Source organism: Burkholderia sp. MBR-1 (assembly GCF_013822785.1).
GTDB lineage: Bacteria > Pseudomonadota > Gammaproteobacteria > Burkholderiales > Burkholderiaceae > Burkholderia > Burkholderia vietnamiensis.
On sequence record NZ_CP053609.1, the window covers coordinates 2,328,238 to 2,385,582 of the forward strand.

At 69.1% G+C, this 57,345-nt stretch carries 49 protein-coding genes (2 of these 49 cut by a window edge); 19 read left to right on the forward strand and 30 right to left on the reverse strand.

Annotated features, from left to right (window positions below; all coding sequences use genetic code 11):
• Together MBR110_RS10695 and rbsK are read right to left on the reverse strand one after the other, a co-directional pair.
• Positions 1-1,106, reverse strand: the 5' portion of a protein-coding gene (locus tag MBR110_RS10695) for an MFS transporter (protein WP_034193325.1). 214 nt of this gene lie to the left of the window's left edge; only the first 1,106 of its 1,320 coding nucleotides appear in the window; it begins with the start codon at positions 1,104-1,106; the stop codon falls past the left edge of the window.
• Between the two features lie 62 nt (positions 1,107-1,168).
• Positions 1,169-2,098, reverse strand: coding sequence for a ribokinase (gene rbsK, locus MBR110_RS10700; protein WP_011884528.1), 930 nt, complete (start codon positions 2,096-2,098; stop codon positions 1,169-1,171).
• Positions 2,099-2,339: 241 nt separating this feature from the next.
• Between rbsK and MBR110_RS10705 the strand changes: the two genes are divergently transcribed.
• On the forward strand, positions 2,340-3,410 hold the full coding sequence (locus tag MBR110_RS10705; protein WP_181709062.1) for a LacI family DNA-binding transcriptional regulator: 1,071 nt from the start codon (positions 2,340-2,342) through the stop codon (positions 3,408-3,410).
• 69 nt (positions 3,411-3,479) lie between these two features.
• Here the strand turns inward: MBR110_RS10705 and aroC are convergent, their stop codons facing one another.
• The 3 genes from aroC to MBR110_RS10720 all read right to left on the reverse strand — a co-directional run bounded on the left by aroC (position 3,480) and on the right by MBR110_RS10720 (position 7,354).
• Entirely contained in the window at positions 3,480-4,580 is a 1,101-nt protein-coding gene (gene aroC, locus MBR110_RS10710) for a chorismate synthase (protein WP_011884526.1), read from the reverse strand.
• A gap of 247 nt (positions 4,581-4,827) precedes the next feature.
• The gene (locus MBR110_RS10715) at positions 4,828-6,762 is read right to left on the reverse strand and encodes an MFS transporter (protein WP_011884525.1); all 1,935 of its coding nucleotides are present in this window, start codon (positions 6,760-6,762) and stop codon (positions 4,828-4,830) included.
• Positions 6,763-6,898: 136 nt separating this feature from the next.
• Positions 6,899-7,354 (reverse strand): CBS domain-containing protein, encoded by a 456-nt coding sequence (locus MBR110_RS10720; RefSeq protein ID WP_011884523.1) that lies wholly within the window; start codon positions 7,352-7,354, stop codon positions 6,899-6,901.
• 157 nt (positions 7,355-7,511) lie between these two features.
• Here MBR110_RS10720 and MBR110_RS10725 point away from each other — a divergent pair, with 157 nt between their 5' ends.
• The gene (locus MBR110_RS10725; protein WP_011884521.1) at positions 7,512-7,829 is read left to right on the forward strand and encodes an Mpo1-like protein; all 318 of its coding nucleotides are present in this window, start codon (positions 7,512-7,514) and stop codon (positions 7,827-7,829) included.
• 21 nt (positions 7,830-7,850) lie between these two features.
• On the opposite strand, the gene MBR110_RS10730 is transcribed toward MBR110_RS10725, so the two are convergent.
• Positions 7,851-9,182, reverse strand: a complete 1,332-nt coding sequence (locus tag MBR110_RS10730) for a YihY family inner membrane protein (RefSeq protein ID WP_011884518.1) — start codon at positions 9,180-9,182, stop codon at positions 7,851-7,853.
• Positions 9,183-9,328: 146 nt separating this feature from the next.
• Here MBR110_RS10730 and wrbA point away from each other — a divergent pair, with 146 nt between their 5' ends.
• The 4 genes from wrbA to MBR110_RS10750 are packed head-to-tail and all read left to right on the forward strand — an operon-like array spanning position 9,329 to position 12,630.
• Positions 9,329-9,940 (forward strand): NAD(P)H:quinone oxidoreductase, encoded by a 612-nt coding sequence (wrbA, locus tag MBR110_RS10735; RefSeq protein ID WP_181709063.1) that lies wholly within the window; start codon positions 9,329-9,331, stop codon positions 9,938-9,940.
• Entirely contained in the window at positions 9,937-10,335 is a 399-nt protein-coding gene (locus MBR110_RS10740) for a DUF2069 domain-containing protein (RefSeq protein WP_034193321.1), read from the forward strand. The genes wrbA and MBR110_RS10740 overlap by 4 nt, the downstream gene beginning before the upstream one ends.
• A gap of 20 nt (positions 10,336-10,355) precedes the next feature.
• Positions 10,356-11,777: an FAD-binding oxidoreductase gene (locus tag MBR110_RS10745; RefSeq protein ID WP_059990519.1), complete on the forward strand. Its 1,422-nt coding sequence runs from the start codon at positions 10,356-10,358 to the stop codon at positions 11,775-11,777.
• A 25-nt stretch (positions 11,778-11,802) separates the two neighbouring features.
• Positions 11,803-12,630, forward strand: coding sequence for a metallophosphoesterase (locus MBR110_RS10750; protein WP_175898469.1), 828 nt, complete (start codon positions 11,803-11,805; stop codon positions 12,628-12,630).
• A 62-nt stretch (positions 12,631-12,692) separates the two neighbouring features.
• Here the strand turns inward: MBR110_RS10750 and MBR110_RS10755 are convergent, their stop codons facing one another.
• Both MBR110_RS10755 and MBR110_RS10760 read right to left on the reverse strand, forming a co-directional pair.
• Complete coding sequence (locus tag MBR110_RS10755; RefSeq protein ID WP_165487609.1) at positions 12,693-12,851, reverse strand: hypothetical protein; 159 nt, start codon at positions 12,849-12,851, stop codon at positions 12,693-12,695.
• Between the two features lie 125 nt (positions 12,852-12,976).
• Entirely contained in the window at positions 12,977-13,918 is a 942-nt protein-coding gene (locus MBR110_RS10760) for a LysR family transcriptional regulator (RefSeq protein ID WP_059602898.1), read from the reverse strand.
• 157 nt (positions 13,919-14,075) lie between these two features.
• Between MBR110_RS10760 and MBR110_RS10765 the strand changes: the two genes are divergently transcribed.
• Genes MBR110_RS10765 through MBR110_RS10780 form a run of 4 tightly spaced genes read left to right on the forward strand, consistent with a single transcriptional unit; the run spans position 14,076 to position 18,985 of the window.
• Positions 14,076-15,677 carry an efflux transporter outer membrane subunit gene (locus tag MBR110_RS10765; RefSeq protein WP_041493814.1) on the forward strand — a complete coding sequence of 534 codons (1,602 nt, stop codon included), beginning with the start codon at positions 14,076-14,078 and terminating at the stop codon, positions 15,675-15,677.
• Positions 15,678-15,692: 15 nt separating this feature from the next.
• Positions 15,693-17,894: an FUSC family protein gene (locus MBR110_RS10770; RefSeq protein WP_059462230.1), complete on the forward strand. Its 2,202-nt coding sequence runs from the start codon at positions 15,693-15,695 to the stop codon at positions 17,892-17,894.
• Positions 17,891-18,094: a DUF1656 domain-containing protein gene (locus MBR110_RS10775; RefSeq protein ID WP_011884507.1), complete on the forward strand. Its 204-nt coding sequence runs from the start codon at positions 17,891-17,893 to the stop codon at positions 18,092-18,094. The genes MBR110_RS10770 and MBR110_RS10775 overlap by 4 nt, the downstream gene beginning before the upstream one ends.
• 12 nt (positions 18,095-18,106) lie before the next feature.
• Positions 18,107-18,985 carry an efflux RND transporter periplasmic adaptor subunit gene (locus tag MBR110_RS10780; RefSeq protein ID WP_011884505.1) on the forward strand — a complete coding sequence of 293 codons (879 nt, stop codon included), beginning with the start codon at positions 18,107-18,109 and terminating at the stop codon, positions 18,983-18,985.
• A 19-nt stretch (positions 18,986-19,004) separates the two neighbouring features.
• Here the strand turns inward: MBR110_RS10780 and MBR110_RS10785 are convergent, their stop codons facing one another.
• Positions 19,005-20,669, reverse strand: a complete 1,665-nt coding sequence (locus tag MBR110_RS10785) for a methyl-accepting chemotaxis protein (RefSeq protein ID WP_011884503.1) — start codon at positions 20,667-20,669, stop codon at positions 19,005-19,007.
• 404 nt (positions 20,670-21,073) lie between these two features.
• Between MBR110_RS10785 and MBR110_RS10790 the strand changes: the two genes are divergently transcribed.
• On the forward strand, positions 21,074-22,312 hold the full coding sequence (locus tag MBR110_RS10790; protein ID WP_011884501.1) for an MFS transporter: 1,239 nt from the start codon (positions 21,074-21,076) through the stop codon (positions 22,310-22,312).
• Positions 22,313-22,378: 66 nt separating this feature from the next.
• Here MBR110_RS10790 and MBR110_RS10795 read toward each other — a convergent pair whose 3' ends face one another.
• On the reverse strand, positions 22,379-23,176 hold the full coding sequence (locus MBR110_RS10795) for a 5'-methylthioadenosine/adenosylhomocysteine nucleosidase (RefSeq protein ID WP_059567968.1): 798 nt from the start codon (positions 23,174-23,176) through the stop codon (positions 22,379-22,381).
• A complete protein-coding gene (locus tag MBR110_RS10800) occupies positions 23,173-25,536 on the reverse strand; it encodes a UvrD-helicase domain-containing protein (protein WP_011884498.1) in 2,364 nt (787 codons plus the stop codon). Before MBR110_RS10800 ends, MBR110_RS10795 begins: the two co-directional genes overlap by 4 nt.
• 226 nt (positions 25,537-25,762) lie before the next feature.
• Here MBR110_RS10800 and MBR110_RS10805 point away from each other — a divergent pair, with 226 nt between their 5' ends.
• Entirely contained in the window at positions 25,763-28,630 is a 2,868-nt protein-coding gene (locus MBR110_RS10805) for a valine--tRNA ligase (protein WP_041493813.1), read from the forward strand.
• Between the two features lie 85 nt (positions 28,631-28,715).
• A complete protein-coding gene (gene galU, locus MBR110_RS10810; protein WP_011884488.1) occupies positions 28,716-29,600 on the forward strand; it encodes a UTP--glucose-1-phosphate uridylyltransferase GalU in 885 nt (294 codons plus the stop codon).
• Between the two features lie 49 nt (positions 29,601-29,649).
• Here the strand turns inward: galU and MBR110_RS10815 are convergent, their stop codons facing one another.
• From MBR110_RS10815 to MBR110_RS10845, 7 genes are all read right to left on the reverse strand, one after another.
• The gene (locus tag MBR110_RS10815; RefSeq protein WP_034193313.1) at positions 29,650-30,267 is read right to left on the reverse strand and encodes a DUF4136 domain-containing protein; all 618 of its coding nucleotides are present in this window, start codon (positions 30,265-30,267) and stop codon (positions 29,650-29,652) included.
• 37 nt (positions 30,268-30,304) lie between these two features.
• Positions 30,305-32,692 (reverse strand): CHASE2 domain-containing protein, encoded by a 2,388-nt coding sequence (locus MBR110_RS10820; RefSeq protein WP_014722877.1) that lies wholly within the window; start codon positions 32,690-32,692, stop codon positions 30,305-30,307.
• A gap of 10 nt (positions 32,693-32,702) precedes the next feature.
• Positions 32,703-34,025, reverse strand: a complete 1,323-nt coding sequence (locus MBR110_RS10825; RefSeq protein WP_045579220.1) for a FecR family protein — start codon at positions 34,023-34,025, stop codon at positions 32,703-32,705.
• Positions 34,026-34,060: 35 nt separating this feature from the next.
• Complete coding sequence (locus MBR110_RS10830) at positions 34,061-34,765, reverse strand: response regulator transcription factor (protein WP_011884479.1); 705 nt, start codon at positions 34,763-34,765, stop codon at positions 34,061-34,063.
• Positions 34,766-35,044: 279 nt separating this feature from the next.
• Positions 35,045-35,437: a hypothetical protein gene (locus MBR110_RS10835; protein ID WP_045579221.1), complete on the reverse strand. Its 393-nt coding sequence runs from the start codon at positions 35,435-35,437 to the stop codon at positions 35,045-35,047.
• A gap of 215 nt (positions 35,438-35,652) precedes the next feature.
• Positions 35,653-35,880: a sulfurtransferase TusA family protein gene (locus tag MBR110_RS10840; protein ID WP_006753156.1), complete on the reverse strand. Its 228-nt coding sequence runs from the start codon at positions 35,878-35,880 to the stop codon at positions 35,653-35,655.
• A 441-nt stretch (positions 35,881-36,321) separates the two neighbouring features.
• A complete protein-coding gene (locus MBR110_RS10845) occupies positions 36,322-37,257 on the reverse strand; it encodes a LysR family transcriptional regulator (protein ID WP_059734090.1) in 936 nt (311 codons plus the stop codon).
• A gap of 107 nt (positions 37,258-37,364) precedes the next feature.
• Here MBR110_RS10845 and MBR110_RS10850 point away from each other — a divergent pair, with 107 nt between their 5' ends.
• A complete protein-coding gene (locus MBR110_RS10850; protein WP_059734088.1) occupies positions 37,365-38,885 on the forward strand; it encodes a CoA-acylating methylmalonate-semialdehyde dehydrogenase in 1,521 nt (506 codons plus the stop codon).
• 64 nt (positions 38,886-38,949) lie between these two features.
• Here MBR110_RS10850 and MBR110_RS10855 read toward each other — a convergent pair whose 3' ends face one another.
• From MBR110_RS10855 to MBR110_RS10880, 6 genes are all read right to left on the reverse strand, one after another.
• Positions 38,950-39,834, reverse strand: coding sequence for a MurR/RpiR family transcriptional regulator (locus MBR110_RS10855; RefSeq protein WP_014722874.1), 885 nt, complete (start codon positions 39,832-39,834; stop codon positions 38,950-38,952).
• Between the two features lie 257 nt (positions 39,835-40,091).
• Positions 40,092-41,264, reverse strand: a complete 1,173-nt coding sequence (locus MBR110_RS10860; RefSeq protein ID WP_059734086.1) for a Gfo/Idh/MocA family protein — start codon at positions 41,262-41,264, stop codon at positions 40,092-40,094.
• Between the two features lie 151 nt (positions 41,265-41,415).
• The gene (locus MBR110_RS10865) at positions 41,416-42,429 is read right to left on the reverse strand and encodes a Gfo/Idh/MocA family protein (protein ID WP_011884463.1); all 1,014 of its coding nucleotides are present in this window, start codon (positions 42,427-42,429) and stop codon (positions 41,416-41,418) included.
• Positions 42,430-42,557: 128 nt separating this feature from the next.
• Positions 42,558-43,583: an ABC transporter permease gene (locus MBR110_RS10870; protein ID WP_014722872.1), complete on the reverse strand. Its 1,026-nt coding sequence runs from the start codon at positions 43,581-43,583 to the stop codon at positions 42,558-42,560.
• A 27-nt stretch (positions 43,584-43,610) separates the two neighbouring features.
• Complete coding sequence (locus tag MBR110_RS10875; protein WP_059734085.1) at positions 43,611-45,185, reverse strand: sugar ABC transporter ATP-binding protein; 1,575 nt, start codon at positions 45,183-45,185, stop codon at positions 43,611-43,613.
• Positions 45,186-45,253: 68 nt separating this feature from the next.
• Positions 45,254-46,180 (reverse strand): sugar ABC transporter substrate-binding protein, encoded by a 927-nt coding sequence (locus MBR110_RS10880; RefSeq protein WP_011884459.1) that lies wholly within the window; start codon positions 46,178-46,180, stop codon positions 45,254-45,256.
• A 315-nt stretch (positions 46,181-46,495) separates the two neighbouring features.
• Here MBR110_RS10880 and MBR110_RS10885 point away from each other — a divergent pair, with 315 nt between their 5' ends.
• From MBR110_RS10885 to MBR110_RS32105, 5 genes are all read left to right on the forward strand, one after another.
• Positions 46,496-48,451: a bifunctional 5-dehydro-2-deoxygluconokinase/5-dehydro-2-deoxyphosphogluconate aldolase gene (locus tag MBR110_RS10885; protein WP_059734083.1), complete on the forward strand. Its 1,956-nt coding sequence runs from the start codon at positions 46,496-46,498 to the stop codon at positions 48,449-48,451.
• 88 nt (positions 48,452-48,539) lie between these two features.
• Positions 48,540-50,423, forward strand: coding sequence for a 3D-(3,5/4)-trihydroxycyclohexane-1,2-dione acylhydrolase (decyclizing) (gene iolD, locus MBR110_RS10890; protein ID WP_059734081.1), 1,884 nt, complete (start codon positions 48,540-48,542; stop codon positions 50,421-50,423).
• Positions 50,424-50,483: 60 nt separating this feature from the next.
• Positions 50,484-51,413, forward strand: a complete 930-nt coding sequence (gene iolE / locus MBR110_RS10895) for a myo-inosose-2 dehydratase (protein ID WP_011884445.1) — start codon at positions 50,484-50,486, stop codon at positions 51,411-51,413.
• A 45-nt stretch (positions 51,414-51,458) separates the two neighbouring features.
• Positions 51,459-52,277 (forward strand): 5-deoxy-glucuronate isomerase, encoded by an 819-nt coding sequence (gene iolB, locus MBR110_RS10900; RefSeq protein ID WP_059462238.1) that lies wholly within the window; start codon positions 51,459-51,461, stop codon positions 52,275-52,277.
• 115 nt (positions 52,278-52,392) lie between these two features.
• Entirely contained in the window at positions 52,393-52,581 is a 189-nt protein-coding gene (locus tag MBR110_RS32105; RefSeq protein WP_014722867.1) for a hypothetical protein, read from the forward strand.
• A 47-nt stretch (positions 52,582-52,628) separates the two neighbouring features.
• On the opposite strand, the gene MBR110_RS10910 is transcribed toward MBR110_RS32105, so the two are convergent.
• The 6 genes from MBR110_RS10910 to MBR110_RS10935 form a co-directional block, all read right to left on the reverse strand.
• Positions 52,629-53,375 carry a glucose 1-dehydrogenase gene (locus MBR110_RS10910; RefSeq protein ID WP_045579229.1) on the reverse strand — a complete coding sequence of 249 codons (747 nt, stop codon included), beginning with the start codon at positions 53,373-53,375 and terminating at the stop codon, positions 52,629-52,631.
• A gap of 240 nt (positions 53,376-53,615) precedes the next feature.
• The gene (locus MBR110_RS10915; protein WP_014722866.1) at positions 53,616-54,320 is read right to left on the reverse strand and encodes an ABC transporter ATP-binding protein; all 705 of its coding nucleotides are present in this window, start codon (positions 54,318-54,320) and stop codon (positions 53,616-53,618) included.
• Positions 54,317-55,066 carry an ABC transporter ATP-binding protein gene (locus MBR110_RS10920; protein WP_059734079.1) on the reverse strand — a complete coding sequence of 250 codons (750 nt, stop codon included), beginning with the start codon at positions 55,064-55,066 and terminating at the stop codon, positions 54,317-54,319. The genes MBR110_RS10915 and MBR110_RS10920 overlap by 4 nt, the downstream gene beginning before the upstream one ends.
• Complete coding sequence (locus MBR110_RS10925; RefSeq protein WP_059734078.1) at positions 55,063-56,298, reverse strand: branched-chain amino acid ABC transporter permease; 1,236 nt, start codon at positions 56,296-56,298, stop codon at positions 55,063-55,065. The genes MBR110_RS10920 and MBR110_RS10925 overlap by 4 nt, the downstream gene beginning before the upstream one ends.
• Positions 56,291-57,229, reverse strand: coding sequence for a branched-chain amino acid ABC transporter permease (locus tag MBR110_RS10930; protein WP_034193337.1), 939 nt, complete (start codon positions 57,227-57,229; stop codon positions 56,291-56,293). Before MBR110_RS10930 ends, MBR110_RS10925 begins: the two co-directional genes overlap by 8 nt.
• Before the next feature lie 19 nt (positions 57,230-57,248).
• Positions 57,249-57,345: the 3' end of an acyl-CoA thioesterase gene (locus tag MBR110_RS10935; protein WP_011884432.1), read on the reverse strand. It continues 341 nt past the right edge of the window; only the last 97 of its 438 coding nucleotides appear in the window; the start codon falls outside the window, past its right edge; the stop codon is at positions 57,249-57,251.

Below are 57,345 nucleotides of genomic sequence, written 5' to 3' on the forward strand. Positions count from 1 at the left end.
GCGACGCGGCTCGGCGGCGCGGCGGCCGTCGCGAGCGCCCACGAACACGCGGATGCCGCATTCGCGAGAAAGATCACGACCGAAATGCATGCGAGCGCAACGGTATTGCTCTGCACGAGCGCGGCCGGAATCGTGAACGCGACCATCCCGAGCATCGCGACGACCACCGCATTGCGCCGGCTCACGACCGGCGAGCGGCTGCGGCGCGTGACAAAATCGGACAGCCAGCCGGCGACGAGCGAACCGACGAAGCCGCACAGGAACGGCACCGACGCCGCAAACCCGGTGCGAATGAGGCTCATGTGACGCTCCATCGTCAGGTATCCCGGCAGCCACGTCAGGTATACCCAGTTCAGATACACGGAACCGAAGAATCCGATCAGCATGCCCCACGTCGTGCCGTGCGAGAACAGGCTGCGCCAGTCGGCGAAAGTCAGCTTCGGCGCGGCGGCGGCGGTCTGCGCATCGGCATCGAGATACCCGCGTTCCGCCACGCTCAACTGCGCGCGAGCCGGATCGCGGTACAGCGCGAACCAGACGACGGCAACGACGAGACCGAGCGCACCGGTCGCGACGAACGCCAGGCGCCAGTCGAACGACGCGACGAGCACCGACAGCAGCAACGGTGCGAGCGCGGTGCCAAGCGGCGACGCCGCATTGAAGATGCCGGTCGGCGTACCGCGCGCGCGCAGCGGAAACCAGTTGCTCACGACCCGCGCGGCCGACGGGAACTGCGGCGCCTCGCCGATACCGAGCACGATGCGCGCGACGATGAACCAGCCGAAGGTCGACACCATGCCGCCCGCTGCCTGCGCGATCGACCAGACGATCAGCCCGACGCCGAGCAGCCGGCGCGGACCGATGCGATCGACCAGGCCGCCCACCGGAAACTGGCACAGCGCATAGCTCCACGAGAATGCCGACAGCAGCAAGCCCATCTGCGAAAGCGACAGTCCGAGATCCGCACGGATTGCCGAGCTCGCGACGGCCAGCGTGCCGCGGTCGAGATAATTGACGATCCCGCTCACCATCAGCAGCGCGAGCGCGATACGTTGTCCGCGTCGGATACCGGGCGGCGCGGCCGGAACAGCGTGGTTTTCGTTCATTGCAGTTGTCTCCATGTTTCTGATGGGTGCCGGCTCAGCCGGCTGTTCCGTCGTCGCGGAATCTATGCGGTCGTGTGCTGCACTTCCTCGCGGGTCGGAATCGACGTCTGCGCGCCGTGGCGCGTGACGCTGATCGCGGCAGCCCGCTGGCCGAACGCGATGGCATCGTCCATTGACGCACCGCCCGCCCGGGCGGCCGCGAACCCGCCGACGAACGTGTCGCCGGCCGCCGTCGTATCGACGGCCGTCACTGCCAGCGCCGGGTGGCGGCCGTTGCCCGCGCTGCCGCGCCAGCAGACGCCGCGCGCGCCGAGCGTGACCAGCACATTGCCGGCGCCCTTCGCGTGCAATGCGTCTGCGGCGCGCACTGCCGAGGCGTCGTCGCCGACCGTGATGCCGGTCAGCGACTCCGCTTCCGTTTCGTTGACGACGAGGTACTCGAGCCGCGCCAGCAACGCGTCGGACAGCGGCCGCGCGGGCGCAGGATTGAGCAGCACCGGCGTGCCGCAGGCGCGCGCACGGTCGATCGCGCGCACCACGGTTTCCATCGGCACCTCGAGCTGGCACACCATCAGCGCCGCGCCGGCGATCGCGTCGCGCGCCGCGTCGATCGTTGCGGCATCGAGGCGCGCGTTCGCACCGGGCACGACGACGATACTGTTCGCCCCGCTCGCATCGACCGCGATCGTCGCGACGCCGGTTGCTGCGCCGTCGATCCGGTGTACGTGCGTCAGGTCGATGCGTTCTGCCGCAAGCGCGTCGTGCAGGCGCGCGCCGAACGCATCGTTGCCGACGCAACCGATCATCGCGACCGAGGCGCCCAGGCGCGCGGCCGCCACCGCCTGATTCGCGCCCTTGCCGCCGGAGACCGTCCGAAACGCGGTGCCGAGCAGCGTTTCGCCCGGCACGGGCAGCCGCGGCGCGTGCGTAACGAGGTCGACGTTGAGGCTGCCGACGACCGCGATCCTGGGGAATTCAGCGTGGTCTTTCATGCAATGTAATCGCTTACATTTGAGACGAATAAAATCGCCGAACAGGCCGGCGTCGACGAAAAATTTGCGGTGATGCGAAGCGAAGATGTGTCTGACATAATGCGGGCTGGCATCAAGATAGCGCTTACATTCTCACAGGCAGCACGCGAGATGCAAGCACGACCACGACGAACCGAGGGTAAACGATGGCACTTTGGACCACCTGCGCATGGCGCGCCGCGCCGGCGGCCGCGAGCCGCCGATGAGCACGCCCTCTTCCGGCGGCGGCGCGGCGCGCGCACGCCGCGGCAGCGGCCGCTCGGTGCTCGGGGACGTCGCGAAACTCGCCGGCGTGTCGACCGCGACCGTCTCGCGCGTGTACAACGATCCCGGCAAGGTGTCGGCCGACGTGCAGCAGCGCGTGCGCGACGCGGCGCGCACGCTGAACTGGATCCCCAACGCGGCCGGTCGCGCACTCGCGTCCACGCGCACCCACATTGCGGGCGCGATCATCCCGACGCTCGACGACCAGGTGTTCGCGTCCCAGGTCGCCGGCATGCAGGCGGTCATGGCCGAGCACGGCATCACGCTGTTCCTGGGCTGCTCGAATTACGATCCGGCGCAGGCGCTCGCGCAGGTGCGTGCGATGCTGTCGCGCGGCGTCGAAGCGGTGTCGCTGGTCGGTGAAGCCTATCCGGCGGAAGTCTTCGAACTGCTCGACCTGCATCGGGTGCCCTATGTCGTCACCTACGCCTACCGCGACGACAGCCCGCATTGCTGCATCGGCTTCGACAACCGCGAGGCCTTCGCTCGGCTCACCACGCATCTGCTCGACCTCGGCCATCGCGATTTCGCGATCATCATGCAGCCGTCCGCGGACAACGACCGCGTGCAGGCGCGCCTGCGCGGCATTCACGAGACGCTGGCCGCCCGCGGCCTCGCGGTGCGGCCGGTCCACCAGCACGAGGGGCCGGCGACGATCGCGTTCGGGCGCGCGAGCCTGCGCGCCATTGCGGACAACGGGCCGACGCGCCCGACGGCCGTGATCTGCGGCAACGATGCGCTGGCGCTGGGCGCGCTGCTGGAGGCGCAGGCGATGGGAATCGCGGTGCCGTCGGAACTGTCGATCACCGGTTTCGACGACGTTGCGCTCGCCCGCGAAATCCGGCCGGCCCTGACGACGATGTGGGTCGACACCGATGCGATCGGCCGCAAGGCCGCGCGTGCATTGCTCGACGCACTCGAGCATGGCGCAGTCGGGCCCGGTTGCGCGGTGCTGCCGGAGCTGCGGGTGCGTGAATCGGCCGCGCCGCCGCATTCCGAGGCCCCATGAAAACGGGGCGCCCCAGGCGCCCCGCTTCACCTCGCATCGAGCGCGCCGGCGGCTGCCGGCGCCCCCGTATCAGGTCGCGCTGCCGGCGATCTTCGGCGTCGACGTCTCGACGTCGCCGCACTGCGCGCGATGCCGCAGCGCATGGTCGATCAGCACCAGCGCGAGCATCGACTCGGCGATCGGCGTCGCGCGAATGCCGACGCACGGATCGTGGCGGCCGAAGGTCTCGACGATCGCTTCTTCGCCGGCCTTCGTGATCGAGCGGCGCGGCGTGCGGATGCTCGACGTCGGCTTGATCGCGATCGACACGGTGACGTCCTGCCCGGTCGAAATCCCGCCGAGCACGCCGCCCGCATGGTTGCCGACGAAGCCGGCCGGCGTCAGCTCGTCGCCGTGCACCGACCCGCGCTCGGCGACGCTGGCGAAGCCCGCACCGATCTCGACGCCCTTCACCGCGTTGATGCTCATCATCGCCTTCGCGATGTCGGCGTCGAGCCGGTCGAACACCGGCTCGCCCCAGCCGACCGGCACGCCCGACGCGACCACGTCGATGCGCGCGCCGATCGAGTCGCCGTCCTTGCGCAGTGCGTCCATGTACGCCTCGAGCTCCGGCACGATCGCCGCATTCGGCGCGAAGAACGGGTTCTCGCGCACGTGCGACCAGTCGACGAACGGCACGTCGATTTCGCCGAGCGCGCTCATGCAGCCGCGCACCTCGACGCCGAAGCGCTCGCGCAGCCACTTCTTCGCGACCGCGCCCGCGCCGACGATCGGCGCGGTGAGACGGGCGGACGAGCGGCCGCCGCCGCGGTAGTCGCGGATGCCGTACTTCTGCCAGTAGGTGTAGTCGGCATGACCGGGGCGGAACGTCTCGACGATGTTGCCGTAGTCCTTGCTGCGCTGATCGGTGTTGCGGATCAGCAGCGCGATCGGCGTGCCGGTCGTCACGCCTTCGAACACGCCCGACAGGATCTCGACTTCGTCGGCCTCCTGGCGCTGCGTCACGTGCCGCGACGTGCCGGGCTTGCGGCGGTCGAGCTCGGCCTGAATGTCGGCTTCGGTGAGGCTCATTCCCGGCGGGCAGCCGTCGATCACGCAGCCGATCGCGGGACCGTGCGATTCGCCGAAGGTCGTGACAGTGAAAAGCGTGCCGAGGGTATTGCCGGACATGATGGAACCGCCCAAAGAGAAATGACGCAAACCGATGCGCTGCCGCAACCGCTGGCGCGCCGATCGTTTGCCGGTCGAGAAAATGAGGTAAACCGCTATTATGCCAGCCGTCCCGCGCGCGCGGGACGCCGGGCGGTCCGGCGCGCATGCGCCGGCCGCGGATACGGCGCGGCATGCGCGGGCGCGTGCGGCCGACCGGTAGCGCGCCCGCCGTCACGGCCGCGCGCTCACCGACGGCGCGCCGCCCCTACTTCCGCGCGCCGCGCAGCTCGGTCACCGCGGCCTGCAGCGCCTGCGGCGTGGCGACCGACGCCGCCATCGGCTCGCCGACCGCGAGCGTGAGCCGGCTCATCACGCCGCGCTTGATCGGCCGCGGCATCCGCGCATCGGTATGGCGCGAGAAGTAGCTGCCCCACAGCCCGCGCAGCGCCATCGGAATCACCGGCACCGGCCTGCGCGTGAGGATCTCGGTGATCCCGTGGTGGAACGTGTTGATGTCGCCCGTCTTGGTCAGCTTGCCTTCCGGAAAGACGCACACGAGCTCGCCGTCCTTCAGCGCGGCCTCGCACGCGTCGTACGCGCGCGCGAGCATGTCGGGATCCTCGTGGCGCGGCGCGATCGGAATCGCCTTCGCGTGCCGGAACACCCAGCTCGCGAACCGCGTCTTGAAGATCCGGTGATCCATCACGAAGCGGATCGGCCGCGGGCTCGCGGCGGCCAGCACGAGCGCGTCGACGTAGCTGACGTGATTGCACACCAGCACGGCCGCGCCGTCGTCGGGGATCCGCTCCGCATGCACGAGGCGGATCCGGTAGAACGTATGCACCAGCACCCATGCGACGAAGCGCAGCAGGAACTCGGGCACGAGCAGGTAGATATACGTCGCGACCGCGACGTTGAGCAGCGCGGTCACGAGAAACAGCCCGGGGATGTCGACGCCCGCCTTGGTCAGCCCCATCGCCATCAACGCCGACAAAATCATGAACAGCGCATTGAGGATGTTGTTCGCGGCGATGATGCGCGCGCGATGGGTCGGCGCGCTGCGGCTCTGGATCAGCGCATAGAGCGGCACGCTGTAGAAGCCGCCGAACATCGCGAGCAGGAACAGGTCGGCCAGGATGCGCCAGTGGCGCGCGCCGGCCAGGAATTCGCCGACCGACAGCAGATGACCGGGCGACGGCATGGCATGGCTCGCGAAGTACAGCTCGATCGCGAACACGCTGATGCCGATCGAGCCGAGCGGCACGAGCCCGATCTCGACGCGGCGCTGCGACAGCCGCTCGCACAGCAGCGAACCGAGGCCGATCCCGACCGAGAACGTCGCGAGCAGCACGGTGACGACGTCGGGGCTCGCGGACAGCACGTCCTTCGCGAAATTGAAGAACGACGTGAGGAAGGTCGCGCCGACGAACCACAGCCACGAGATGCCGAGCAGGCTCAGGAATACGGTGCGGTTCTGTCGCGCGAGCGCGAGGTTGCGCCAGGTTTCGCTGAACGGGTTCCAGTTGATCACGAGATCGGGCTGCGGCGCGGGCGTCGGCGGCACGCGCTGCGCGACGAGGCGCCCTGCCAGCGCGATCGCGACGACGCTCACCGCGAGCACGCGCTCGCCGCTGCCTTCGATGCCGGCGGCCGCGCCGCCGATGATCGTGCCGATCAGGATCGCGACGAACGTGCCCATTTCGACGAGGCCGTTGCCGCCGACGAGCTCGTGCTCGCCGAGATGCTGCGGCAGGTACGAATACTTGACCGGGCCGAACAGCGTCGAGTGCATCCCCATCATGAACGTGCACAGATACAGCAGCGCCGCACTGTGCGTGACGAAGCCGGCCGCGCCGACGAGCATCAGCACAATCTCGAAGGTCTTCACGAAACGCGTGAGCGTCGCCTTGTCGTACTTGTCGGCGATCTGGCCGGAGGTGGCCGAGAACAGCACGAACGGCAGGATGAAGATCGCGGAAATGAGGAACGCGGCCGTCTTCGCGTCGACGCCGGAAAAGCGTGCGGTGTGATACGTGACGAGCGACGTGAAGCCGATCTTGAACACGTTGTCGTTCAACGCGCCGAGGAACTGCGTCGTGAAGAACGGCGCGAAACGGCGCTCGCGCAACAGGTCGAACTGCGATGCGTGGGCGCGCCGTTCGCCGCGCGTCGCTGAAGAGACTTGCGTGTGATCGCTCATGCGGAATACGCGCGCGTCGTCTGGGCGAAGCTGCGCGGGCCTCGTGTTGTCGTTGAAAAAACGGCGGCGCAGGCTGAACCTGCGCCGCCGCGCGCCGAATGGCAGCGCCCGCGTGCGAAGCACCGGGCGCGACGTGTCACGGCTTCTGTGCTTCGGCTTCCGATTCCGGCCAGTCGCGGATGTAGGCCTTCAGCATCCGGTTCTCGAAACTCTGCGCCTCGACGACCGTCTTCGCGACGTCGTAGAACGAGATGACGCCCATCAGCACCTTCTTGTCGAGCACCGGCATGTAGCGCGCGTGGCGCTCGAGCATCATCCGGCGCACTTCGTTCACATCGGTTTCCGGCGTGCAGGTGAGCGGCTCGTCCATCACCTTGCGCACCTGTACGTCGCCGATCGCGCCGCCGTTTACGTGCAGGCGCTGGATGATCTCGCGGAACGTGAGCATCCCGACCAGATCGCCGTACTCCATCACGACGAGCGAGCCGATGTCGTGCTCGGCCATCGTATCGACCGCTTCGCGCAGCGGCTTATCGGGCGTCACGGTAAACAACGTGTTGCCCTTCACTTTCAGAATATCGCTGACGCGCATCGTGGTTCCCTCGAGCTTGAATGCAAATCCGCTTTCGATCCTATCGGAAAGCCTGTCAAAAGGAAAGCGCAGGGGTAAGGCGCAGGGCCGCGCGGCTTGCGGCCGCCGGCGGCCCGCCGCACAATGGCGCCATGAACGGCGACCCGAGGAGACGGCCATGGCGCATACGCATTCGGAACAATTCGCCAGCTTCGCTGATTTCTATCCGTATTACCTGAACGAACACCAGAACGCGACGTCGCGGCGGCTGCACTTCATCGGCTCGCTCGGCGTGATCGGCTGTGTCGCGATGGCGGTCGCGACCGGTCGCTGGCCGTGGCTGCCGGCGGCCGTCGTGTGCGGTTACGGCTTCGCATGGATCGGGCACTTCTTCTTCGAGAAGAACCGCCCTGCCACGTTCCGGCATCCGGTCTACAGCCTGATGGGCGACTGGGTGATGTTCAAGGACATCTGCGTCGGCAAGATCCCGCTGTAACGCACGCCTTCCGGCGCGGCGTCACGCCGTTTTCGGCGGACGCGCGTGCGGGTCGGGCACCGCGCCGGCGAGCGAGCCGGACGCCGGCGCGGCCGGCTGCGCGCCATCGGCCGCGCGCGCGGCGATCAGCGACGCGAGCGACACGTCGAAGCGATCGTTCGACAGCACGTCGAGCAGCGCCGCGCCTTCGACGTGGCTGCTACGCCGCTGCAGCTGATAGGTCAGCTCGGTCCGGTCGATCACCAGCACGTCGAACAGCTGCGCGAGCGTCAGACGATCGGGGTTCGCCAGCAGGATGTAGCGCGGCGCCTGGTCGCCGCCCTCCAGCCGCGCGATCCATTCGCGCTCCTCCATCGTCAGCAGCAGCCGCTGCGCAGTTTCCATGTCGCAGCGCAGCATGGTCGCGAGCCGCGGCGCCGTGCAGCCCGGCCTGCCGGCCGCGCGCGCTTCGGCGAGCCGCGCGAGCAATTCGAGCGCGTCGAGCAGATCGCTGCCCGGATAATGGATGCGATGAAACTGGCCGACACGGATCGCCGGCAGCGCGGACGCGACCATCGCGCCGAGCAGCGCGATGAACCAGCTCAGGTACACCCACAGCAGGAACACGGGCAGCGCCGCGAACGCGCCGTAGACGGCCGTATAGGTCGGAATGCGCCGCACGTAATAGCCGAAGCCGCGCTTCGCCAGCTCGAACGCGACGGCCGCGAACAGGCCGCCGATCACCGCGTCGCGCCACGCGACCGTGCAGTTCGGCAGGTACACGTACAGCAGCGTGAACGCGAGCACCGTGAGCGGCAGCGACGCGAGCGCGAGCAGCCACTCGATGATCGACGTCGACGGCGCGGCGCCGGTGAACGCCAGCGACTGCGTGAACAGATACGACGACAGCGACAGACTCACGCCGAACAGCAGCGGCCCGAGCGTGATCAACGCCCAGTACGCCAGCACGCGCTGCGCGAACGGCCGCGGCTTGCGCACGCGCCAGATCAGGTTGAACGCGGACTCGATGGTCATCATCGTCATCACCGACGTGACGACCAGCACGATCAGGCCGGCCGTCGTCAGCCCCTTGGCCTTGGCCGCGAACTGGTTCAGGTACTTGAAGATCTGCACGTTGAACTGCGCGGGCATCAGGTGATCCGCGAGGAAGCCCTGCAGCGAGATCTGGAACGACGCGAACATCGGGAACGCGGTGAACAGCGCGAACGCGACCGTCACGAGCGGCACGAGCGCGAGCATCGTCGTGAACGTGAGGCTACCCGCGACCTGCGGAATGCGGTCCTCGGCGCTGCGCCGCGCGGCGAACTGCGCGAGACGCTTGAGGGTGTCGAGATCGACGGCCAACTTCGGCAAACGTTTTCTCCTTGTCGATGCCGCGCGCCCGGCGGCGCGCGCCGCCGCCGCGCTGCGCGACGACTTCAGCCCCTATAATAGCCGCTCGATCCAGCAGGGGCCGACTGCACCGGGCACGCGCGCGGCCGCACGGGGCTCCGCCGCCCATGAAAGACATCCTCGTCCTCTATTACAGCCGTCACGGCGCCACGCGCGAACTCGCGCTCGCGATCGCGAGCGGCATCGACAGCGTGCCGGGCATGCAGGCGCGCATCCGCACCGTGCCGCCCGTGTCGACGGTGTGCGAAGCCATCGCTCCCGACATCCCCGACGACGGCCCGCCGTATGCCGAACTGCGCGATCTCGAAGAATGCGTGGGCCTCGCCCTCGGCTCGCCCACCCGCTTCGGCAACATGGCCGCCGCGCTCAAATATTTCCTCGACGGCACCACGCCGCAATGGTTGTCCGGTGCGCTGGCCGGCAAGCCGGCCAGCGTGTTCACGTCGACCGGCAGCCTGCACGGCGGCCAGGAGTCGACGCTGCTGTCGATGATGCTGCCGCTGCTGCATCACGGGATGATGATCGTCGGCATTCCGTACACCGAATCCGCCCTCAGCACGACGCGCACCGGCGGCACGCCGTACGGCGCGTCGCACGTGTCGCCGCACGAGCGCAGCGCCGCCGGCGGGCTGTCGGCCGACGAGAAGACGCTCGCGGCGTCGCTCGGCGTGCGGCTGGCCCGCGCGGCCGCGGCCCTGGCCGCCGCCGAGGCCGCATGAGCGGCCCCACGCCCGCGCGCGCCGCAGTCGCGGCCCGGCCGAGCTACGCGCTGGCCGCGGCCGCATGCCTCGCCGCGCTGATCGTGCTCTCGCTCGCATGGGAACTGTGGCTCGCGCCGCTGCGCCCAGGCGGCTCGGCGCTGCTGCTCAAGGCCGTGCCGCTCGCGCTCGCGCTACCCGGCGTGTGGCGGCGTAACATCTATACGCTGCAATGGGCGAGCATGCTGATCCTCGTCTATTTCGCCGAAGGCGTCGTGCGCGGGATGTCCGACCGCGGGCTGTCCGCGACGCTCGGCTGGTGCGAGACCGCGCTCGCCGTCGGCTTCTTCGTGGCGGCGCTCGCCTACGTCGCGCCGTTCAAGCGCGCGGCGAAAAAACAGCGCGCCGCGTCCTGACCCTTACGCGACCGAACGTGATGATTCCTTCCGAAGCTTTCGTATCCGCCTGCCGCGACGCGATCGGCGCCGCGCACGTGCTGACCGACCCGCACGATACCGAGCCGTTCCTGACCGACTGGCGCCGCCGCTACAAGGGCAGCGCCTGCGCGGTGCTGAAGCCGGCGGATACCGCCGAAGTCGCGGCCCTCGTGCGGCTCGCGAACACCCACGGCGTCGCGCTCGTGCCGCAAGGCGGCAACACCGGCCTGGCCGGCGGCGCAACGCCCGATGCGAGTGGCAGCCAGGCCGTGTTGAGCGTCGCACGCCTGAACCGCGTGCGCGCGTTCGATCCGCACAACAACACGATCACCGTCGAAGCCGGCGTGATCCTGGCCGACGTGCAGGCGCGCGCCCGCGAAGGCGGCCGGCTGTTCGCGCTGAGCCTCGCCGCCGAAGGCAGCTGCACGATCGGCGGCAACCTGTCGACCAACGCGGGCGGCACTGCCGTCCTGCGCTACGGCAACGCGCGCGAGCTGTGCCTCGGCCTCGAGGTCGTGACGCCGCAGGGCGAGATCTGGGACGGCCTGCGCGGGCTGCGCAAGGACAACACCGGCTACGATCTGCGCGACCTGTTCATCGGCGCGGAAGGCACGCTCGGGATCATCACGGCCGCGGTGATGAAGCTGCATCCGCTGCCAGCCGCGCAGGTCACCGCGCTCGCCGCGCTCGAATCGCCGCACGCGGCGCTCGACTTCCTCGCGCTTGCGCAGCGTGCGGCCGGCCCGCTGCTGACCGGCTTCGAACTGATGTCGGATTTCTGCATGCAGCTCGTCGGCAAGCACTATCCGCAGTTGCGCTACCCGTTCGAGCGCACGCATGCGCAGACGGTCCTGCTCGAGCTGTCGGACAACGAGAGCGAAGCCCATGCGCGCACGCTGTTCGAAACGCTGATGGAACAGGCGTTCGACGCCGGGCTGGTGGTCGATGCGGTCGTCGCGGAGAATCTCGCACAATCGCGCGCGTTCTGGGATCTGCGCGAACACATCCCGCTCGCGCAGGCCGACGAGGGCCTCAACATCAAGCACGACATCGCCGTGCCGATTTCGTCGATCGCCCGCTTCATCGACGAAACCGACGCCGCGATCCAGCAGGCCGCGCCCGGCGCGCGGATGGTCACGTTCGGCCATCTCGGCGACGGCAATCTGCACTACAACGTGCAGACGCCGGCCGGCGGCGATCCGAAGGCGTTCCTCGCGCAATTCCAGACGCCAATCAACCGTATCGTCTACGACAACGTGCATCGTCACCATGGCACGATCAGCGCGGAACACGGGATCGGCCAACTGAAGATCGACGACGCGCAGCGCTACAAGTCGCCGGTCGAAACGGCGCTCATGCGAACGCTGAAGACCGCGCTCGACCCGCGCGGGCTGATGAATCCCGGCAAGGTGGTGCGCTGAACCCATTCAATCCGGAGCGACGCCCATGAGAGTTCGCGTGCTGTCCGACCTGCATCTCGAGAGCAACCAGCCCGACGCGATCGCGCATGCCGAGGCGGATCTCGTCGTGCTGGCCGGCGACATCCACAACCACGCGGAAGGCCTGCGCTGGGCCGCCGAGACGTTCGACGCGCGCGTGCCGGTGATCTACGTGCCCGGCAACCACGAGTATTACGACGGGGAATTCGGCGCGCTGGAAACCGCGATGCGCGACGCCGCGCGCACGCTCGACAACGTGCATTACCTGAACAACGGGCTCTACGTCGACCCGGCACAGCGCTTTCGCGTGCTCGGCACGACGTTATGGACCGATTTCTCGCTGTTCGGCGCCGACGACGCAAGCATTGCCCGCGCGACCGAAGCCGGCATGCGCGTGATGCTCGATTTCAAGGGATTGATTCAGGTGACGTGGCCGCACGAGGCTTCGACGCGGCCCGGCGACGCCCCGCAGCGCGATTTCACGCCGGCCGACGCGATCGCGCTGCACCGGCACAGCCGCGCGTGGCTCGCGGCCCGGATCGCGACGCCGTTCGCGGGCCGCACGATCGTCGTCACGCATCATGCGCCGCATCTGCGCTCGCTGGCGCAGCGGTACGAGGAGGATCTTGCTTCGGCGGGATTCGTGACGGACCTGGCGGAACTCGTGCGGCCGCCGGTCGACCTGTGGGTCCACGGCCACACGCATACGTCGTTCGATTACGTGACCGACAGCGGCACGCGCGTGGTGTGCAACCCGCGCGGCTATATCCGTCGCCGCACCGGCAAACTCGAGAACCCCGCGTTCGCGTGGGATCGTGTGGTCGAACTCGGCTGAACGCGCGGCGGGCGGGCCGTGGGCCGTGTACGGCCCCGGTCGATAGATTGCCTGAGCGCCGCTCAGCGGTCGGCGCGATGGCGGCCTTGCGACGACGCGCGCACCCGCACCGGCACCAGTTTCGCGCGCGCCTTCATCGCGCGCAGCAGATCGCGCGTCGCCGCAGCGGCGGCGGCCGCGCCGAGCAGAATTCCAAGGCCGATCATCAGGTGCGTATCCATTGCGACTCCGAGGGTGGGCAGATTCATATGTCGATGATTTGAACAGTATCAAACTGTCCGGCGTCCGCGGGTAAAAAAGTGTTGCGCGAACGACAAATCTCGTCAGATTCCGAGCGATCGCGCCATCATGTCGCAGCCGTGATCTGCGCGAGCGCAGCTTCGTCGGCTTCGAGCGTCGCCGGCAGCTCGTCGCGCAGAAAATCGACCCACGTCCGGATTTTCGCGTCGAGGTACTGGCGCGACGGATACAGCGCGTAGATGCTCATCGGCTGCGACCGGTATTCCGGCAGCAGGCGCACGATCTGGCCGCTGCGCAGCCCGCCGATCGCCGAATACAGCGGCAGGCCGCCGATCCCCATCCCTTCCCGCACGGCCACCGCCAGCGCCTCGGCCACATTTACACGGAACGGCGGCGCCGTCACCGGCACGAGCTCGTCGCCGCGCGGGCCCGACAGCATCCATTCGTCGAAGTGGAAGCCCGGCGCGACCATCCCGAGACAGGCGTGCTGCGCGAGATCGGCCGGCGTCTGCGGCTTGCCGTGCGCGCCGACGTAATCGGGCGACGCGCAGATGACGCTGTAGCTGTCGCCGAGCCGCTGCGACACGAGCCCCGAATCGGGCAGCTCGCGGCCCACGACGATCGCGACGTCGTAGCCTTCGTCGAGCAGGTCGGGCATCCGCTGCGCGAGCGTCAGCTCGACGTGCACGTCCGGATAGCGCTGCCGGTAGCGCCCGATGGCCGGCACCAGATAGTGCTGGCCGAGGCTCGTGAAACAATGGACCTTCAGCTTGCCCGACGGGCGCGCGTGCGCATCGCCCGCCTCGGCTTCGGCCTGGTCGACGTACGCGAGGATCTGCTCGCAGCGCTGCAGGTAGCGCTCACCGGCTTCGGTCAGCGCGATCCGGCGCGTGGTCCGGTTCAGCAGGCGCGTGCGCAGGTGCGCTTCGAGATCCGATACGGCGCGCGATGCATAGGCGGTCGTCGAATTCATCTGCTGGGCGGCCGCGGTAAAGCTCCCCGCATCCACCACGCGGACGAATACCCGCATGTTTTGTAACGTATCCATCCCATTACCCGTTTGAATCCGGACGGATTGTTGCACAGCAGCCCACCAATATTGTCTCAGGATTCGTAAAAATGACTTGCACCTTTGTTCGTTTATTCAGGAATTACTGAAAAATATAATCGCCTCCGAATCATCTATATCCGGAAGGGAGAAAATCGTGCAGTTTCCGGCAACAAAAGGGACGCTGGCACTGGCGGTTCTTGCAGTCTCATTAATAATGGCCGGATGCGCTAGCATGGGCGACAACAAGCCGCAGTCGGCTCGCATCGACGCGAACGGGCTCGACGCCGGCGCTGCGATCCGTGCGGCGGACCGCGACGCCGGCTGGCCCGCATCCGACTGGTGGCGCGCCTATCGCGACCCGCAGCTCGACGCGTGGATCGCCGCGGCGCAAGCCGGCAATCCGACCCTCGCGGCGGCCGAGGCGCGCGTGCGCGAAGCGCAGGCGATGGCGCGCGTCGCCCGTTCGGCCGAACTGCCGCAGATCAACGGCAATCTGTCGCTGATGCGCGAGCACTGGCCCGACAACGTGTACTACGGCCCCGGCCCGCTCGCGAACGTCGATACGTGGAACAACACCGGCACGCTCGGCCTGTCGTACCACCTCGATCTGTGGGGCAAGGACAAGAACACCACCGAACGCGCGCTCGATACCGCACACGCGACTGCGGCCGACGCGCGCGCGGCCCGGCTCGAACTCGAAGTGAACGTCGTGCGCGCGTACATCGGCATGTCGATGAACTACGCGCTGCTCGATCTCGCGCACGAAACGTTCGAGCGCCAGCGCGCGCTCGCCGATCTCGCGCGCAAGCGCCTGCAGGCGGGCCTCGGCACGCAGCTCGAGCTCAGCCAGGCGGAGTCCACGCTGCCCGACTACGAACGCCAGATCGACACCTACGAGGAAGCGATCCAGCTCGCGCGCCACCAGCTCGCGGCGCTCGCGGGCAAGGGCCCGGGCGCGGGTGATGCGATCAAGCGGCCGAACCTGTCGCTCGACGCGCCGGCCGGCCTGCCGTCCGCGATGCCGGCCGACCTGCTCGGCCGCCGGCCGGACGTCGTCGCGGCACGCTGGATGGTCGACGCGCAGGCACGCGGGATCGACGTCGCGAAGGCCGCGTTCTACCCGAACATCGACTTGCTCGCGACGGTCGGCGGCTTCGGCGTGACCGCGCCGTTCGTCGACTTCCTGCGCTCGATGAACGGCGGCTGGACGGCCGGCCCCGCGCTGACGCTGCCGATCTTCGAAGGCGGACGCCTGCGCGCGCAACTCGGCGCGGCCAGCGCCGGCTACGACCAGGCGGTCGAGCACTACAACCAGACGGTGCTCGCCGCGCTGAAGGACATCGCCGACCAGGTCGTGCGGATCCGCTCGCTCGACACGCAGAAGAAGGACGCCGCACGTTCGGTGGAAGCCAACGACCGCAGCTACCGGCTGTCGCGCGAAGGCTTCCGCCGTGGCCTGACCGACTACGTGAACGTCCTGATCGCGCAACAGCAGCTGTTACGTGCGCAGGAGACGGCCGCGCGCATCGACGCGGAGCGGCTCGCCGCGCATGCGCAGCTGATGGCCGCGCTCGGCGGCGGCGTCGAAACGGGCCAGGACGTGCCGCACGACGAAGCCGCCGCGGCTGCGCCGGCTGCTGCGTCGGGGGCTTCGTCGGCTGCTTCGTCCGGGGCAACCGCCGCGGCCGCCCCCGCTGCCAGCGCCGCCGCCCGCGCCACGCGGCCCGCGCACGTCGCGACGACCACCGCACCGTAACGCGGAGCGACCGACATGTCAGTCTCCTCCCCTGCTTCCACGCACGCCGGCGGACCGCTGCCGGCCTGGTTCGCCGCGTTCGGCGACTGGGCCCGCAGCGACGGCGCCGGGTGGCTCTATCTGTTCAAGGCGCTGCTCGCCGCGTTCATCGCAACGGGCGTGTCGATGCGGCTCGACCTGCCGGCGCCGAAGACGGCATTGACCACGGTGTTCATCGTGATGCAGCCGCAAAGCGGCGCCGTGCTCGCGAAGAGCTTCTACCGCGTGATCGGCACGATCTTCGGGCTGATCGCGACGCTGGCGTTCGTCGGCCTGTTCCCGCAGCAGCCGGAGCTGTTTCTGCTCGCGGTCGCGCTGTGGGTCGCGCTGTGCACGGCCGGCGCCGCACGCAACCGCAACTTCCGCAGCTATGGCTTCCTGCTCGCCGGCTACACGACCGCGCTGATCGGGCTGCCGGCGTCGCAACATCCGGACGGCGCGTTCATGAGCGCGCTCACGCGGGTCGCCGAGATCATGGTCGGGATCGTGTCGGCCGGCGTGGTCAGCGCGCTGGTGTTTCCGCAGTACACCGGCGAGCAGATGCGCACGACGGTGCGCAAGCGCTTCGTCGGCTTCGTCGACTACGTCGCCGCCGCGCTGTCGGGCAAGCTCGAGCGCGCGCATATCGAATCGATCCATACGCGCTTCGTCGCCGACGTGGTCGGCTTCGAAGCGGCGCGCAGCATGGCCGTGTTCGAAGACCCGGACACGCGCATGCGCAGCGGCCGCCTCGCGCGGCTGAACAGCGAGTTCATGAGCGTATCGAGCCGCTTCCACGCGCTGCACCAGCTGATGAACCGGCTGCGCGGCGCCGGCGCGCAGGCGGCGATCGACGCGATCGAGCCGTACTTCCGCGAGATCGCGCCGCTCCTCACGCGCAACGGCGAGCCGGTGCGCTCGTCGGCCGACGCCGCGCTCGCGGCCGCGCAGCTGCTCGCGTGGCGCGACGCGCTGCCGCGCCGCATCCGCGCGACCCGCGCGACGCTCGAAGCGCAGCCCGGCTTTCCGCTGCTCGACTTCGACACGGCCGCCGAGCTGCTGTATCGCTTCATCACGGACCTGCACGAATACGCGGCGACCTACGCGTCGCTCGCGACCGCGAACCACGAGCGCGAGCGCTGGATCGAGCGCTACGAGCCGCGCACCAACGCGACCGCGATGGTGATCGCGGCAATTCGCACCGCGACGGTCATTCTGGTGCTCGGCTCGGTCTGGATCGCGACCGCCTGGCCGAGCGGCGTGACGCTGACGCTGACCGCCGCAGCCACGTGCGCGCTCGCGTCGTCGACGCCGCGGCCGACCGCGATGTCGGCGCAGATGGGGATGGGCACCGCGCTCGCCGTCTGCACCGGCTTCCTGCTGACGTTCGGCATCTATCCGCACATCGACGGCTTCCCGCTGCTGTGCGTGGCGCTCGCACCGCTGCTCGCGATCGGCATCTTCATGACGATGAAGCCGCGCTACGCAGGCTACGGGATGGGCTATCTGATCTTCTTCAGCTTCCTCGCCGGCCCGGACAACATCACGCACTACGATCCGATGAGCTTCATGAACGACGCGCTCGCGCTGGTGCTGTCGATGCTCGCGTCGGCGATCGCGTTCGCGGTGCTGTTTCCGCCGAGCGCGCCGTGGCTGAAGAAGCGGCTGTTCGCGGACCTGCGCCACCAGGTCGTCGCGGCATGCCATGCGCGGCTGGCCGGCTTGCGCACGCGCTTCGAGAGCGGCGCGCGCGACCTGATGCACCAGGCGCACACGCTGTCGGCCGACCAGCCCGACGTGCAGCGCGACGCGCTGCGCTGGATGTTCGCGGTGCTGGAAACCGGCAACGCGGTGCTCGATCTGCGCGCCGAACTGGCGACGCTGCCGCCCGACCCGCGCTACGCGGCAACCACGCCGTGGCGCCGCGCGATCGAGACGATGCGCGCCGCCCTGTCCGCGCTGTTCGCGCAGCCGGACGCCGGGCGCTTCGACGCGACGCTCGCCGCCGTCGACGCCGCGATCGACGCGACGCGGCACACGCTCGATGCGGTCACGCCGTCGCGCGACGAACGCCACCGCCTGCAGCGCATCCTGAGCCACCTGCATTTCGTCCGTACCGCGCTGCTCGACCCGGAATCGCCGCTCGAGCCGCTGAACCGCAATCGCCCCGTGCGTCCCCAACAAGGAGCCTCGTCATGATGCCGCGTGAAATCGCCATTCTCGATGCCTACATGCCCACGGTGGTGCTGATGTTCGTCCTGGGCGCGCTCGCGACCTGGGCCGTCGACCGCCTGCTCGCCTATACGGGCCTCTACCGTCTCGTCTGGCACCCGTCGCTGTTCCGCGCGTGCCTTCTCGTCTGCATCTGCGGCGGAATGAGTCTCGCCGTTTACCGTTGATCCCGAACCATCATGATTATCAGAAAACTCTTCGGCTTCGTCGCGACCGCCGTCATCCTTCTCGTCGCGATCCTGATCGGGCGCTCGCTGTGGGTGCACTACATGGATGATCCGTGGACGCGCGACGGGCGCGTGCGCGCGGAGATCGTCAACGTCGCGCCGGACGTGTCGGGCGCGATCGTCGAGCTGCCGGTGCACGACAACCAGCTCGTCAAGAAGGGCGATCTGATCATGCAGATCGACCCGTCGCACTATCAGATCGCGGTCGAGCAGGCGCAGGCGGCCGTGGCCGCCCGCCGCGCGGAACTGCAGATGCGCCGCGACGACGCGGCCCGCCGTGCGGACCTCGACGCGCTCGTCGTGTCGAAGGAAAACCGCGAGAACGCGGCGCACAGCGCATCGAGCGCTGATGCGCAGTATCAGCAGGCGATCGCCGCACTCGACGCGGCCAAGCTGAACCTCGAGCGCACGCGCGTGATCGCGCCGGTCGACGGCTACATCACGAACCTGCAGACCTTCAAGGGGAACTATGCGGTGGCCGGCCAGGCGAAGCTCGCGATCGTCGACAGCCACTCGTTCTGGGTGTACGGCTACTTCGAGGAAACCAAGCTGCCGCGCGTGAAGGTCGGTGCGCCGGCCGAGATGCGGCTGATGAGCGGCGGCGTGATGAAGGGCCATGTCGAGAGCATCTCGCGCGGCATCTACGATCGCGACAACCCGCAAAGCCGCGACCTCGTCGCCGACGTGAACCCGACCTTCAACTGGGTGCGCCTCGCGCAACGCGTGCCGGTGCGCATCAAGATCGACGAAGTGCCGGCCGACGTGGTGCTGTCGGCCGGTACGACCTGCACGGTCGTGATCAACCCGGAGCAGCAGAAGAAGAAATCCTGAGCGCCGCCCGGGCGGGCGCTCAGGCCGCGAGCCGGAAGCGCCCGACCAGCGCCTTCAGCGCCTGCGCCTGCTCGTCGAGCGCATTGGCCGCGGCGGCGGCCTGTTCGACCAGCGCCGCATTCTGCTGCGTGCCGGCGTCCATCTGCGTGACCGCGCGGCCGATCTCGTCGATCCCGGCGCTCTGCTCGTCCGACGCCGCCGAGATCTCGGCGATGATGTCGGTCACGCGCTTCACCGCCTTCACCACGTCATCCATCGTGCGGCCCGCATCGTGGGCGAGCGCCGCGCCGTTCGCGACCCGCTCGACCGACGCGCCGATCAGCTCGCGAATCTCCTTCGCCGCGGTCGCCGAGCGCTGCGCGAGCAGCCGCACCTCGCCCGCGACCACCGAGAAGCCGCGCCCCTGTTCGCCCGCGCGCGCCGCCTCGACCGCCGCGTTCAACGCGAGAATGTTGGTCTGGAACGCAATCCCCTCGATCGTGCCGATGATCTCGCGGATGTTCTTCGCGCTGTCGTCGATCTCGCTCATCGTCGCGACCACCCGGCCGACCACGTCCCCGCCCGCCTCCGCCACCGCCGACGCGTTGGCGGCGAGCGCGCTCGCCTGGCGCGCATTCTCGGCGTTCTGACGTACGGTGGAGGTCAGCTCCTCCATGCTCGCCGCGGTGCGTTCGAGCGCGACCGCCTGCTGCTCGGTGCGGCGCGACAGGTCGAGGTTGCCGGTCGAGATCTCGCCGGACGCGGCCGCGATCGCCTCGGCGCTGACGGCGATCTCGCCGACGGTCGCCGCCAGCCCGGTCTGCATGTCGGACAGCGCGCGCACCATGCTGTCGCGGTCGTTGCGGGCCACCGGAATCGGCCGCGTCAGGTCGCCGCGCGCGATGTCGGCGGCGATCGCCTTCGCGTGCGCGGGCTCGCCGCCGAGTTGCGCCGCGAGCCGCCGCACCACGCGCTCGGCGATCACGATCGCCAGCACGATCAGGCCGCCCGTCATCGCGGCGATCATCGCGAACGACGACGAGAAGATCGTTGCGGACGCATCGAGCGTCGCCTTCGACTTCGCGCCGCGCGTCTTCACGAGCATCGCGACGAGCTTCTCGAGCTTGCCGGTCTCGACCAGCAGCGACACGTCCTGCGTGCCGACCTGCCAGTTCATCTGCGACAGGTCGAGCGGCTGCGCCTGCACGAGCGTGACGAAGTCGCGCAGATGGCCGCTCCAGGTGCCGACGGCCGCCGAAAACGCGTGCAGTCGCGCGGAATCGTCGGCATCGGCCGGATCGGCGTAGCGCTGCAGCGTCGCGAGCGCCTGGCCGATCGACGCGAGCCCCGCGCCGACTTCGGCGCCCAGGTCGTCGCGCTCCTTCGCGGTGGTCGCGGTGAGCAGCATCTTCTGCGCACGGCTCGCGCGCAGCACCTCCGCGCGCACTTCCTCGGCCGCCCGGCTCGCGACGTGCCCCTGTTCGTAGACCGACGCGATCGACGCGTTCAGCCGGCTGATCTGCCACAGCGAAAACACGCCGATCGCGAGCGTGCCGGCCAGCAGAATCGCGAATGCCGCGCGCAACGTCGCCTTGACGGTCCAAGGGCGGCTCGGCCGCGCCGCGGTGCCCGCTCGGCGCGCGGCGGATGCGTGGGAGGCGGTGGCGGCCGCACCCGGCCCTGGATGCAATGATGCTGCTTTCATCGATATATCCCCGTATTGGTCACGCCGCCGGAAAGGTCGGTTCCGACGGCCGGCATTGGCTGCCCAATGCCGCGTGTGCTGCACCGGGCCGGTTCGTGGCCGGCGCCGGGCTGGTTGCGCGTGCGATGTCGCTGCGTCGTACTACGGCCCGCAACGCGCGGCCTTGAGTCCGGACAAACACTCATCCGGCCCGGCGCGTCCGCAGCAACGGCCGGACGCGTCCGAGCGTTATAACCGGCCAAAAACGGGCACGATCGCCGAATCGTCACATCAATGTCCGAAATGCGACAAAACTTGGCCTGACATTGTCGATGCGCCACATTACACTCCTTTGACGCAACAACGATTCGAACGCGCCGGTCGTCATCAGAGCGCGTCCCGCCACCTCAACTCGCTCAGCTCACATGGAAACCAGCCTCGATACGGGCGCCGGCGCCGCCGCCGTGCCCCAGCCGTCCGCTCCGCCAGCACCGGGCACCGTCTATTCGGTGCTCGGCGCGATCAGCTTCTCGCACATGCTCAACGACATGATCCAGTCGTTGATCCTCGCGATCTATCCGATGCTCAAGAGCCAGTTCGCGCTGTCGTTCGCGCAGATCGGCCTCATCACGCTGACGTACCAGATCACCGCGTCGCTGCTGCAGCCGCTCGTCGGCCTCTACACCGACAAACGGCCGAAACCGTATTCGCTGCCGGTGGGGATGGGCTTCACGCTGGCCGGGCTGCTGCTGATGTCGGCCGCGAACAGCTTCCCGATGCTGCTGGTCGCGGCGGCACTGGTGGGCTGCGGCTCGTCGGTGTTCCATCCGGAATCGTCGCGCGTGGCGCGGATGGCGTCGGGCGGCCGGCACGGGCTCGCGCAGTCGCTGTTCCAGGTCGGCGGCAACGCCGGCTCCGCGCTCGGGCCGCTGCTCGCCGCGCTGGTGATCATTCCGCACGGCCAGCACAGCATCGCGTGGTTCTCGGCGGCCGCGCTCGTCGCGATGCTGGTGCTCACGCAGATCGGCCACTGGTACAAGAAGCACCCGTCGATGAAGAAGAAAGCGGCGGCCGCCGGCCATCCGACGCTCTCGCGCGGGCGCGTGCTGGCCGCGATCGGCGTGCTGGTGCTGCTGGTGTTCTCGAAGTACTTCTACCTCGCGAGCATCAACAGCTATTTCACGTTCTATCTGATCGACAAGTTCCACCTGTCGGTCCAGGCCGCGCAGATCCACCTGTTCGTGTTCCTCGCGGCGGTCGCGGCCGGCACGCTGATCGGCGGCCCGGTGGGCGACCGGATCGGCCGCAAGTACGTGATCTGGGTGTCGATCCTCGGCGTCGCGCCGTTCACGCTGCTGCTGCCGTACGCGAACCTGTTCTGGACCAGCGTGCTGAGCGTGATCATCGGCGTCGTGCTGGCGTCGGCGTTCGCCGCGATTCTGGTCTATGCGACCGAACTGATGCCCGGCAAGGTCGGCATGGTCGCCGGGCTGTTCTTCGGCTTCGCGTTCGGACTGGGCGGCGTGGGCGCCGCCGTACTCGGCCAGCTCGCCGATGCGACCAGCATCACGTTCGTCTACCGCGTCTGCTCGTTCCTGCCGTTGATCGGCGTGCTGACCGTGTTTCTGCCGAACCTCGAAAGCGCGCGTCGCAAGCGCGCGTGACGACGCAGCCGCGGCATGCGTGCCGCGGCCGGCCGGTCGCTTCGAAGGGGAACGATGACGGCGGCTTCAGGCCGCCGTCGTCGCGTGCAGCGTCAGGAAACGCTTGAGGATGCCGGACGAATAGCTGCTCGCGATCGCCGACAGGAAGTGCGAGAACGACTGCGTCGCGTGATCGTCGGCGGTGTCGGAGATCGTGCGCACGAGGGCGAACGGCACGTCGTGTTCCGCGCACACCTGCGCGATCGCCGCGCCTTCCATCTCGACCGCGAGCGCGTCCGGCAGCGCGTCGCGCAGCGCGACGACTTCCGGCTCGCTCGATACGAAGCGGTCGCCGCTGATGATGAGCCCGCGGTGCAGCGTCGCGCCGGCGAGTCCGAACCGTTCGCCGAAGCGCGCGCCCTCCTCGGCGACGAACAGCGCGCACGCGGCCTTCAGCCGGGCCGTCAGCTCCACGTCGGTGGCGAAGTGCGTGATGCCGAGCAGCGGCACCTCGTAGCGCGGAAACAGCGGCGACGCGTCGAGGTCGTGCTGCAGCAGCGTATCGGCGACGACCACGTCGCCTACGCGCACCGTGCGCGACACGCCGCCCGCGACGCCGGTGAACACCACGCCGGACACGCCGAACACGTGGATCAGCGCGCTGACCGTCGCCGCGGCCGCGACCTTGCCGACCCGCGCGAGCGTGACGACGCAGGCTGCGCCATGCACGGTGCCGACGTGATAATCGCGGCGGCCGAGCGTGACCGTCTTCATTTCGCCGTCGGCGCGCATCGCGGCGATCAGATCGCCGAGTTCCTCGGGCAGCGCGGCCAGGATGCCGAGCGGGCGCGCCGCGAGTGTATCCACCATGTCGATCCCCATCATTCCACCGCCTGCAGTTTCGCGACCGCGAGCGCGAGCCACTTCTCGCCGTGCCGCTTGAACTTCACCTGCGCCTTTGCATCGGCGCCGCTGCCTTCGAGCGCGGTGACCACACCCTCGCCGAATTTCGTATGAAACACCTGCTGGCCGATGCGGAACCCGGTGTCGGCCGCGCGCTGCTTGTCGGCGAACGCCGGCAGCGGCGCGGACACGGCCGCATCGACGATCTGCTCGCGATGGCCGCCGCCCGGCCGCGCGAACCAGTCGCGCCCCCAGCCGGCGTTGTCGGCGCGGCCGCCCCAGCGCGAACCGGCTTCCACTTTCGGCGTGAGCCACTTCAGCACGTGCTCGGGCAGCTCGTCGAAGAAGCGCGAGCGCACGTTGTAGCGCGTCTGGCCGTGCAGCATGCGGCTCTGCGCGAACGACAGATAGAGCCGCTCCTTCGCGCGCGTGATCGCGACGTACATCAGCCGGCGCTCCTCCTCGAGCCCGTCGGACTCGAGCACGCTGTTTTCGTGCGGGAACAACCCTTCCTCGAGCCCGGTGATGAACACGGCCGAGAATTCGAGCCCCTTGGACGCATGCACGGTCATCAGTTGCACGGCGTCCTGGCCGGCCTGCGCCTGGTTGTCGCCGGCCTCCAGCGACGCGTGCGACAGGAAGCCCGCCAGCGGCGTCATCGTGTCGGGGTTCTGCGCGGGGTCGTCGAGCGGCGCCGGATCGAGTACGTCGACCGACGGATCGTCGGCTTCCGCGCGCAGCGCCGGCGCCGCGATCGCGCCGGCGCGCAGCGGAATCGCGCGCGCCGGTGCATCGAGCCCGTAGCCTTCCTCGCTGACGAACGCGGTGGCCGCGTTCACGAGTTCCTGCAAGTTTTCGAGGCGGTCCTGGCCTTCGCGCTCGCCCTGGTAGAAATCGGCGAGGCCGCTCGCGCGCACCACGTACTCGACCGTCTCCGGCAGGCTCATCTGCTCGGTCTCGGCGCGCATCTTCGCGATCAGCGTCGCGAACGCGCCGAGGCTCGTGCCGGCCTTGCCCGTCACGTACGGGATCGCGGCGGCCATCGAGCAGTCGTACAGGCGCGCGGCGTCCGCGAGCTGCTCGATCGAGCGCGCGCCGATCCCGCGCGTCGGGAAGTTGACGACGCGCACGAACGCGGTGTCGTCGTTCGGGTTGTCGATCAGGCGCAGATACGCGAGCGCGTGCTTCACTTCCTGACGCTCGAAGAAGCGCAGGCCGCCGTACACGCGATACGGGATGCCCGACGTCATCAGCGTGTGCTCGATCGCGCGCGACTGCGCGTTGCTCCGGTACAGCACCGCGATCTCGCTGCGCGACATCCCGGTATTGATCAGCGAGCGGATCTCCTCGACGATCCAGCCGGCTTCCTGCGCATCGGTGCTCGCCTCGTACACGCGCACGGGCTCGCCGTGGCCGGCGTCGGTGCGCAGGTTCTTGCCGAGGCGGTGCGCGTTGTTCGAGATCAGCTGGTTGGCCGCGTCGAGGATGTTGCCGTGCGACCGGTAGTTCTGCTCGAGCTTGATCAGGTTGCGCACGCGGAATTCGTCTTCGAAGTCGCGCATGTTGCCGACGTTCGCGCCGCGGAACGCGTAGATCGACTGATCGTCGTCGCCGACCGCGAAGATCGCGTTCCCAGCGCCCGCGAGCATCTTGAGCCACGCGTACTGCAGCTTGTTGGTGTCCTGGAACTCGTCGACGAGAATGTGCCGGAAGCGCGCCTGGTAATGCGCGCGCAGCGGCGCGTTGTACGCGAGCAGCTCGTAGCAGCGCAGCAGCAGCTCGGGGAAGTCGACGACGCCCTCGCGCTGGCATTGCTGATCGTATGCCTGGTACAGCTCGACGAACTTGCGGTTGAAGTTGTCGGTGGCGTCGACCTTGTCGGGACGCAGCCCCTGCTCCTTCGCGTTGTTGATGAAGTACTGGACGTTCTTCGGCGGGTATTTCTCGTCGTCGACGTTCGCGGCCTTCATCAGCCGCTTGATCGCGGACAGCTGGTCGGCCGTGTCGAGGATCTGGAACGTCTGCGGCAGGCCCGCGTCGCGCCAGTGGGTGCGCAGCATCCGGTTGCACAGCCCGTGGAACGTGCCGATCCACATCCCGCGCGTGTCGATCGGCATCATCGCGGACAGCCGCGCCATCATTTCGCGCGCGGCTTTGTTGGTGAACGTGACGGCCAGCACGGTGGCCGGCGACGCGTAGCCCTGCTGGATCAGCCACGCGATCCGCGTGATCAGCACGCGGGTCTTGCCGCTGCCCGCCCCCGCGAGGATCAGCGCCGGTTCGTTCGGCAGCGTGACGGCGGCGTATTGTTCAGGGTTCAGATTGGCGAGCAGATCGGGCATGGAGCGGCAGCGGACGGGCGAGAAAAATGCGGACCCGCCATTATAAGTCGGCCGGGCGATGGCGTTTTCGATCGGCTCGGCACGAGGGCTCGCCACGAGCCGCGCGCGGCGCCGGGCGAGCATGCGCGCGTCCCGCGCGGGCGCTGCGATGGCTGGCCGATGTGCATCCATTTATAATTGTCGGATTCAGCATCCAATTCACGCATTTTTCGGCAAATTTCCAACCATGAGCGACAACACGCTGGCGAAGAGTTTCGAGCCCCATACCATCGAGTCCCAATGGGGGCCGGAGTGGGAAAAACGCGGCTATGCCGCGCCGGCATTCGATCCGGCCCGCCCCGATTTCGCGATCCAGCTGCCGCCGCCGAACGTCACCGGCACGCTGCACATGGGCCACGCGTTCAACCAGACGATCATGGACGGCCTCGCGCGCTATCACCGCATGCTCGGCGAGAACACGCTGTGGGTGCCGGGCACCGACCACGCGGGGATCGCGACCCAGATCGTCGTCGAGCGTCAGCTCGATGCGCAGGGCGTGTCGCGCCATGACCTCGGTCGCGAGAAGTTCGTCGAGCGCGTGTGGGAATGGAAGGAGAAATCCGGCTCGACGATCACGGGCCAGGTGCGCCGCCTCGGCGCGTCGACCGACTGGTCGCGCGAATATTTCACGATGGACGACAAGATGTCGGCCGCGGTGCGCGACGTGTTCGTCACGCTCTACGAACAAGGGCTGATCTACCGCGGCAAGCGCCTGGTGAACTGGGATCCGGTGCTGCTCACCGCGGTATCGGACCTCGAAGTCGCGAGCGAGGAAGAAAACGGCCATCTGTGGCACATCCGCTACCCGCTCGTCGACGGCTCCGGCACGCTGACCGTCGCGACCACGCGCCCCGAAACGATGCTCGGCGACGTCGCCGTGATGGTCCATCCGGAAGACGAGCGCTATGCGCACCTGATCGGCAAGCTCGTCACGCTGCCGCTGACCGGCCGCGAAATCCCGGTGATCGCCGACGACTACGTCGACCGCGAATTCGGCACGGGCGTCGTGAAGGTCACGCCCGCGCACGACTTCAACGACTACCAGGTCGGCCTGCGCCACAACCTCGCGCCGATCGAGATCCTCACGCTCGACGCGAAGATCAACGACAACGCCCCCGAGCAGTATCGCGGCCTCGACCGTTTCGACGCGCGCAAGGCGATCGTCGCCGATCTCGACGCACAGGGCTTCCTCGAGTCGGTGAAGCCGCACAAGCTGATGGTGCCGCGCGGCGACCGCACGGGCGTCGTGATCGAGCCGATGCTGACCGATCAGTGGTTCGTCGCGATGACGAAGCCGGCGCCGGAAGGCACGTTCAATCCGGGCAAGTCGATCACCGAAACGTCGCTCGACGTCGTGCGCAGCGGCCAGATCAAGTTCGTGCCGGAAAACTGGACGACCACCTACTACCAGTGGCTGGAAAACATCCAGGACTGGTGCATCTCGCGCCAGCTGTGGTGGGGCCATCAGATTCCCGCGTGGTACGGCGAGAACGGCGAGGTGTTCGTCGCCCGCAACGAGGACGACGCGCGCGCGCAGGCCGCCGCGCGCGGCTACACCGGCGCGCTCAAGCGCGACGAGGACGTGCTCGACACGTGGTTCTCGTCGGCGCTCGTGCCGTTCTCGTCGCTCGGCTGGCCGAACCAGACGCCGGAGCTGCAGCACTTCCTGCCGTCGTCGGTGCTGGTCACCGGCTTCGACATCATCTTCTTCTGGGTCGCCCGGATGGTGATGATGACGACGCACTTCACCGGCAAGGTGCCGTTCCATACGGTGTACGTGCACGGCCTCGTGCGCGACGCCGAAGGCCAGAAGATGTCGAAGAGCAAGGGCAACACGCTCGACCCGATCGACATCGTCGACGGCATCGACCTCGAAACGCTGGTCGCGAAGCGCACGACGGGCCTGATGAACCCGAAGCAGGCCGCCACCATCGAGAAGAAGACGCGCAAGGAATTCCCGGACGGCATTCCCGCGTTCGGCACCGACGCGCTGCGCTTCACGATGGCGTCGATGGCGACGCTCGGCCGCAACGTGAACTTCGACCTCGCGCGCTGCGAAGGCTATCGCAACTTCTGCAACAAGCTGTGGAACGCGACGCGCTTCGTGCTGATGAACTGCGAAGGCCACGACTGCGGCGCCGACAAGCCCGAAGTGTGCGGCGCGGGCGACTGCGGCCCCGGCGGCTACCTCGACTTCTCGGCGGCCGACCGCTGGATCGTGTCGCTGCTGCAGCGTACCGAGGCCGACATCGCGAAGGGCTTCGCCGATTACCGCTTCGACAACATCGCGACCAGCATCTACAAGTTCGTGTGGGACGAGTACTGCGACTGGTATCTCGAGCTCGCGAAGGTGCAGATCCAGAACGGCACGCCGGAACAGCAGCGCGCGACGCGCCGCACGCTGCTGCGCGTGCTCGAGACGGTGCTGCGCCTCGCCCACCCGATCATCCCGTTCATCACCGAAGCGCTGTGGCAGAAGGTCGCGCCGCTCGCGGGCCGTTATCCGCAAGGCAAGGCCGACGGCGAGGCATCGCTGATGACGCAGGCGTATCCGCTCGCGAACCTGCAGAAGATCGACGAGGCGTCCGAACAATGGGCGGCCGACATGAAGGCGATCGTCGACGCGTGCCGCAACTTGCGCGGCGAGATGAACCTGTCGCCGGCGACCAAGGTGCCGCTGCTCGCGGCCGGCGACGCCGAGCGCCTGCGCTCGTTCGCGCCGTACGTGCAGGCGCTCGCGCGTCTGTCGGAAGTGCAGATCCTCGCCGACGAGGCGACGCTCGACCAGGCCGCGCACGGCGCGCCGATCGCGATCGTCGGCCCCAACAAGCTGGTGCTGAAGGTGGAAATCGACGTCGCGGCAGAACGCGAGCGCCTGTCGAAGGAAATCGCGCGTCTCAGCGGCGAAATCACGAAGTGCAACGCGAAGCTCGGCAACGAGGCGTTCGTCGCGAAGGCGCCGCCGGCCGTCGTCGAACAGGAACAGCGACGCGTCGCGGAGTTCCAGAGCACGCTGGACAAGCTGCGTGCGCAGCTGGATCGGTTGCCTGCGTAACAAAGGGTAAGGTCGTTTGCGTTCACTATAATCGGAACGTGAACATAGACTCTGACAAGTCGATTACAGGAATAAAGGTTCGATCATGTTGAAAGTCACCAAGGCGGTATTCCCCGTTGCCGGTCTCGGCACGCGGTTCCTGCCCGCAACGAAGGCGAGCCCGAAGGAAATGCTGCCCGTCGTCGACAAGCCGCTGATCCAGTACGCCGTGGAGGAAGCGATCGCCGCGGGCATCACCGAGATGATCTTCGTGACGGGGCGCAGCAAGCGCGCGATCGAGGACCACTTCGACAAGTCGTACGAGGTCGAGGCCGAACTCGAGGCGCGCGGCAAGGAAAAGCTGCTGGAGCTCGTGCGCAGCATCAAGCCGAGCCACGTCGACTGCTTCTACGTGCGTCAGCCGGAAGCGCTCGGCCTCGGCCACGCGGTGCTCTGCGCGGAAAAGCTGGTCGCCGACAATCCGTTCGCGGTGATCCTCGCCGACGACCTGCTCGACGGCAACCCGCCGGTGATGAAGCAGATGGTCGACGTGTTCGACCACTATCACAGCTCGGTGATCGGCGTCGAAGAGATCCCGCCGTCGGAGACGAAATCGTATGGGATCGTCGACGGCAAGGAGTGGGAAGAGTCGATCGTCAAGATGTCGGCGATCGTCGAGAAGCCGGCGCCGGAAGACGCGCCGTCGAACCTCGGCGTGGTCGGCCGCTACATCCTGAAGCCGCGGATCTTCCAGCATCTGCGGGCGCTGAAGCCGGGCGCGGGCGGCGAGCTGCAGCTCACCGACGCGATCCAGGCGCTGCTCGCCGACGAGCAGGTGCTGGCCTACAAGTATCAGGGCACGCGCTACGACTGCGGCAGCAAGCTCGGCTACCTGAAGGCGACCGTCGAATTCGCACTGCGCCACCCGGAAGTCGGCGCGGAGTTCGAAGCGTACCTGCGCACGCGCGGCACCGCGCAACCGGCCGCCTGAACGCGGCAACGGGCCGCGCGCGGCCCGCAGTTCCCGAGCCGCCCGCGCGTCAGCGCGCGGCGGCCGGCTTCACCGAGACGACGCCCGGCATTGCGCCCGCGTCGTCTTTTTTCGTCTTCACGAGCCAGCCGCCGCCCTGCCCGAACGGCAGCTTCGCCAGCGCGCTCGTCACGAGCGCAGGCGCGGCGTGCTGCGAACCGGCATCGCGATCGCGCAGCGACGCCGACACGCGGTACACGTCCGCGCCCGATCGCGCGTCGACGAACAGCAGCGTCAGCACGTGGCGATACACCGCGCCCGCGAACGGGATCGCGAGCGGCGCCGGCCCGTCGACGCTCACGCACGCACGGCTGCTCGCGGCGCCGCACCGCTCGGACGTCGCCGCGACCGACGCCGGCTGCGTCGCATAGGCGATCGACAGCCGGTAGCGGGCGTCCTGCCCGGACTGTGCGTCGAAGCCGCGCTGCGCGAGCGCATCGCGCACGAGCGTCTCGATCTGTCGGTACTCCGGATCGTCGGCCTGTGCGCCGGCGCGGATCACCTCGTAGCCGCGCGCCCCGGACGCGAACGCATCCGCTTGCCCCACGGCGCTCACGCCGGTCGTGATCCCGGCGCAACCGGTCAACAGCGCTACCGCCAGCGCGGCCGCTGCCCATTCCTTTCTCATGACTATCCCCAAATGCCAGCCGTCGCGCCCGGCCCTGTCAGGCCGACGGCTCGTCGATCGCGGGCAGCGACACCGTGACCGCGGTGCCGACGCCCACTTCGCTGTCGACCGTCACGCTGCCGCCGTGGCGCGTGACGACCGTCTTCACGAACGCCATGCCGAGCCCGGAGCCCGAGATCTCGGGCCGCTCGCCGGCATGGAATCGTTTGAAACGCTCGAACAGATGCCGCTGATCTTCCGGCGAGATGCCGTAGCCCTGATCGCGAATCGTACAGAACATCCGCTTCGATGCGTGCTCGACCGTCAGCGTACACGTGATCGCCGTGTCGGTCGGACTGTATTTGACCGCGTTGTTGAGCAGGTTGACGAACGCGCGCGTAAGCAGCGACCGGTCCGCGCGCATCCAGTACATGCCGGTGCCGACGTCGGTATCGATGCGGATGCGCTTGGCCTGCGCCTGCGGCCAGACTTCGTCGCACGCGTCGATCAGCACGTCGGCGAGGCTCGTCGGCTCGAGCTGGTAGGCCTGCGACTCGGCGCGCGCGAGCTGCACGAACTCGTCGGCGAGCGACAACGCGCGCTGCGCATAGCGCTCGACCCGCGCGAGCAAGGTGCGCATCGACTCGGATTCGACGCGGTCGCGCTCGATCTCGACCAGCGCGAGGATCGACGACTGCGGCGAGCGCATGTCGTGCGACAGCAGGTGCAGCGCCTCCTCGCGCTGACGCTCGGCCGCATGCAGCTCGGTCACGTCGACGAGACCGGCGATCCAGCCGGTCACACGGCCCTGCGCGTTCGTACACGGCGCGTAGCGCAGCAGATGGTCGAGCCCGGCTCGGTCGCGCACCTCGATGCCGCGCGCCATCAGGTCGTCCTCGGCGCCGAGCGTCGGGTCGAGCGCGGCCGGCCAGCGGGCGCGGATCGCGGCGTCGTGCTCGGCGTTGCCGTCGACCGTCTTCATGAAGGTCAGCTCGCCGAGCGCGGCGCGCAGCGTCAGCCCTTCCGGCATCGGCAGCGACAGGCGCGCCGCGTAGCGCTTCGCCGCGTGGTTCGCGATCAGCACGGTGCCGGCCAGATCGGTGACGAAGATCGGCTCCGGCATGCTGTCCAGGCTGTCCCACACGAAGCGCTTCATGTCCTGCACGCGCTGCGCGGCCTGCGCCATCAGCGCCATCTGCCGTTCGAGCACGTCGCCGCCGACGCTGCGCTTGCGCGGCGCCTCGGGCAGCAGATGCGGCTCGTCGGCGAGCCGCTGCAGTTCGCGGCGCAGATACGACATCGTCATCTCGAGCCGCCGCCAGTTCCAGATCGGGTACACGGCGATCAGGCCGAAGATCGCGGGCGCGGGCGACAGCCACACGCGCGCCTCGAACAGCAGTGCGACGCTCGCGACGACCGCCAGCGCGGCGAGGCTCAGCGTGAGCAGCAGCGCACGCCACGGCGACAGCATCAGGAAGCCGCCCAGCAGCACGGCGAGCGGCAGCAGCGACGCGGCGAACAGCCCCGCGCGCGACGCCGGCAGGATCGCGCTGCCGGTCGCCAGCATGTCGAGCACGTTCGCGTGGATGTACACGCCCGCGAGCGGGCCGAAATCGCCGGACACCGGCGTCGCGAAGCGGTCGTACAGGCCCGACGCGGTCACGCCGACGACGACGATCTTGCCGCGCAGCGCGTCGGCTTTCACGCGGCCGTCGAGCACGTCGGCGAACGACAGCGTCGGATACGCGGGCGTGCTGCGGCTGAACGGAATCAGGTAACGGCCTTCGTCCGCCGCGTCGCGCGCGAGGTCGTGCACGTTCGCGCCGCGTGCGCCGCCGAGCGGCGGCAGGCGGCCGGCCCGGATCGCGCCGTACACCGGCACCATCAATTGCGGCCAACGCACGCGTCCATCGCTTTCGAACAGCGCGACGCTGCGCACGATGCCGTCGGGATCGACTTCGAGATTGATATGGCCGAGGCCCATCGCGTGCGCCGCGAGTTCCGTGACCGGCGGTTCGACGGTGCGCGTGCCGTCCGCGCGCTCGGGGCTCAGCAACACGGGCAGGAAGGTCGGCACGCGGGTCATCGCATCGGAGAACGCGCGATCGTCGGGCGACGGCTCGGTAAACAGCACGTCGTAGACGACCGCGGCCGGCCGCGCGCGCGCCAGCGTGTCGAGCAGCCGCGCGTGCACGCTGCGCGGCCACGGCCAGCGGCCGAGCGCCGACACGCTCGCATTGTCGATGTCGACCACGACGACGTCGGGCGACAGCGGCAGGCTGCGCAACATCAGCAGCCGGTCGTAGATCAGCCCGTCGACATCCGACGACAGCCGGCCGAGCGCGCACCCGAGGACCACCGCGATGCCGAGACAGCCGATCGCGATCCATTCGATCAGGAAGCGGCGGCCGAGATGCCGCAGCGGAGAAACGGAGCCGTGCTTCATGCGCTGCGGATCAGCGCGACAAGGTGAACGCGCTGACCGGACTGGTCTTCTGATAGAACTTGCCGCCGTCGAACGCCTCGACCGTCACCGCCCAGTAGTAGTCGCCGGGCGGCAGGTGCTCGACGTTGATTCGACGCGCCTGCAGGCCCATCTCGTCGACCACGGGTGCGCTCAGATCCTTCGAGCGCGACAGCACGAAGCGATAGCGCGCGTCGTCGCCCGAGCCGTCGGCCGCCCAGCGGAACTCATACCCGCTCGGGCCGGGCGACGCGCTCGCGTCGAGCCCCATCCGGCGCCGCTCGAACGCGTAGATGTGCGGCGTGCCTTCGAGGCCGTTGTCGTCGATCGCGGCGACGCGCACGAAGTACGTGCCGTTCGGCACCTCACGGAACACCGCGCGCGTCGAGACGGTGCGCGTTTCGCTGAACAGGTCGAGCATCCCCGCGTCGCGCCCGAGCTGCAGGTGATACGCGTTCGCATGCTCGAGCGGGACGACGTCGAACGCGATGTCCGGCTCGTCCTGCACCTTGTCCGGATGGGCGAGCGCCGGCGCCGGCAGCAGCGGGATCGGCGCGCCGACCGTGCCTGACGACGTCGCGACGCTGCCGAAGTCGGCATGCACGAGCGTGGCGTCGGCCAGTTGCTGCTTGCCCGCGACGCCGACCGTGCCGTCGAGCACTTCGACGCGCGTGGCCGCATTGCCGTCGGCGTCGTAGTTCACGCGAAAGCGCGTCCCGCGCACGCCGGCCACCACCGACGGCGAACGGATCTGGAAGCGGTCGTCGCGTTTCTTCAGATGCGTGACCTCGCTGTCCACCTCGCCGCGCGTGAGTTCGAACACGCGATCGAGCATGCCCGTCAGCACGGTGCGACGCAGCGTCTTCAACTCGAGCTGGCTGTCGGGCGGCAGGCTCATGTGCGTGCCGTCCGCGAGTTCGAGCGTCACGAAGCCGTTGGCGCCGGTGCGCACGCGCTCGCCCTCGGCGAGTGTCGTGTTGTTCGCCAGCGGCGCATACGCGCCGCCGGACCAGCGCTGCGCGCTGCCCTGCACCGCCACGATGCGCGCGGTCAGCTTTTCCTTGCGCAGCCGCACGACCGGCAGCTTCAACGCGGTGCCCGGCTGCAGATGCTTCGGTGCCGGCACGTGGTTGATCCGTTGCAGCAGTTGCCAGTCGTCCGGCCCTTGCAGGTAACGCGTGGCGACGTCGTAGAGCGTGTCGCCGGCTTGCGTGCGGTAGACGACCGTCTTGCCCGTCGCGGCGCTCGGCTGCGCGGCAGCCTGGTGCGCGGCGACGGCGAACGCGAGCGCACCGGCGACGCGCAATGCGGTCATGCGCCCGCTCGCGGGGCGCTGCGGGATGCGTGCGATCACTCCGGTTCTCCGTGACCGACGCGTTCGAGCCGGTAGCCGTAGCCGTAAATCGGCGCGAGCCGGTAGCCGTTTTCCGGCCGCAGGCCGAGCTTCGTGCGCAGCATCGAGATGTGGGTGTCCATCGTACGCGACGGAATGTCGGTCGCCTGCTTCCAGACGAGATCGAGAATGTGCGCGCGCGACAGCGGCCGGTCGAGGTGCTGGAACAGCAGCAGCGCCAGCTCGAACTCCTTCTGCGTGAGGCTCACGGGCTTGTCGCCCGCGTAGGCCTGCTTCAGGTTCACGTCGAAGCGGAACTGGTCGAATTCGCGTATGGCCGCCTCGGCATTGACCGGATACGCGCGGCGCAGCAGCGAGCCGATGCGCGCGCGCAGGATCGGGCCCGACACGGGCTTGACCACGTAATCGTCGGCGCCCGCGTTGAGAATTTGCGTGATGCCGGCTTCGTCGTCGCGGCTCGTCATGAAGATGATCGGCAGCGTGTGCTCGGTCTGATTCTCGCGCACCCACTTGAGCACTTCCTCACCCGACATGTCCGGCACGTTCCAGTCGAGCACGAGCAGATCGAACGTCTCTCGCTGCAGACGCTTCTTCAGAGCCTTGCCTTCCTTGAACGCGTAGCACGTGTGGCCGGCGGCCGTCAGCGTTTGACTGACAAAATCCGTCTGGGCCGGATCGTCATCCAGTACAGCAATTCTCATAACACCCCGCAAATCCAAATCGGTTCGTCCAGCCCGGCTCTGCACGTTCAGCCCGCCGCGTAGCACACGCGACTTCGGACTCCGGCCGGCGAACCGCCGTTGACCGCCCGCGCAACGCGCGAGACGCGTCGCCTTGCCCGCCATCTCGAAAATGGGGCGCGGACCAATCGGCGATTTCGTCATAGTAGTACGAAATCTGCCGGGAAATTGCGCGGCCCACGGCCCATTATTCGAATAATCGTTCTGCGCGCCCGCTCGCGCAATCAGTCGGTGAACCGGCTAATCGGCGCCCGCCATGTGGGCGGCCGGCGCGGCTGGCGCGCCCGGCGCCGGCTCCTGCAGCATCCGTTGCAGCTGCGCGCGCACGCGCTCCCAAGCCGTCGATGCATAGTCGGGCTGCCCCGCTGCCCACGCGTGCGCGAGCTCGAACACGCGTTCGATCGTCGCGCCGCAATACGTTGCGCCCGTGTGATCGCCGCGTGCGGCGTCGCGTAGTTGTTGGTCGAGCGATTCGGCAAGCCATGGCATCTCGGCTGCGGCCGAATCGGCATACGCCTCCAGCGCGGCACGCGCGTGGCGATCCCGGCGCGGGTCGAGCTCGATCCGGCTCGACTCCGGCGCGCTGCGTTCCGAACCGGATGGACTGCGAATGGCCCCTGGTCTGAAGGACATGTCCTTTCCCCGTTGGTACGACGGTCGCGTCGGGCATGGCCCCCGTGCCTGCCTCGTATGACGTACCGCGGCCGGTGCATCGGTCCGAGACGGACGACCGGCCGCGCCAGTATACGCAGACGGCCGCGGGACGAGGTTTAAGAATTGTCAGAGACGGCGAGATGCGGGCGCATCGCCCGCCCCGGATGCCGTGAGAGGCGCGTGATGTGCGGCCGTCAACGGCGGCGCATCAGGAACACGAAAGTCTTGTCCTGCGTCGTCACTTCGACGATCTCGTTGCCGGTCTGCTTCGCAAACGCGGCGAAATCGCGCTGCGAGCCCGGGTCGGTGGCGAGCACCTTGAGGATCTGCCCGCTTTCCATATCGGCGAGCGCTTTCTTCGCGCGCAGGATCGGCAACGGGCAGTTGAGCCCGCGCGCGTCCACTTCCTTGTGAATCTGCATCGGCTGTCGACCTTCGAATGACGCGCCACACGGGCGCGGGAGGAAGCGGCGATTTTACCGCAGCGCGCGCGTGGGCGCCTGCGGGGGGCGGCAATGGGCGCTCGCGCGGTGTGGGGGTGATGGGGGTTTGGCGGGTGGCTGTCGAGGGTCTTGTCGGTCGGTGGTCGATTGGCCGTCGAATGCACGTCGGTTGGCCGTTGGCTGGTGGTTGGCTGGTGGTCGGCTGGTGGTCGGCTGGTGGTCGGCTGGTCGTCGGCTGGTCGTCGGCTGGTCGTCGGTTGGTCGTCGGTTGGTCGTCGGTTGGTCGTCGGTTGGTCGTCGGTTGGTCGTCGGTTGGTCGTCGGCTGGTCGTCGGCTGGTCGTCGGTTGGTCGTCGGTTGGTCGTCGGTATGCCGCCGAATGCTCACCGGCTGCCCGGCGACGGCCCGACCCGATCGCCCCTCAAGCGCCGCCGAATCCGCCCGCGAGCCGCTCGCGCAGGTGCCGCACCAGCGCGCGCACCGCGCTCGGCACGACCGCGCTGTACGGCCGGATCGCGAAGATGTGGTCGCCGAACGCGCCCGACGGCCGCCAGCCGTCGAGCAGCGCGACGAGCCGGCCGGCGTCGAGGTCGCGCTGCGCGCTGAAATCCGGCAGCAGCGCGATGCCGAGGCCGCCGAGCGCCGCCTCGCGCATCGCCTCGCTGTTGTTCGCCGCGAAACTGCCGCGCACCGGCACGCTCACGCGCTGCCGACGCCGGCCGTGCGGCTCGAAGCTCCACGCGGCCGGCTCGTTGTCGCGCAGGTAGCACAGGCAGCTGTGATCGACCAGTTCGGACGGATGGCGCGGCGCGCCGCGCGCATCGAGGTAGTCGCGGCTCGCGACCAGCAGCGAGCGCGTGTCGCACAGCTTCCACGCCACGTGCGTCTGCGGCGCGGTCGTGGTGTGGCGGATCGCGAGGTCGAAGCCCTCCTGCGTCAGCGAATGCAGCCGGTCGGACAGGTCGAGCTCGATCTGCACGCCCGGATGTTGCCGCAGAAAATCGGGCAGGTGCGGCACGACCTGCTGACGCCCAAGCGCGACCGGCGCGGTCACGCGCAGCAGGCCGCGCGGCTCGCCCGCCAAGTCCTTCACGCGCGCGAAGTGCTGGCCGATCGATTCGAACGCGTCGCGCGTGCTGTCGACCAGCGTCTGCCCGGCGTCGGTGAGCCGCACGCTGCGCGTCGTGCGCCGCACAAGCGGCACGCCGGCCGCCTTCTCGAGATCGGCGATGCGCTGGCTCATCGCGGCCTTGCTGATGCCGAGCCGCTGCGCGGCGGCCGTGAAACTGCCGGCCGCGGCCAGCACCGTCAACGAATGGATATGCGGCCAGAGCGTCTGAACATTTTGCTGATTCATCCGCCGATTATTCAGAATTCTGAACAGTGAATCAAGTTTCGCGGCCTTCTCCCGCCCCGCCGCTTTGCCTAGACTAGCCGTCGTACCCCCATCCCCCAGGAGACACGATGAACCCGGTTCCCGCCTACACGTCCGACGCCGACGTCGGCCACTACCTCGACGGCGCGCCCGTCGCCGGCCGCAGCGGCCGCTTCCAGGACGTCCTCAACCCGGCGCTCGGCCGCGCGGTGCGCCGCGTCGCGCTCGCCGACGGCGACGAAGTGCAGCGCGCCGTCGCTTCGGCCCACGCCGCGTTCCCGGAGTGGGCCGCGACGCCGCCGATCCGCCGCGCGCGCGTGCTGCATCGCTTCCTGCAGCTGATGAACGAGCACCGCGACACGCTCGCGGCAACCATCACGGCCGAGCACGGCAAGGTGTTCTCCGATGCGCAGGGCGAAGTCGCGCGCGGCATCGACATCATCGAATTCGCCTGCGGCGTGCCGCAGTTGCTCAAGGGCGACTTCACCGACCAGGTCAGCACCGGCATCGACAACTGGACGATGCGCCAGCCGCTCGGCGTGGTCGCCGGCATCACGCCGTTCAACTTCCCGTGCATGGTGCCGTGCTGGATGTTCCCGGTCGCGCTCGCGACGGGCAACACGTTCGTGCTGAAGCCGAGCGAACGCGATCCGTCGGCCGCGCTGTTCATGGCCGATCTGCTCACCCAGGCCGGCCTGCCCGCTGGCGTGTTCAACGTTGTGCAGGGCGACAAGGGCGCGGTCGACGCGCTGCTCGATCATCCGGACGTGCAGGCCGTCAGCTTCGTCGGCTCGACGCCGATCGCGGCCTACGTGCAGCAGCGCGCGGTGCAGTCGGGCAAGCGCGTGCAGGCGCTCGGCGGCGCGAAGAACCATCTCGTCGTGATGCCCGATGCGAACCTCGAGCAGGCCGTCGACGCGCTGATCGGCGCCGCCTACGGCTCGGCCGGCGAACGCTGCATGGCGATCAGCATCGCGGTGCTGGTCGGCGACGTGGCCGACCGGATCGTGCCGGCCGTCGCGGAGCGGGCGCGCAAGCTCGTGATCGGCGACGGCATGTCGCCCGAAGTCGAGATGGGCCCGATCGTCACCGGCGAAGCGCTCAAGCGCATCGAAGGCTACATCGAGCAAGGCGTCAGCGAAGGCGCGCAACTGGTGGTCGACGGCCGCGGGCTGCGCGTGCCGGGCCGCGAGCAAGGCTTCTTCACCGGCGGCACGCTGTTTGATCACGTGACGCCCGACATGCGCATCTACAAGGAAGAGATCTTCGGGCCGGTGCTCGGCTGCGTGCGCGTGAAGGACTTCGGCGCGGCGGTCGACCTGATCAACGCGCACGAATTCGGCAACGGCGTCGCATGCTTCACGAGCGACGGCGGCATCGCGCGCGAATTCGCGCGGCGCATCCAGGTCGGCATGGTCGGCATCAACGTGCCGATTCCAGTGCCGATGGCGTGGCACGGCTTCGGCGGCTGGAAGAAGAGCCTGTTCGGCGACATGCATGCTTATGGCGAAGAAGGCGTGCGCTTCTATACGCGCCAGAAGTCGGTGATGCAGCGCTGGGCGTCGAGCATCGGCAAGGGCGCCGAATTCGCGATGCCGACCGCGAAGTAAGCCGGCCGGTGCGCCCTGCGCCGCTGCGTCCGGCGGACGGCGCGCGGCGCACCGGCAGTCGGACTCAACCGGCCTTCGTGCCGTGCGCGCCGTCGGCGGTCGGCCGGTACGACAGCTCGAGCCGGTACGCGAGCGCGACGAACAGGCTCTGGGCGAGGCCCATCGTCGCGGTCAGCGCGCGAAAGCCGAACGTCGCGCTGTCCTGCACCATCAGCGTGACCTCGGCGTCGCGCGCGAGCGGGCTCATCCGGCTGTCGGTGATCGCGATCACGCGCGCGCCGCGCTGGACGGCCTCCTGGGCGACTTGCACCGTCTCCTCCGCATACGGCATGAACGAGATCACGATCATCACGTCGCCTTCGCGCACCGAGCGGATCTGGCCGAGATGCATGCTGCCGAGCGCGCTGAACAGCCCGATGCGCTTGTCGGTGTGCTGCAGCGCGTAGTCGAGATAGACGGCGATCGGAAACGCGCGGCGCGAGCCGGCGATCCAGATCGCCTGCGTGTCGGCGAGCAGCTCGACGGCCTGCGCGAGCGCCTGCGGATCGAGCGTCTGCCGCAGCTGCTGCATCCCGGCAATGCTGCCCTTGATGAACTCGTCGGCGATCTGCTCGGGCTGCAGGCTCGACGAGCCCGATTCGATCACGTCGCGCACGCGCAGGTTGTACGCGCGGCCCGGCGCGATCTGCTGCGCGAGCCCCTCGCGAAACAGCCGCTGCATCTCGGAGAAGCCGGAGAAGCCGAAGTGCTTCGCGAAGCGCACGACGGCCGACGGCTGCACGCCGCACGCCTGCGCAAGCGACTGGATGCCTTCGAGCCCAAGCTGGTCCCGATGCGTTTCCACATGACGCGCGATCGCCTTCAGGCGATTGCTGAGGCCGTCGTATTCCTGCGTCAGATGCTGCATGAACTGCTCGACGGTGGCGGGAGGTTTCTCGGATGAAGTCATCGGATGGCGCGAAGTTGACGGCCCCGATGCGCGCGGCTTGCGCACGCGGCCCGGGGCTTCACTGAATACCTGCATGAAGGGCGAATTTAATCACGTTTGCGGCACGGGCCGCGCCGCACGCCCGCTCCCACGCGCTCGATCGTCTGCTGCCTGCGACCGGCGGCGTCGTTCGAAACGATTGTCCAACGCCAGCGCCAGCGCGTAAAGATCGGGGCGTTTACCGACCTGCCGCCTGCACGGACAGCACAAGCCCCCGCTCAACGATAGTCGACCCACACGCCGCCCGCGTCGGCGGAGCGCACGCAGTTCTCGACCCACCGCACGCCTTCGACGCCCGCATGGACGTCCGGAAAACGAATCTGCCGCAACGTCTGCGCATCGCCGCGATCGGTCGCGTCCATCGCGAGCGCGAAACGCGCATACAGGTTCGACCACGCGTCGAACAGCCCTTCCGGGTGCCCGGCGCCGATGCGGTCTTCGCGTAACGCGTGCGGATGCAGATAGCCCATTGCACGATCGAGCAGCTGCGCTGGCTGCCCCTGGACTTCATGGCGCAACTGGTTCGGATGCTCGTCCCACCATTCGACGCTCGCCTTCGAGCCGATCACGCGCACCTTCTGCCCGTGCATCGAGCCCGCGTTCACCGCGCTCGACCACACGTAGCCGATCGCGCCGGTGTCGTACTCCATGAGTGTGAACGCGTTGTCCTCGAGCGGCGCGCGGCTCTTCACGAAGCTCTGCCGCGAACACATCAGCCGGCGAATCTTCAGCTCAGGCGCCATCACTTCGGACAGGTACAGCGGATGCGTGCCGATGTCGCCGAGCACGTAGCTCGGCCCGGCGAACTTCGGGTCGACGCGCCAGCGCGCGGCCGCGCTCGCCGCTTCGACGCCGTCGCTGTGAAAGCCGTGCGCGAACTGCATCTGCACGATGCGGATCTCGCCGAGATCGCCGCGCGCAATCATCTCGCGCGCCTGCTCGATCATCTGGTAGCCGGCATAGCCGTACGCGACGCCGACGATCCGGTTGCGCTCGACCGACAGCCGCTGCAGCGCCTGCGCCTCGTCGGTCGTGAAGCACAGCGGCTTCTCGCAGACCACGTGCAGCCCCGCGTTCAGTGCGGCCCGGCAGATCTCGAAGTGCGTGTTGTTCGGCGTCGCGATCGACACCGCGCGGATGCCGTCGGCGCGCTGCGCTTCCGCGTCGAACATCGTCCGGTAGTCCGGATAGCAGCGCTCTGCGTCGACGCCGAGCTTCACGCCGAACTGCCGGCCGCGCGCCGCGTCGAGATCGAATGCGCCCGCAACCAGTTGAAAGCTGCCGTCGCGCAGCGCCGCCGACCGATGGCTATAGCCGATCTGGCTGCCGAGCCCGCCGCCGACCATGCCCCAGCGAATCGAATGGCCGAGCACAAGCTGTCCGTCGATCATGATTGTCGTGTTCCTGTTCGTGTTCTTGTGCTGAAGCGCGGTGAGCCGGGCGCGACACTGCGGGCGCGAGTCGCTCGCGTCAACGTCTGCATCGACATCGACGCAGCGGCAGCACGCCGCTCACTCCGTCACGCCCGCGCCGCCCCACCGCTCAGCCGCGATAAAACGCCGGCCGCTCGGCCATCGCGATCGGCTCGACCGCCGCGCTGCGTTGCGCGCGCACGCACGCATCGGCCGCGACCGCGGCCGCGTAGCCGTCCCACGCGGACGGCCCCGTGAGCGCGCCTGCGCGCACGCCGTCGATGAACGCCTGCAGCTCGACGTCGTATGACGCGATGAAGCGCTCCTTCCAGTCGGTCATGATCTCGACCGACTGCCGCGCCGCATGCTTGAGCCCGACGGCCGGCGGATCGGGCAGCTTCGCGATGCCGTTTTCGCCGACCACCTCGCACTGGATGTCGTAGCCGTACTGGCAGTTCACGAAGATCTCGACGTCGATGCGCACGCCGCTCACGGTTTCGAGCAGCACGATCTGCGGATCGGCGAGATGCGCGCTCGCATGACGCGTCTTCTTCGGGTAGACGACCTGCGCGCTCGCGTAGTCCTCGCCGAGCAGCCAGCGCAGCACGTCGAGTTCGTGGATCAGCGTGTCGGTGATCGCCATGTCGGTGGTATAGCGCTCGCCGACCGACTGGTTGCGATGCGCGCAATGCAGCATCAGCGGCGCGCCGATCTCGCCGCTGTCGATCACGCGCTTGAGCGCGCGATAGCCTTCGTCGTAAGGCCGCATGAAGCCGACCTGCACGAGCCGCTTGCCGTGCGCGACTTCGGCTTCGACGATGCGCATGCAGCCGTCGGCCGTCACCGCGAGCGGCTTCTCGCAGAACACCGGCTTGCCGTGCGCGATCGCGTCGAGCACGAACGCCTCGTGCGTCGGCCCCCACGACGTGACGAGCAGCGCCTGCACGTCCGCGGCCGCGACGACGTCGTGACCGTCGCCGTAGATCTCCGCGTCGAGCCCGTACTTCGTCACGGCGTCGCGCGCCTGTTGCGGGTCGATGTCGTTGACGGCCACCACGCGCGCGCCGGACAGCGTGCGCGTGAGCCGGCGGATATGGTCCTGGCCGATCGCGCCGCAGCCGATCACGCCGATTTGCAAGGTCATCCTGTTATCTCCGGTCTATCGTTGTTCAACGGCGCGGCCCGTGCCGCGCCGGTTCGATCGTCGATCTGCGCGCCGCGCCGAAGCCGTTGCGCAGCGCGGCGCACGCATGCGGCCTCGCATGCCGCCGTTCAGCGGCGCGACTTCTTGTTGCGATACTGGTCGGCGATCACGGCCGCGACGATGATCGCCCCCTTCACCATCTCCTGGTAGTACGCGTCGATGCGGATGAACGTGAAGCCCGATGTCATCACGCCGAGGATCAGCACGCCGATCACGGTGCCCGTCACGCGGCCGAGGCCGCCCGACAGCGACGTGCCGCCGATCACGACGGCCGCGATCGCGTCCAGCTCGTACATCACGCCCATGCCCGACTGCCCGGAGATCGCCCGCGCGGCCGTCACCGTACCGGCGATGCCGCTCAGCAGCCCCGCGATCGCATAGACGAACACCAGATGGCGCGTCACGTTGATGCCCGACACGACGGCCGCGTGGCGGTTCGCGCCGATCGCATACGTGTACTTGCCGAAGCGCGTGTAGCGCAGCACGACGTGGAAGATCGCGGCCACCACGACGAAGATGATCACCGGGTTCGCGCCCGCGCCGATCGCCGCGAACTGGTCGGTCAGCATCGACACCGGCATCCCGTTGGTGAACCACTTCGCGAAGCCGCGCGCGGCGACCATCGTGCCGAGCGTCGCGATGAACGGCGGGATGCCGGTCAGCGCGATCAGCGAGCCGTTCAGCAGGCCGACCAGCAGCCCCACGCACACGCCGGCGAGCACCGGCCAGATGATCGGCAGGTCGGTGAGGTGCGGGAACACGGCGCGCGGAAAGTCCGACACCTGCGCGAGGCTCGCCGACACGACGGCCGCCGCGGCGACCACCGAGCCCGACGACAGGTCGATCCCGCTCGTGATGATCACGAGGTTCACGCCGACCGCGATGATGCCGATCACGGCCATCTGCAGCACGATGATCTCGAGCCGCTCGGCGTTGAACAGGAAGCTCTGGCCGACGACGAGCCAGCCGATCACCTCGAAGAACAGGCTGATGCCCACCAGCACCAGGAAGATGCTCAGCTCGGGCGGCCACTTCGCGTGCCGCGTCTTGATCGTCATGGACTGCGCGTCCGCGACCGGATTCAGGTTGCCCATCTGTTTGTCTCCATGCTTGGTTGCAGGTCAGCGCGACGCGAGGTCCATGATGCGGACCTGGTCGGCGTCCTTGCGTTCGACGATGCCGGTCATCCGGCCTTCGTGCATCACCATCACGCGATCGCTCATGCCGAGCACCTCCGGCATTTCCGACGAGATCATCAGCACCGCGACGCCCTTCGCGGCGAGCGCGCTGACGAGCCGGTGAATCTCGGCCTTCGCGCCGACGTCGATGCCGCGCGTCGGCTCGTCGAGGATCAGGATGCGCGGCTGCGTCAACAGCCAGCGGCCGATCAGCACCTTCTGCTGGTTGCCGCCCGACAGGTTCTGGATCTCCTCATGCAGCCCCGGCGCCTTCACGCGCAGCATCCGGCTCATTTCCTCGCAGTCGCGCCGCAGTTGCGCCTGCTGCACGAAATTGAACTTCACGTAGCGGTTGCTGAGCACCGCCGCTTCCATGTTCGCGAGCAGGTCGAGATTGAGGAAGCAGCCGCTGTCCTTGCGATCCTCGGTGAGGAACGCCATGCCGTGCCTCATCGCCTGCGCGGGCGTCGCGATGCGCACCGGCTTGCCGTCGATCAGGATCTCGCCGGAGGTCGCCGGCACGACGCCGAACAGCGCCTCGGCGACGTTCGACCGGCCCGAGCCGACCAGCCCCGCGACGCCGAGAATCTCGCCCGCGCGCAGCTCGAAGCTGACGTCGCCGAACACGCCGTCGACGCCGAGGTTCTTCACCGCGAGCACGACGTCGCCGATCGGCACCGTCTCCTTCGGAAACATCTGCGTGATCTCGCGGCCGACCATCATCCTGATGATGTCGTCGCGCGTGACGTCGCTCGACGCGTGCGTGCCGATGTAGCGGCCGTCGCGGAACACCGAGAACTCGTCGGCGATCTCGAACAGCTCGTTCATCTTGTGCGTGATGTAGACGATGCCCTTGCCCTGCTCGCGCAGCTGCCGAATGATCCGGAACAGGTGTGTGACCTCCTTGTCGGTCAGCGCGGAGGTCGGCTCGTCCATGATCAGCACGTCCGAGTCGAACGATACGGCCTTCGCGATCTCCACCATCTGCCGGCTCGCGACGGTCAGCGTGCGCACGTCGGCTTCCGGGTCGATGTCGATCGACAGCCGCTCGAACAGCGCGGCCGTGCGGCGGCGCAGCTCCGCGTGATCGATCAGGCCGAAGCGGTTCTTCGGTTCACGGCGGATCCAGATGTTCTCCGCGACCGTCATGTACGGCATCAGGTTCAGTTCCTGATGGATCATCGCGATGCCGCGCTCGAGCGCATCGAGCGGCCCGTTCAGCACGACCGGCTCGCCGTCGATCAGGATCTCGCCGCGGTCGGGCGTGTAGACGCCGGCGATGATCTTCATCAGCGTCGACTTGCCCGCGCCGTTCTCGCCCATCAGCGCATGCACGGTGCCGCGCCGCACGCGGAACTGCACGCCGTCGAGCGCGACGACGCCGGGAAAGGACTTGCCGACGCCGCGCACTTCGAGCAGGCAGTCGGACGCGGCCGCAGCAGGCCCGGCCGATGCGGGCGCCGACGCGGCCGGCGCGCTTTCGCTGGCCATCGAGCGCGCCATCCTGGCAGTAAACATGGACGTTCCTCGCAAGTCGCACGCGCGCCCGGACCGGCCGGGCACGCGCAATTCAGCGGAAAAACCGGTCAGTGCTTCGCGTACTGGCTCATGTTCTCGGGGGTGACCAGCTCGAACGGCACGTTCACGAAGCGCTCGACCGGCTGCTTCTTCGCGAGCTTGAGCGCGGCGGCCACCGCCTGCGCGCCCTGCCCGGCCGCGTTCTGGTACACCGACACCTTCAGGTCGCCGCTCTTCATCGCGGCGAGCCCGTCGGGCGTCGCGTCGATGCCCGCGACGACCGTCTTCGGCGTCAGCTTGCGCGCGGCCTTCAGCGCGTTGATCGCGCCGATCGCCATCTCGTCGTTGTTCGACACGATCGCATCGAACTTCGCGCCGGAGCTCAGCCAGTTCATCGTGATGTCCTGGCCCTGCGTGCGGCTCCACTTGCCTTCGCGCTTGTCGACGATCTTCATGCCGGCGCATTCCTTCGTCGCGATCACGTCCTCGATGTCCTTGGTGCGCGCGCGCGCCGACTCGTTCGACAGCTCGCCCATCAGCACCAGGATGTCGCCCTTGCCGCCGAGCAGCTTGCACACCTGGCGCGCCTGCAGCGTGCCCGACTGCTTCTCGTCGGACGCGACCACCGCGACGCCGGCCGGCAGCTTGTCGAAGTCGACCGGCTTGCGGTTCACGTAGACGAGCGGGATCTTCGCGGCCGTCACCATCTTGGTGATCTTCGGCGTCGCGTCGGTGTCGACCGCGTTCACGATGATCGCGTCGACCTTCTGCGCGATCATGTTCTGCACCTGACTCAACTGCTTGCCGACGTCGTTGCCGCCGTCCTCGATCTGCACCGTCGCGCCGTCCTTCTTCGCCGCGTCGCTGATACTGTTGCGCAGGATCGTCAGGAACGTGTCGTCGAACGATGCCATCGTCACGCCGATCTTCTCGGCATGCGCGAGCGGCATCGCCAGGATCGCGGCGGCCGCGGCGGCCATCAGCTTGGTCTTCATGATCACTCTGTCTCCTCATCTCCGGGGGCGGAAGACGGCGCGTTGCGCGCCGCCGGGCCGAGTCCGATCTGGTCCGATCGGGACTGAAGCATCCGGATGAAACTGTAGATCACTTCGTCGCGAATTTGGAAATTTATTTCTACGTGATTTCACCTAGGGAACAGGATTTCCAAAAAGTCTAGACTCCGTTCCGTAGCCCGATTCGTTGCGGCAGGCGCGTTCGCGCCGGGCCGTGCAGGCGGCCGAGCATCGTCGCCCGATCGATCCCCCAACAGCCGGCCGCGTCGCGCGCCGGCCGCGAGCGTGATACGTGATATGAGCCCGTTGAACTTTCCGACTGACCGCCCCATCGATCTCGCCTGCCTCGGCCGCGTGGCCGTGGACCTCTACGCGCAGCAGTACGGCAGCCGCCTCGAGGACGCGCGCAGCTTCCAGATGTACCTCGGCGGCTCGTCGGGCAACGTCGCGTTCGGCGTCGCCCGCCTCGGGCTGAAGACCGCGATGATCTCGCGCGTCGGCGACGAGCAGATGGGCCGCTTCGTGCGCGAGACGCTCGAGCGCGAGGGCTGCGACACGAGCCAGCTGCAGACCGATCCGGAGCGCCTCACCGCGCTGGTGCTGCTCGGCCTGAAGGATCGCGACACGTTCCCGCTGCTGTTCGTGCGCGAGAACTGCGCGGACATGGCCGTGCGCGCCGACGAGATCGACGAGGGCTTCATCGCCCGCTGCCGCGCGCTCGCGATCACCGGCACGCATCTGTCGACGCCGGCGACCCGCGAGGCGTCGCTGACCGCGCTCGGCTACGCGCGCCGCCACGGCGTCGTGCGGATTCTCGACATCGACTATCGGCCGGTGCTGTGGGGGCTGACCGCGCGCGGCGCGGGCGAGAACCGCTACGTGCCCGACGCGCAGGTCACGCGGCAGCTGCAGCAGGTGCTCGGCGAATTCGATCTGCTGGTCGGCACCGAAGAGGAATTCCTGATCGCGGGCGGCGCGCCGGACGACCTGATCGCGTCGCTCGAGGCCGTGCGGCGCGCGAGCGGCGCGGTGCTGGTGGTCAAGCGCGGCGCGCTCGGCTGCTGCGTGATCGACGGCGACGTTCCCGCGCGGATCGACGATGCGCCGACCTTCCACGGCGAGCGCGTCGAGGTGCTGAACGTGCTCGGCGCGGGCGATGCGTTCCTGTCCGGCTTGCTGTCCGGGCTGCTGCGCGGCCGCGACTGGGCGGAAGCCACGCGCATCGCGAACGCGTGCGGCGCGATCGTGGTGTCGCGTCACGCGTGCTCCGCCGCGATGCCGACGCCGGCCGAACTCGCGCACTGGTTCGGCGGCAGCCGCAATCCGCAGGTGGACGCCGATCGCACGCTCGCGCATCTGCATCGCGTGACGGTGCCGCGTCGCGACTGGGACGACCTGTGCGTGATGGCGTTCGACCATCGCAGCCAGTTCTACGAGCTGGCCGTGCAGGCCGGCGCGGACGAGGAGCGGATCAAGACGCTCAAGCGCCTGCTGGTACGCGCGGCCGAGCAGGTCGAGCGCGAGCGCCACATCGAGGGTCACGTCGGCGTGCTGATCGACGGCGGCGCATACGGGCGCGATGCGCTCGCGGCGGCCACCGGCCGCGGCTGGTGGGTCGGCCGCCCGGTCGAGCTACCGGGCTCGCGCCCGCTGTGCTTCGACGACACGCGCTCGGTCGGTTCGACGCTCACGCACTGGCCGACCGAACAGGTCGTCAAGTGCCTCGTCCACTATCACCCCGACGACGACGTCGACCTGCGCGTCGCGCAGGAGCAGCGCGTGCTCGAGCTGTGGGAAGCCACGCGCGCGAGCGGCAACGAGCTGCTGCTCGAGATCATTCCGCCGCGTGCGGTGACGCCGCCCGGCACCGAGGACGACGCCGTGCTGCGCACCGTCGCGCGCTTCTACAACCTCGGCGTGATGCCCGAATGGTGGAAGCTCGCGCCGATGAGCGCCGACGGCTGGGCGCGGCTCGAGTCGCTCGTCGCCGAGCGCGACCGCTATTGCCGCGGCGCGGTGATCCTCGGGCTGAACCAGCCGCTGCAGTATCTGGTCGACAGCTTCCGCTCGGCGACCAACCCGATCGTCAAGGGCTTCATGGTCGGGCGTTCGCTGTGGGTCGACGCGTCGCTGGCGTGGCTCGCCGGCCGCATCGACGACCGCGCGCTGATCGACGAAGTCGCCGCCAATTTCGCGCAGCTCGTCGACGCGTGGCTCGGCCGCCGCGACCCCGCGCGCGCCGCCGCAGCGTGAGCGCACCGGCCGTGCGCGCGATCCCTGCACCGAGTTCAGCGACTTCACCGACTTTGCCGACTTCACCGACTCTTCCGATCGACAGACGATGACCACCACCGTGAGACTGACCGTCAGCCAGGCGCTCGTGCGCTACCTGGCCGCCCTGCAAGCCGAAGTCGTCCAGCCGGACGGCCGCACCGACGTCCTGCCGTACTGCGGCGGCGTGTTCGCGATCTTCGGGCACGGCAACGTGGCCGGGCTCGGCGAAGCGCTGCATGCCGAGAAGGACCGCCTGCCCACGCTGCGCGCGCACAACGAGCAAGGGATGGCGAACGCGGCCGTCGCGTTCGCGAAAGCGAACTTCCGGCAGCGGATGATGGCCGCGACGTCGAGCATCGGCCCCGGCGCGACCAACATGCTGACGTCGGCGGCGCTCGCGCACGTCGGCCGCCTGCCGCTGTTGCTGCTGCCCGGCGACGTGTTCGTGTCGCGGCTGCCCGACCCGGTGCTGCAGCAGGTCGAGGACTTCGAACAGGGCGACGTCAGCGCGAACGACTGCTTCCGGCCGGTCACGCGCTACTTCGACCGCATCACGTCGCCGGAGCAATTGCTCGTCGCGCTGCCGCGCGCGATCCAGGTGATGACCGACCCCGCGCAGTGCGGCCCCGTGTGCCTCGCGTTGCCGCAGGACGTGCAGACCTTCGCATACGACTGGCCCGCAGATTTCTTCGCGCCGCCGCTGATCCGGATGCGCCGGCCGCCGGCCGACGCGCTCGAGCTCGCCGATGCGCTCGACGTGCTGAAGGCTGCGCAAAGGCCGCTGATCGTCGCCGGCGGCGGCGTACTGTACAGCCAGGCATGGGACGCGCTGCGCACGTTCGCCGAGACGCACGGCGTGCCGGTCGCCGAATCGCAGGCCGGCAAGGGCAGCCTCGCGTGGGACCATCCGCTGAATCTCGGCGCGATCGGCGTGACGGGCTCGCCCGCCGCCAATCGCGCGGCCGCGCAGGCCGACGTGGTGTTCGCGGTCGGCACGCGTCTGCAGGACTTCACCACCGGCTCGCATGCGCTGTTCGGCGACGCGACGCTGCTGAGCCTGAACGTGCAGCCGTTCGATGCGGGCAAGAAACGCGGCCGGCAGCTGATCGCCGATGCGCGCACGGGCCTCGGCCAGGTGTCGGCGGCGCTCGCGGGCTGGCGCGCCGACGCGGGCTGGACCGCCACGAACCGCGACCACGCGGCCGCGTGGAACGCGCGCGTGACCGAACTGACCACGCGCGTGCCGCAGGACACGCTGCCGTACGACGCGGAGGTGATCGGCGCGGTGCGCGATTCGGCGGCGGACGCCGGGCGCGACAGCGCGCGCGACGATCTGGTCGTGTGCGCGGCCGGCACGCTGCCGGCCGAGCTGCACAAGCTGTGGCGCAGCGGCGTGCCGGGCAACTATCACATGGACTACGCGTACTCGTGCATGGGCTACGAAATCGCCGGCGGCCTCGGCGCGAAGCTCGCGCGGCCCGAGCGCGAAGTGATCGTGATCGTCGGCGACGGCTCGTACATGATGCTCAACGCGGAACTCGCGACGTCGGTGATGCTCGGCCGCAAGATCATCGTCGTGATCCTCGACAACCGCGGCTACGGCTGCATCGAGCGGCTGCAGCTGAGCTGCGGCGGCGCGAGCTTCAACAACATGCTCGACGACTGCGTGCCGGAAGGCGGCGAACGCTCGACGATCGACTTCGCGATGCATGCGCGTGCGATGGGCGCCGAAGCCGTGCACGTGCGCGACGTGGCCGAGCTGCGCCGCGAACTGACGCGTGCGCGCGCGGCGAGGACGAGCCAGGTGCTGGTGATCGACACGACGCACGCGCGCACGACCGCCGACGGCGGCGCATGGTGGGAAGTCGCGGTGCCGCAGGTGTCCGCCCGCGACGGCGTCGAACGCGCGCACCGTACGTATCTCGACGCGAAAACCCGGCAGCGGCGCTGACGTCGCCTCGCCTGCAACGGTGAAACCCCTGTTCGACCTTCTAACCCAGGAACGCACGTGATGAGCTGGAACGTTCGCATCGGTATCAATCCCCTGTCGTGGATGAACGACGACCTGCCGTCGCTCGGCGGCGAGACGCCGCTCGAGACGGCGCTGAAGGAAGGCGCCGAGATCGGCTATGCGGGCTTCGAGCTCGGCAACAAGTTTCCGAAGACCGGCCCCGAGCTGAAAGCGAAGCTCGCGGAATTCGGCCTCGTGTGCGTGTCGGGCTGGTATTCCGGATTCCTCGCGGAAGTCGCGCCGGGCATGACCGATGCCGATGCGGTCGCCGCCGAGATCGAGCGCTGCCGCGCGCACCTGACGAAGCTGCAGCACAACGACGTGAAGGTGGTCGTCTACGGCGAATGCGCGGGCACGATCCAGGGCAGCATCGACACGCCGGTCGCGAAGCGGCCGCGCTTCGTCGACGACGAAGCGTGGCAGCGCTATGCGGCCCGGCTCGACGCGTTCGGCGCGCACCTGCTCGACACCTACGGCATCAAGCTCGCGTACCACCACCATATGGGCGCGTACGTCGAATCGCCGGCCGACGTCGACCGCCTGATGGCGCTGACCGATCCCGCCAGGGTGTTCCTGCTGTTCGACACCGGCCACGCGTACTTCGGCGGCGCGGCCGACCCCGTCGCGCTGCTGAAGAAGCACGTCGCACGCGTCGTGCACGTGCACTGCAAGGACGTGCGGCCGCAGGTCGTCACGCAGGCGCGCAACGGCGGCTGGAGCTTCCTGAACGGCGTGATCAACGGCACCTTCACGGTGCCGGGCGACGGCGCGCTCGATTACGAAGCGACGCTGCGCACGCTGCGGGACGCCGGCTACGAAGGCTGGCTGGTGGTCGAGGCCGAGCAGGATCCGGCCGTCGCGCCGAGCTATCAGTATGCGAAGAAGGGTTACGACACGCTGCGCGCGATCGTCGAACGGCTGAGCGCCTGAGCGCTCCCGTACAACGCGCACCGTCATCTGAACGAGGACCACTCCATGACGATTTCTCCCCTGCTGGTCAAGGCGTCGCCCGAGCGCGAAATCTGCAACGTGACGCCGGAGTCAGCCGGCTGGCAGCACGTCGGCTTTCGCGCGCTGCGCCTGCGCGCCGGCGACACCGAAACGCTCGACACCGGCGCGCGCGAGCTGTGCGTCGTCGTGCTGACCGGCACGGTGCGCGCCGAGGTCGACGGCCACATGTACGACGCGCTCGGCAAGCGCGACAGCGTGTTCGACGACGTGTCGCCGGACGCGCTGTACGTGCCCGGCGGCAAGACCGTCACGCTGGTCGCGACGCGCGACGCGGAAGTCGCGCTGTGCACCGCGCCGTGCGTGAGCGGCGACAAGCAGGTACAGCGGCTCGACGGCGAACGGATGCGCCGCGCGGTGCGCGGGCAAGGCACCAACACGCGCTACGTGTGCGACATCCTGATGGGCGACAACCCGGCGGCGGACCGCCTGCTCGTCGTCGAGGTGGTCACGCCCGCGAGCCATTCGAGCAGCTACCCGCCGCACAAGCACGATCGCGACGCGGCGCCCGACGAGACCTCGCTCGAGGAAACCTATTACCACCGGATCGATCCGCCGCAAGGCTTCGCGTTCCAGCGCGTGTACACCGACGATCGCAGCCTCGACGAGGCCTGCGTGGTGGAGAACCACGACGTGGTGATGGTGCCGCGCGGCTATCACCCGGTGGTCGCGCCGCACGGCTACAACCTGTACTACCTGAACGTGATGGCCGGCCCGAGCCGCGCATGGGCGTTCAAGAACGATCCCGCGCACGAGTGGATGCTCGATGCGGCGCCGAAGCGCTGACGTGCGGAAACGTCCGAGCAGTGAATGGAACGTGGGCTGGGCGGCCCGTGACGATGGGACGCCCGGCATGCGCATGCGCATGAGCCTGCGCAGCCGGCAATGCTACGGAGCCGTCATGGCGACGCCCCGCTTTCGCCTCGCATCGCACACGTTCGACGACGATGCGTCGAGCCCGGCGCTGCCGCACTTCAATGCGGCCGTCGCGCGTCGAATCGGCGAACTCGCGCGTCGTCGAATGTTTGCGGCGGCACGTCGGCGCGACCGCGCTGGCGATGCGCGCATCACGGTGCGCGTCGACGCATAACGGCGCGAACGGCGCACGCGCACCGTTCGCGCGATCCCGCGCGCCGGTCAGTTCAACCCGCCGCTCACCACGACGTGCTCGCCGGTCATCCAGCGCGCATCGTCCGACGCGAGGAACACGGCGACCGAGGCGATGTCGTTCGGCTCGCCGAGGCGGCCGAGCGGCGTCTGGCTGAGCACCTGTGCTTCCAGATCGGAACCGGTGATGCCCGCGGCATGCGTGCCCTCGGTCACGATCATCCCCGGGTTGATCGCGTTCACGCGGATCTTGCGCGCGCCGAGTTCGAGCGCGAGCACGCCGGTGATCGCGTCGACCGCGCCCTTGGTGCCGCTGTACACGGCGCTCGCCGGCGGCGTGATGCTCGTCACGACCGAGCTGATGTTGATGATGCTCGCGCCTTCGCCGAGATGCTTGACGGCCGCCTGCGTCGTCAGCAGCAGGCCGAACACGTTGGTGTCGAACTGCCGGCGATAGTGCTCTTCGGTGATCGCTTCGATCGGCGCGAATTCGTAGACGCCGGAGTTGTTGACCAGCACGTCGAGACGCCCATAGGTCTCGATCGCGGTGTCGACGATGCGCTGCGCATCCGCGCCCTTCGACACGTCGCCGCCGACGGCGACCGCGCGCCCGCCCGCCTCGACGATCGCGCCGACGACCGCGTCGGCGCCGGCCTTGCTGCTCGCGTAGTTGACGACGACCGACGCGCCTTCGGCGGCCAGCGCCTTGGCGATTGCTGCGCCGATGCCCTTGGATGCGCCCGTGACGATTGCGACCTTGCCTGCCAGCTTGCTCATGATTTCGTTCCTCGATCGGAAGACTTCGATGGATGGGTACCGGTTACGCGCGATGCGCTGCACCGTCCTTGCTGGCAATCTTCGCGGTTTGGGCCGCCGCGATAAAGCGGCTCGACGCGAATTGACTGGCGGGGTTTGACGAACAATCGGCGCAACGCGCGTGCGCTCGGTCGGGGCTCGGTCGGGGCTCGGTCGGGGCTCGGTCGGGGCTCGGTCGGGGCTCGGTGGCCCGGTCGGGCATCAACCGGCGCTCAACCACGCGCTGACGACGTCGCCGCCGAGTTCGGCGAGCGCGCCGTCGTGGACGATCCGTCCGCGCCCCATCACCGCGACGCGCTGCGCGAGCCGCGGCGCGAGCTGGAGCCGCTGCTCGATCAGCAGGATCGCGACGCCGTCGGCCTGCAGCGCGGCGAGGCACGCGCCGACTTCGTCGACCGCGCGCGGCGCGAGCCCTTCGGCCGGCTCGTCGACGATCAGCACGCGCGGCCGGCCGGCGAGCGCGCGCACCAGCGCGAGCACCTGCTGCTCGCCGCCCGACAGCCGGCCGGCCTTCACGTCGGCGCGCGCGCCGAGCAGCGCAAAGCGCTCGAGCAGCGCGTCGAGCGCGGCGCGCCCGGCCGCGCCGCGCATGCCGCGCAAGCCGAGCCGCAGGTTGTCGCGCACGCTGAGCAGCGGAAACACGTCGCGACTTTCGGCCACGTACGCGACGCCGCGCCGCGCGATCTCGAACGTGCGCGCGCCCGCGGATTCGACGCCGTCGATGCGCACCGAGCCCGCGGTGCGCACGAGCCCCATCACGGCCTTCGCGAGCGTCGAGCGGCCCGAGCCGTTGCGGCCGAGCAGCGCGAGCGTCTCGCCCGCGGCGAGCGTGAGATCGACGCCGTCGAGCACGGGCTGCAGCGCATACCATGCGCGCAGGCTGCGGATGTCGAGCAGCGCGCTCATGCGCCGTCACCGAGATACGCGGCGCGCACGGCGGCATCGGCGCGGATCGCATCGGGCGCGCCGGTCGCGACCACCGCGCCGCGCACGAGCACCGTGATGCGCTCGGCGAAGCCGAACACCGCGTCCATGTCGTGCTCGATCATCAGCACCGTGCGGCCTTGCGTGGTCGCACGGATCAGCGCGAGCATCCGCGCCGCCTGGTCGCGGCTCATGCCGGCCGTCGGTTCGTCGAGCAGCAGCGTGCGCGCGCCGCTCGCGAGCGCGATGCCGAGATCGAGCGCGCGCTGCTCCGCGTAGCCGAGCTCGCCCGCACGCGTCGCGTGCCACGCATCGAGGCCGACGTCGTGCAGCACGCGCGCGGCCGCGCGATCGACGGACGGCGACTCGCGCAGCCGGTTCCACCAGCGGCGCCGCTCGGCCGGCGCGTGCAGCGCCGCGCAGCGCAGGTTGTCGAACACGCTGAGTTGCGCGAACGCGCTGGTCTGCTGAAAGCTGCGGCCGATGCCGAGCCGGCTCGCGACGACCGGGCCGCGCCCGCGCAACTCGACGCCGTGCAGCACGACGCGCCCGCGGGTCGGCCGCGTCGCGCCGGCGATCACGCCGAACAGCGTCGACTTGCCGGCGCCGTTCGGCCCGATCAGTGCGTGACGCTCGCCGCTCGGCACGCTCAGGTCGATCCCGTCGAGCACGGTGTGCGCGCCGAAGCGCTGGACGATGCCGTGCAGTGCGATCGCATCGCCGTTCATCGGCCGTCCTCGCGCACATCGGGCGCATCGGGCGCCCGGCCCGCGAGCCGCGCGCGCCAGCCCCACAGCAGCATGCCGATGCCGGCCGCCGAAGCGGCGACGGCCCAGCCGGCCGGCGCGTCGGCGTCGATCCGCCATGCGCCGAACGCGCTGCCGCCGCCGTCGTCCTGCGCGAAGCGCCAGGCGTAACCGAGCTCGGCCGCGCAGACGATCGCGATCGCCCAGAACGCGCCCGCGCCGACGCCGCACAGCATGCGCCAGCGCTCGACGGCCGGCGCGCCGCGGCGCCACGCGTGCGCGCAGGCCTGCGCGACGCCCGCGATCCCGCGCGGCGCGGCGACCACGACCGCGACGAACAGCACGCCGAGATACAGCGCCCACGCGCGCGACACGCCGGCGACGACCACGCTGAGCGCGGTCAGCACCACCGCGCCGAGCGCCGGCCCGAAGAACGTGCCGGTGCCGCCGATCACCGCGGCGATCAGCACGGTCGCGGAGCGCGCCATCGACACGCTGTCGGGCGTCGCGATCTCGACGTCGATCAGCGTCAGCGTGCCGGCGACGCCCGCGAAGAACGAGGCGCAGGTGACCATCGCGAGCCGCACGTGGCGCGGCTCGGTGCCGAGCGCGGCGACGCGCGCCGGGTTGTCGCGCACCGCGTTCGCGAGGCGCGCGAGCGGCGTGCGCGTCAGCGCGTACATCGCCAGCGCCGAGCCGATGCACCATGCGGCGATCAGCGCGTATGCGTGCGTCGGCGCGCCGAATTGCCAGCCGCCCCACGGCGTGCCGCCCGCGCGGTCGATCGGCACGCCGCCGACGCCGCCGAACCATGCGGGCACGCTCCACGCGGCCGCCGCGACGCACTCGCCGATACCGAGCGTGATCATCGCGAACACGGTGCCCGCGCGACGCGTCGCGAGCAGGCCGGCGACGCAGCCGAACGCCGCGCCGGCCACGCCGCCGACGAGCGGCAGCAGCGGCAGCGGAGCGCCCACCCGATTGAACCAGTGCGCGGCGGCGAACGCGCCGACGCCGGCGACGGCCGCATGGCCGAACGACAGCAGCCCGGTCGTGCCGAGCTGCAGGTTGTACGACAGCGCGAGCACGACGAGCGCGGCCGTCTGCGCGAGATAGCCGAGTACCGCGCCCTGCGGCCACAGCCATGCCGGCAGCGCCAGGCACGCGGCGAACAGCGTCCAGCGCAGCGCGCCGTTCGGCATGCGATTAGCCATCGACACGCTCGCCGAACAGCCCGCGCGGCCGCACGGCCAGCACCGCGACGAGCAGCAGGTACGGGACCAGCGGCGCGAGTTGCGCGAGCGACACGGCCGCGACGCCATCGGGCAGCGCGACGCCGGCCCAGTGCGCGAGATCGCGCAGCGACGTGTCGCTGGACGCCGCGCAGGTCTGCGCGAACCCGACCGCGAGCGACGCGACGAACGCGCCGCCGAGCGAGCCGAGCCCGCCGATCACGACGATCGCGAACACCACCGAGCCGACGGTCTCGGCCAGCGCCGGTTCGATCACCGCGAGCGGCGCGCCGATCACGCCCGCGAGCGCGGCGAGCGCGGTGCCCGCGCCGAACAGGCCGGTCATCACGCGCGGCACGTCGTAGCCGAGCGCCTCGACGGCCGCACGATGGGTGAGCGCGGCGCGCACGACGAGGCCGATGCGCGACGCGCGCAGCAGGACGCCGAGCGCGATCAGCATCGCGGCGGACATCGCCATCATGAACAGCCGGTAGCGCGGCAGCGCGACGCCGAACGCGCTCACCGGCGCGCCGTCGAGCAGCGGCGGCACCGGCGCCGGCAGCGGCGCGAGGCCCCACAGCAGCTTCGCGGCCTCGCCGATCAGATACGCGAGGCCGAAGGTCAGCAGCAGCTCGCTCGTGTGGCCGCCGCGCGCCTGCACGCGGCGCAGCAGCCAGCGCTCGCAGCCGGCGCCGAGCAGCCCGACCGCGAGCGGCGCGAGCACGAGCGCCGGCCAGAAGCCCACGCGCGCCGCGATGCTGTAGCCGACGTACGCGCCGAGCATGTAGAAGCTCGCATGCGCGAAATTGAGCACGCCCTGCACGCTGAAGATCAGCGTGAGGCCGGCCGACAGCATGAACAGCAGCAAGCCGTAGCTGAGGCCGTTGAATGCCTCGAGCGCGAACGCGTGCAACGCCGTCACCGCGTGCCGGTCAGCGGGCGAGCGGTTCGAGCGCCGCGCGCAGCGCGTCGGGCAGCGGCACCGGGCGGCGTGTCGCGCGATCGACGTACACGTGCACGAAATGCCCC

Bases quoted from the DNA above. Each gene is read 5' to 3' on its own strand.
- MBR110_RS32105 (WP_014722867.1), top strand. From the start codon at position 52,393: ATGGCGACGCCCCGCTTTCGCCTCGCATCGCACACGTTCGACGACGAT.
- MBR110_RS10840 (WP_006753156.1), bottom strand. From the start codon at position 35,880: ATGCAGATTCACAAGGAAGTGGACGCGCGCGGGCTCAACTGCCCGTTG.
- iolE (WP_011884445.1), top strand. From the start codon at position 50,484: ATGAGCTGGAACGTTCGCATCGGTATCAATCCCCTGTCGTGGATGAAC.
- MBR110_RS10705 (WP_181709062.1), top strand. From the start codon at position 2,340: ATGAGCACGCCCTCTTCCGGCGGCGGCGCGGCGCGCGCACGCCGCGGC.
- MBR110_RS10750 (WP_175898469.1), top strand. From the start codon at position 11,803: ATGAGAGTTCGCGTGCTGTCCGACCTGCATCTCGAGAGCAACCAGCCC.
- MBR110_RS10745 (WP_059990519.1), top strand. From the start codon at position 10,356: ATGATTCCTTCCGAAGCTTTCGTATCCGCCTGCCGCGACGCGATCGGC.
- MBR110_RS10830 (WP_011884479.1), bottom strand. From the start codon at position 34,765: ATGAGAATTGCTGTACTGGATGACGATCCGGCCCAGACGGATTTTGTC.
- MBR110_RS10835 (WP_045579221.1), bottom strand. From the start codon at position 35,437: ATGTCCTTCAGACCAGGGGCCATTCGCAGTCCATCCGGTTCGGAACGC.
- MBR110_RS10780 (WP_011884505.1), top strand. From the start codon at position 18,107: ATGATTATCAGAAAACTCTTCGGCTTCGTCGCGACCGCCGTCATCCTT.
- MBR110_RS10855 (WP_014722874.1), bottom strand. From the start codon at position 39,834: ATGACTTCATCCGAGAAACCTCCCGCCACCGTCGAGCAGTTCATGCAG.
- MBR110_RS10740 (WP_034193321.1), top strand. From the start codon at position 9,937: ATGAGCGGCCCCACGCCCGCGCGCGCCGCAGTCGCGGCCCGGCCGAGC.
- MBR110_RS10755 (WP_165487609.1), bottom strand. From the start codon at position 12,851: ATGGATACGCACCTGATGATCGGCCTTGGAATTCTGCTCGGCGCGGCC.
- MBR110_RS10925 (WP_059734078.1), bottom strand. From the start codon at position 56,298: ATGGCTAATCGCATGCCGAACGGCGCGCTGCGCTGGACGCTGTTCGCC.
- MBR110_RS10720 (WP_011884523.1), bottom strand. From the start codon at position 7,354: ATGCGCGTCAGCGATATTCTGAAAGTGAAGGGCAACACGTTGTTTACC.
- MBR110_RS10715 (WP_011884525.1), bottom strand. From the start codon at position 6,762: ATGAGCGATCACACGCAAGTCTCTTCAGCGACGCGCGGCGAACGGCGC.
- rbsK (WP_011884528.1), bottom strand. From the start codon at position 2,098: ATGAAAGACCACGCTGAATTCCCCAGGATCGCGGTCGTCGGCAGCCTC.
- MBR110_RS10880 (WP_011884459.1), bottom strand. From the start codon at position 46,180: ATGAAGACCAAGCTGATGGCCGCCGCGGCCGCCGCGATCCTGGCGATG.
- MBR110_RS10825 (WP_045579220.1), bottom strand. From the start codon at position 34,025: ATGACCGCATTGCGCGTCGCCGGTGCGCTCGCGTTCGCCGTCGCCGCG.
- MBR110_RS10770 (WP_059462230.1), top strand. From the start codon at position 15,693: ATGTCAGTCTCCTCCCCTGCTTCCACGCACGCCGGCGGACCGCTGCCG.
- MBR110_RS10845 (WP_059734090.1), bottom strand. From the start codon at position 37,257: ATGAATCAGCAAAATGTTCAGACGCTCTGGCCGCATATCCATTCGTTG.
- iolB (WP_059462238.1), top strand. From the start codon at position 51,459: ATGACGATTTCTCCCCTGCTGGTCAAGGCGTCGCCCGAGCGCGAAATC.
- MBR110_RS10875 (WP_059734085.1), bottom strand. From the start codon at position 45,185: ATGTTTACTGCCAGGATGGCGCGCTCGATGGCCAGCGAAAGCGCGCCG.
- MBR110_RS10805 (WP_041493813.1), top strand. From the start codon at position 25,763: ATGAGCGACAACACGCTGGCGAAGAGTTTCGAGCCCCATACCATCGAG.
- MBR110_RS10870 (WP_014722872.1), bottom strand. From the start codon at position 43,583: ATGGGCAACCTGAATCCGGTCGCGGACGCGCAGTCCATGACGATCAAG.
- MBR110_RS10885 (WP_059734083.1), top strand. From the start codon at position 46,496: ATGAGCCCGTTGAACTTTCCGACTGACCGCCCCATCGATCTCGCCTGC.
- MBR110_RS10795 (WP_059567968.1), bottom strand. From the start codon at position 23,176: ATGATGGGGATCGACATGGTGGATACACTCGCGGCGCGCCCGCTCGGC.
- MBR110_RS10725 (WP_011884521.1), top strand. From the start codon at position 7,512: ATGGCGCATACGCATTCGGAACAATTCGCCAGCTTCGCTGATTTCTAT.
- MBR110_RS10865 (WP_011884463.1), bottom strand. From the start codon at position 42,429: ATGACCTTGCAAATCGGCGTGATCGGCTGCGGCGCGATCGGCCAGGAC.
- wrbA (WP_181709063.1), top strand. From the start codon at position 9,329: ATGAAAGACATCCTCGTCCTCTATTACAGCCGTCACGGCGCCACGCGC.
- MBR110_RS10800 (WP_011884498.1), bottom strand. From the start codon at position 25,536: ATGCCCGATCTGCTCGCCAATCTGAACCCTGAACAATACGCCGCCGTC.
- MBR110_RS10815 (WP_034193313.1), bottom strand. From the start codon at position 30,267: ATGAGAAAGGAATGGGCAGCGGCCGCGCTGGCGGTAGCGCTGTTGACC.
- iolD (WP_059734081.1), top strand. From the start codon at position 48,540: ATGACCACCACCGTGAGACTGACCGTCAGCCAGGCGCTCGTGCGCTAC.
- MBR110_RS10820 (WP_014722877.1), bottom strand. From the start codon at position 32,692: ATGAAGCACGGCTCCGTTTCTCCGCTGCGGCATCTCGGCCGCCGCTTC.
- MBR110_RS10760 (WP_059602898.1), bottom strand. From the start codon at position 13,918: ATGGATACGTTACAAAACATGCGGGTATTCGTCCGCGTGGTGGATGCG.
- MBR110_RS10910 (WP_045579229.1), bottom strand. From the start codon at position 53,375: ATGAGCAAGCTGGCAGGCAAGGTCGCAATCGTCACGGGCGCATCCAAG.
- MBR110_RS10915 (WP_014722866.1), bottom strand. From the start codon at position 54,320: ATGAGCGCGCTGCTCGACATCCGCAGCCTGCGCGCATGGTATGCGCTG.
- MBR110_RS10860 (WP_059734086.1), bottom strand. From the start codon at position 41,264: ATGATCGACGGACAGCTTGTGCTCGGCCATTCGATTCGCTGGGGCATG.
- MBR110_RS10920 (WP_059734079.1), bottom strand. From the start codon at position 55,066: ATGAACGGCGATGCGATCGCACTGCACGGCATCGTCCAGCGCTTCGGC.
- MBR110_RS10785 (WP_011884503.1), bottom strand. From the start codon at position 20,669: ATGAAAGCAGCATCATTGCATCCAGGGCCGGGTGCGGCCGCCACCGCC.
- galU (WP_011884488.1), top strand. From the start codon at position 28,716: ATGTTGAAAGTCACCAAGGCGGTATTCCCCGTTGCCGGTCTCGGCACG.
- MBR110_RS10850 (WP_059734088.1), top strand. From the start codon at position 37,365: ATGAACCCGGTTCCCGCCTACACGTCCGACGCCGACGTCGGCCACTAC.
- MBR110_RS10775 (WP_011884507.1), top strand. From the start codon at position 17,891: ATGATGCCGCGTGAAATCGCCATTCTCGATGCCTACATGCCCACGGTG.
- aroC (WP_011884526.1), bottom strand. From the start codon at position 4,580: ATGTCCGGCAATACCCTCGGCACGCTTTTCACTGTCACGACCTTCGGC.
- MBR110_RS10790 (WP_011884501.1), top strand. From the start codon at position 21,074: ATGGAAACCAGCCTCGATACGGGCGCCGGCGCCGCCGCCGTGCCCCAG.